This window comes from Parashewanella sp. 2210YD4-3 (assembly GCF_056591735.1).
Genome location: NZ_JBWQOG010000007.1, coordinates 230,685 through 278,254 on the forward strand (window position 1 = coordinate 230,685; position 47,570 = coordinate 278,254).

The 47,570-nt window shown below is 39.7% G+C and carries 38 protein-coding genes (1 of these 38 only partly in view); 9 read left to right on the forward strand and 29 right to left on the reverse strand.

The genetic code is table 11. The features are described 5' to 3' along the window. Positions 1-288, forward strand: the 3' portion of a protein-coding gene (locus AC1EU0_RS12500; protein ID WP_480302791.1) for a hypothetical protein. Its footprint begins 78 nt before the window's first position; the window shows 288 of its 366 coding nt (coding positions 79-366); its start codon lies beyond the left edge, outside the window; the stop codon is at positions 286-288. 45 nt (positions 289-333) lie between these two features. Here AC1EU0_RS12500 and AC1EU0_RS12505 read toward each other — a convergent pair whose 3' ends face one another. Then, a complete protein-coding gene (locus AC1EU0_RS12505) occupies positions 334-2,160 on the reverse strand; it encodes a DUF885 domain-containing protein (protein WP_480302792.1) in 1,827 nt (608 codons plus the stop codon). A gap of 250 nt (positions 2,161-2,410) precedes the next feature. Between AC1EU0_RS12505 and AC1EU0_RS12510 the strand changes: the two genes are divergently transcribed. Then, on the forward strand, positions 2,411-3,430 hold the full coding sequence (locus AC1EU0_RS12510; RefSeq protein WP_480302793.1) for a DUF2971 domain-containing protein: 1,020 nt from the start codon (positions 2,411-2,413) through the stop codon (positions 3,428-3,430). Positions 3,431-3,477: 47 nt separating this feature from the next. Here the strand turns inward: AC1EU0_RS12510 and AC1EU0_RS12515 are convergent, their stop codons facing one another. The 7 genes from AC1EU0_RS12515 to AC1EU0_RS12545 all read right to left on the reverse strand — a co-directional run bounded on the left by AC1EU0_RS12515 (position 3,478) and on the right by AC1EU0_RS12545 (position 21,072). Continuing rightward, a complete protein-coding gene (locus tag AC1EU0_RS12515; RefSeq protein WP_480302794.1) occupies positions 3,478-3,744 on the reverse strand; it encodes a type II toxin-antitoxin system RelE/ParE family toxin in 267 nt (88 codons plus the stop codon). Next, a complete protein-coding gene (locus AC1EU0_RS12520) occupies positions 3,741-4,004 on the reverse strand; it encodes a hypothetical protein (RefSeq protein WP_480302795.1) in 264 nt (87 codons plus the stop codon). Before AC1EU0_RS12520 ends, AC1EU0_RS12515 begins: the two co-directional genes overlap by 4 nt. 228 nt (positions 4,005-4,232) lie before the next feature. Then, a complete protein-coding gene (locus tag AC1EU0_RS12525; protein WP_480302796.1) occupies positions 4,233-5,861 on the reverse strand; it encodes a PfaD family polyunsaturated fatty acid/polyketide biosynthesis protein in 1,629 nt (542 codons plus the stop codon). A 193-nt stretch (positions 5,862-6,054) separates the two neighbouring features. Next, positions 6,055-11,688, reverse strand: a complete 5,634-nt coding sequence (locus tag AC1EU0_RS12530; RefSeq protein WP_480302797.1) for a hotdog fold thioesterase — start codon at positions 11,686-11,688, stop codon at positions 6,055-6,057. Beyond that, a complete protein-coding gene (locus tag AC1EU0_RS12535) occupies positions 11,688-13,091 on the reverse strand; it encodes a PfaB family protein (protein WP_480302798.1) in 1,404 nt (467 codons plus the stop codon). Before AC1EU0_RS12535 ends, AC1EU0_RS12530 begins: the two co-directional genes overlap by 1 nt. Then, entirely contained in the window at positions 13,088-20,269 is a 7,182-nt protein-coding gene (locus AC1EU0_RS12540) for a beta-ketoacyl synthase N-terminal-like domain-containing protein (protein ID WP_480302799.1), read from the reverse strand. Before AC1EU0_RS12540 ends, AC1EU0_RS12535 begins: the two co-directional genes overlap by 4 nt. Next, positions 20,266-21,072, reverse strand: coding sequence for a helix-turn-helix domain-containing protein (locus tag AC1EU0_RS12545; protein ID WP_480302800.1), 807 nt, complete (start codon positions 21,070-21,072; stop codon positions 20,266-20,268). The genes AC1EU0_RS12540 and AC1EU0_RS12545 overlap by 4 nt, the downstream gene beginning before the upstream one ends. A 137-nt stretch (positions 21,073-21,209) precedes the next feature. Here AC1EU0_RS12545 and AC1EU0_RS12550 point away from each other — a divergent pair, with 137 nt between their 5' ends. Both AC1EU0_RS12550 and AC1EU0_RS12555 read left to right on the forward strand, forming a co-directional pair. Beyond that, positions 21,210-21,962 carry a 4'-phosphopantetheinyl transferase family protein gene (locus AC1EU0_RS12550; RefSeq protein ID WP_480302801.1) on the forward strand — a complete coding sequence of 251 codons (753 nt, stop codon included), beginning with the start codon at positions 21,210-21,212 and terminating at the stop codon, positions 21,960-21,962. Positions 21,963-22,078: 116 nt separating this feature from the next. Further along, complete coding sequence (locus tag AC1EU0_RS12555; RefSeq protein ID WP_480302802.1) at positions 22,079-22,918, forward strand: hypothetical protein; 840 nt, start codon at positions 22,079-22,081, stop codon at positions 22,916-22,918. Positions 22,919-22,928: 10 nt separating this feature from the next. Here the strand turns inward: AC1EU0_RS12555 and AC1EU0_RS12560 are convergent, their stop codons facing one another. Further along, entirely contained in the window at positions 22,929-23,165 is a 237-nt protein-coding gene (locus AC1EU0_RS12560; protein WP_480302803.1) for a hypothetical protein, read from the reverse strand. Positions 23,166-23,331: 166 nt separating this feature from the next. Here AC1EU0_RS12560 and AC1EU0_RS12565 point away from each other — a divergent pair, with 166 nt between their 5' ends. Together AC1EU0_RS12565 and AC1EU0_RS12570 are read left to right on the forward strand one after the other, a co-directional pair. Beyond that, the gene (locus AC1EU0_RS12565) at positions 23,332-24,456 is read left to right on the forward strand and encodes a hypothetical protein (protein ID WP_480302804.1); all 1,125 of its coding nucleotides are present in this window, start codon (positions 23,332-23,334) and stop codon (positions 24,454-24,456) included. Positions 24,457-24,563: 107 nt separating this feature from the next. Further along, positions 24,564-25,085, forward strand: coding sequence for a DUF2165 family protein (locus tag AC1EU0_RS12570; protein WP_480302805.1), 522 nt, complete (start codon positions 24,564-24,566; stop codon positions 25,083-25,085). Between the two features lie 50 nt (positions 25,086-25,135). Here the strand turns inward: AC1EU0_RS12570 and queF are convergent, their stop codons facing one another. After that, the gene (gene queF, locus AC1EU0_RS12575) at positions 25,136-25,993 is read right to left on the reverse strand and encodes an NADPH-dependent 7-cyano-7-deazaguanine reductase QueF (protein WP_480302806.1); all 858 of its coding nucleotides are present in this window, start codon (positions 25,991-25,993) and stop codon (positions 25,136-25,138) included. A gap of 59 nt (positions 25,994-26,052) precedes the next feature. On the opposite strand from queF, the gene syd reads away from it, so the two are divergent. Further along, the gene (gene syd, locus AC1EU0_RS12580; RefSeq protein ID WP_480302807.1) at positions 26,053-26,700 is read left to right on the forward strand and encodes a SecY-interacting protein; all 648 of its coding nucleotides are present in this window, start codon (positions 26,053-26,055) and stop codon (positions 26,698-26,700) included. A gap of 60 nt (positions 26,701-26,760) precedes the next feature. On the opposite strand, the gene AC1EU0_RS12585 is transcribed toward syd, so the two are convergent. Together AC1EU0_RS12585 and AC1EU0_RS12590 are read right to left on the reverse strand one after the other, a co-directional pair. After that, positions 26,761-27,534 (reverse strand): Zn-ribbon-containing protein, encoded by a 774-nt coding sequence (locus AC1EU0_RS12585; RefSeq protein WP_480302808.1) that lies wholly within the window; start codon positions 27,532-27,534, stop codon positions 26,761-26,763. Positions 27,535-27,536: 2 nt separating this feature from the next. Then, positions 27,537-27,857: a hypothetical protein gene (locus tag AC1EU0_RS12590; protein WP_480302809.1), complete on the reverse strand. Its 321-nt coding sequence runs from the start codon at positions 27,855-27,857 to the stop codon at positions 27,537-27,539. Between the two features lie 158 nt (positions 27,858-28,015). Between AC1EU0_RS12590 and AC1EU0_RS12595 the strand changes: the two genes are divergently transcribed. Beyond that, entirely contained in the window at positions 28,016-28,399 is a 384-nt protein-coding gene (locus tag AC1EU0_RS12595; protein WP_480302810.1) for a DUF3192 domain-containing protein, read from the forward strand. A 56-nt stretch (positions 28,400-28,455) separates the two neighbouring features. On the opposite strand, the gene AC1EU0_RS12600 is transcribed toward AC1EU0_RS12595, so the two are convergent. Further along, on the reverse strand, positions 28,456-31,599 hold the full coding sequence (locus tag AC1EU0_RS12600; protein WP_480302811.1) for a hypothetical protein: 3,144 nt from the start codon (positions 31,597-31,599) through the stop codon (positions 28,456-28,458). A 218-nt stretch (positions 31,600-31,817) separates the two neighbouring features. Here AC1EU0_RS12600 and AC1EU0_RS12605 point away from each other — a divergent pair, with 218 nt between their 5' ends. After that, positions 31,818-32,444: a GNAT family N-acetyltransferase gene (locus AC1EU0_RS12605; RefSeq protein ID WP_480302812.1), complete on the forward strand. Its 627-nt coding sequence runs from the start codon at positions 31,818-31,820 to the stop codon at positions 32,442-32,444. An 838-nt stretch (positions 32,445-33,282) separates the two neighbouring features. Here the strand turns inward: AC1EU0_RS12605 and AC1EU0_RS12610 are convergent. The 16 genes from AC1EU0_RS12610 to AC1EU0_RS12685 form a co-directional block, all read right to left on the reverse strand. Next, positions 33,283-33,642, reverse strand: a complete 360-nt coding sequence (locus AC1EU0_RS12610; RefSeq protein ID WP_480302813.1) for a DUF3301 domain-containing protein — start codon at positions 33,640-33,642, stop codon at positions 33,283-33,285. A gap of 60 nt (positions 33,643-33,702) precedes the next feature. Next, a complete protein-coding gene (locus AC1EU0_RS12615; RefSeq protein ID WP_480302814.1) occupies positions 33,703-34,719 on the reverse strand; it encodes a DUF3549 family protein in 1,017 nt (338 codons plus the stop codon). 289 nt (positions 34,720-35,008) lie between these two features. After that, positions 35,009-35,773, reverse strand: a complete 765-nt coding sequence (locus tag AC1EU0_RS12620) for a hypothetical protein (RefSeq protein ID WP_480302815.1) — start codon at positions 35,771-35,773, stop codon at positions 35,009-35,011. A 119-nt stretch (positions 35,774-35,892) separates the two neighbouring features. Next, positions 35,893-36,918 (reverse strand): hypothetical protein, encoded by a 1,026-nt coding sequence (locus AC1EU0_RS12625; protein WP_480302816.1) that lies wholly within the window; start codon positions 36,916-36,918, stop codon positions 35,893-35,895. A 526-nt stretch (positions 36,919-37,444) separates the two neighbouring features. Further along, positions 37,445-38,251: a tryptophan synthase subunit alpha gene (gene trpA, locus AC1EU0_RS12630; RefSeq protein WP_480302817.1), complete on the reverse strand. Its 807-nt coding sequence runs from the start codon at positions 38,249-38,251 to the stop codon at positions 37,445-37,447. 3 nt (positions 38,252-38,254) lie between these two features. Beyond that, on the reverse strand, positions 38,255-39,457 hold the full coding sequence (gene trpB / locus AC1EU0_RS12635; RefSeq protein WP_480302818.1) for a tryptophan synthase subunit beta: 1,203 nt from the start codon (positions 39,455-39,457) through the stop codon (positions 38,255-38,257). A gap of 13 nt (positions 39,458-39,470) precedes the next feature. After that, positions 39,471-40,859 (reverse strand): bifunctional indole-3-glycerol-phosphate synthase TrpC/phosphoribosylanthranilate isomerase TrpF, encoded by a 1,389-nt coding sequence (gene trpCF, locus AC1EU0_RS12640; RefSeq protein WP_480302819.1) that lies wholly within the window; start codon positions 40,857-40,859, stop codon positions 39,471-39,473. 2 nt (positions 40,860-40,861) lie between these two features. Then, positions 40,862-41,881 (reverse strand): anthranilate phosphoribosyltransferase, encoded by a 1,020-nt coding sequence (trpD, locus tag AC1EU0_RS12645; RefSeq protein ID WP_480302820.1) that lies wholly within the window; start codon positions 41,879-41,881, stop codon positions 40,862-40,864. 1 nt (position 41,882) lies between these two features. Then, positions 41,883-42,470 carry an aminodeoxychorismate/anthranilate synthase component II gene (locus tag AC1EU0_RS12650; protein ID WP_480302821.1) on the reverse strand — a complete coding sequence of 196 codons (588 nt, stop codon included), beginning with the start codon at positions 42,468-42,470 and terminating at the stop codon, positions 41,883-41,885. Next, a complete protein-coding gene (locus tag AC1EU0_RS12655) occupies positions 42,467-44,008 on the reverse strand; it encodes an anthranilate synthase component 1 (RefSeq protein WP_480302822.1) in 1,542 nt (513 codons plus the stop codon). The genes AC1EU0_RS12650 and AC1EU0_RS12655 overlap by 4 nt, the downstream gene beginning before the upstream one ends. Before the next feature lie 316 nt (positions 44,009-44,324). Beyond that, positions 44,325-44,522: a YHS domain-containing protein gene (locus AC1EU0_RS12660; RefSeq protein ID WP_480302823.1), complete on the reverse strand. Its 198-nt coding sequence runs from the start codon at positions 44,520-44,522 to the stop codon at positions 44,325-44,327. Positions 44,523-44,753: 231 nt separating this feature from the next. Continuing rightward, positions 44,754-45,605 carry an RluA family pseudouridine synthase gene (locus AC1EU0_RS12665; protein ID WP_480302824.1) on the reverse strand — a complete coding sequence of 284 codons (852 nt, stop codon included), beginning with the start codon at positions 45,603-45,605 and terminating at the stop codon, positions 44,754-44,756. Positions 45,606-45,934: 329 nt separating this feature from the next. Beyond that, a complete protein-coding gene (locus tag AC1EU0_RS12670; RefSeq protein ID WP_480302825.1) occupies positions 45,935-46,399 on the reverse strand; it encodes a pyrimidine dimer DNA glycosylase/endonuclease V in 465 nt (154 codons plus the stop codon). Between the two features lie 139 nt (positions 46,400-46,538). Further along, complete coding sequence (locus tag AC1EU0_RS12675; protein WP_480302826.1) at positions 46,539-46,958, reverse strand: hypothetical protein; 420 nt, start codon at positions 46,956-46,958, stop codon at positions 46,539-46,541. A gap of 130 nt (positions 46,959-47,088) precedes the next feature. Next, on the reverse strand, positions 47,089-47,325 hold the full coding sequence (locus AC1EU0_RS12680) for a hypothetical protein (protein ID WP_480302827.1): 237 nt from the start codon (positions 47,323-47,325) through the stop codon (positions 47,089-47,091). Between the two features lie 40 nt (positions 47,326-47,365). Continuing rightward, a partial coding sequence (locus AC1EU0_RS12685) for a hypothetical protein (RefSeq protein WP_480302828.1) occupies positions 47,366-47,570 on the reverse strand: 205 nt, incomplete at its 5' end.

The window sequence follows — 47,570 nt, forward strand, 5'->3', positions numbered from 1 at the left end:
AACTTGGGAGTTAAGCCTAGCGAAATTAAACCAAAAGATATCGTGCCTTTGACAAAAGAAAACTTAACTTGGCGCAGTTTTAAGGATTGGCTATACCAAGATGTTGAATCAGAGGAAGCAAAAGAGGCGTTACCCGCAGAAAAAGAGGGTGTACCTCTAGAAGATGAATCGCCCAGTTTTGTAAAAGAGGTTCTTATCAATGAAAATGAAGCTAAACCTAGCACAGTTGGCAAAAAGAATAAGTCGGAAAGAAGAAGTAAAGGGCTCCCATCAAGTAAAGCTAGATAACCTAGTTCTACATCAGGGAGACTTATTAAACCTTAACCAAACTCGTTAAGCCGTTTGTTTCTGTTCAATGTATTTATCAACTAAGCGTTCCAAAATCGATAATGGAACAGCGCCATTTTTTAGCACTACATCATGGAACTCTGCAAGATTAAACTTATCGCCTAACTGGTTTTTAGCTTTTTCTCTTAGCTCCAAAATCTTCATCATACCGATTTTGTACGACGTTGCTTGGCCGGGCATGACGATATAACGTTCAATTTCAGACACTACATCACTTTGTGCCATACCTGTATTGGCTTTCATATAATCAATAGCCTGCTCACGAGTCCAATGCTTGTGATGAATACCTGTATCAACTACGAGACGGACGGCTCTGAATAACTCTGCTTGTAAACGACCGATATTATCTTGTGGGTGTTTTTGGAACCCTAATTCCCAAGCGAGTTGCTCAGCGTACAATGCCCAACCCTCAGTGTAAGCAGTAAAACCACCCATTTTACGCAAAAAAGGTAACCCTTCTAGCTCCATGCCGATGGCAATTTGGAAGTGATGGCCGGGGATCCCTTCGTGGTAAGCGAGGGTTCGCATGCTGTATGTCGGTGTAGCTTTGATGTCGTACAAGTTAGCAAAGAAACGGCCCGGGCGAGTGCCATCAAGAGATGGCTGTTGATAATAAGCGCCGGGTGAGGTTTTTTCTTTAAACTCTGGAATCCGTACTACTTCCATTCCCGCCTTAGGGCGAATATTGAATGCGTCGTTAAGGCCTGCATCTATTTCATCAAGAATGGTTTGATAGTCCGCTAAAATCTGCTGACGACCATCATCATTATCTTGGTAGTAATATTGTTCATCATCGGCTAGATCTTCTATTGCTTGTGAAAAGCCATTATCAGTATTGATATTCAGCTTTGTCAGCTCAGTTAATATTTCCGTTTGTATTCTGTCTACTTCGGTAAGGCCTAGGTTGTGAATATATTCAGGGCTGTAATCGGTTGTAGTAAAGAAAGCTAGAGCTTGTTTATATGCTTGGTCGCCACCGGGGAGTCGCCAAAAACCAGCATCAGTAGTGGCTTCTGGCTTAAGTTTAGTGAAGTAGTTGATCAAAGATTGATAAGCAGGGTAAACGTTAGTTTTAATAGCTTTATTAGCTTCAACCAAAACTCTTTGTTTTTCGGTAGGATCTAGGTCATCTATTTTATCGAGTTTATCTTTGAGAGATGAAAATAAAATATTTTCTTCAATCGGTGTAGCTACAAAACCATTCATTTCATCTATTACACGCTCAATAACAAACTTCGGAGGAATGATTTGTTTTTGCTCTCTAATTTTCAGTCCTTCGAGATTTTGAGAAAATTTAACAGGAACTTTATTTAAGCGCGAGATGTAGTTATCTGCATCTTCGATGCTGGTTACTTGGTGTTGAGCTTCCATAAAGCTTGGAAAATTATTTTGTAAACCAAATAACTGATTTACAGGGTAGTTGTGATGACGGTATTCATAAGAAGAATCTAAAAAATCCAAGAGATATAACGTGATTTCTTTAGACAGTTTATCGTTTTCGTTAAGATCTGCATCGTCATATTGTTCTACAAGTACTCTGATTTTCTTGGCCTTATTGAACATTCCCTCTAATACTTGAGGGCGGTCATCATCTAATTCAGCATTATGGCCTTTGATGCCTACAGACTCTAAGAAGCCTAATGAAGTTAATGTTTCTGGACTTTCGAAAGCAATTTTAACCATTTCTCTGTCGAGTAATGAGCTCAGCCTAAAAGGCTTATCTGCATACCATTCATGTGCTGCTAAGCCTCCACCTAGTCCAATAGCGACAGCTAAACTAATCCCAGTCCATTTGAAAATCTTTTTAACCATTAGGGTTCTCCTTATTTTATTAACACAAGGTTAACATTGTCATTTTTAGGAGAACAATGGAGAAAATGTAACAGGGTTTGATAGTAGTGGGTTTACCACCCACACCCGTGTTAGAGGGGGCTCTCCAGCAAGCCCCCTCTAACAGCTCCCCCTGCCGCCCCTCAAAGTTAAACGCTATTCCTCTTATGGCAAAAAATACCTAACGTTTCCGATGCTACATCCATGTAGCTCGGAAACTAGCGCAGCGTCCATGCTGCGCTTACGCCATTTTTCACCAACGATGAATAACAACTTTGAAAGGGGGGAGTCTAGTATTCTGAAAGGGGGTAGGGTTGAATTTGGTTCATTTAATCAAGTGGGAATAGTTACGAAAGTGAGATTTTTGTATAGAATATTTTGTTCTGTTAATTTTGATTTTTTTCTTTGTTCTAATGCGAGAAAAGAATTAAATAATAAAGCTACTAGCAGGAGTAAGGGTTTGTCTTTAGCACTTGAAGAGCAGGGAATTTATTTATATCACTACACTAGTGTTGAAAAAGCACTAAATATACTAAACAGCGGACAAATTTGGCTAAGTTCTATAGCTAATGTAAATGATCCTAAAGAGTTTTCTGATTGGGAACTTACATACTGCAAAGGAAACCATAACCTTTCTGTTGAGGATTGTGGTGAAATAGGTATTGCAATCAGTCAAGCGAGTAAAAAAAGTTCAAAAATAGCCTGTTTTACTCAGGATGTTTTAACTGAACACAACTCACCCTCAAATAGATATCTTGATTTAGGTTGTATTGGTCGAGGTTATGCTAATTCGGCAATGTGGCATTTTTATGGTGAAAAACACACAGGGTGCTGCCTAGTTTTTAATAAAAATAAGCTGGTAAATCAATTTGAAGAGCAAACCTTGGAACATATAGCACATAATAAAGCAGTAACTTATATTGATGAAAAGTTCGGAAGAGATATAGGTTTTGAGCCATACCATTTCGATTTAGATAAAGTGCTTGGTAATGGAGTTTCTAATTATATTCAAGAGTTTCTTGCAACACGTTTTTTAGAACTTTATTTTATTAAGCAATCGGTATGGGCTTATGAAAAAGAATATAGATTTTATGTTGTTGATGATAATGAATCACCATTCAAGATGAGTTTTGGTAATGCACTTTCATATATCTGTTTTGGAGTCGATTGTGATGACTCTGACAAGACTAAAATAAGAAGCCATATACAAAAACATGGATTTTCGACTCAAGAAATTAGATTTAAGAATTAGACTATTCAAACTGTAATGTAAGGTGTAAATATATTATTAATAGCAGGTCAATAAACTTCATTATGGTTCCCAATATCAATCAATATGATTGTGCCATCTTCTTTGATTTTTAATGTAAGCAAAATACGGTAGCTCATATTGATGGAGACTGACCATAGCCCATTTGCTAGTTTATGGAGTCGTAATGATGGGTGAGTGTGATTGATTTGCAGGAGCTTTAAGACTTTCGTGTATTGCTGAATGATCTCTGGGTGCTTTTTTAAAAACTTACTTGCTCGCCTAGCGTAGCTTTTGGTTTCAATCAGCTTATTCATAGTTCAGATTCATTAAGCAATGCGGCTACATGGGCGTCGACATCATCAATCACTTTATAATCCCCAGCTTTTAAGTCAGCTTCGCTTTCTGCTAATGCTTGGCTTAATTCCCATTCTCTGAATTTCTGATATTGCTCGATATCGATTGCCGCAATGATTGGTTTACCACGGCTTGATACAATGCATACACCATCATTCTCAATAGCATCAGAAAGAGCCTTAACCCCTTTCACTTTTACATCATTGGCCTGCACATTCATAACAATTTCCATTACCATTTAAGCGTACTTTTAATAGTACCCTTGAAATGGTCTGTTTACAAATTAAGCTTCTGGAAAGGTAAGTGACAAAGTTGATGCGGAATCATCTAAGTAAGAGCAACAGTGGGATAAGACAACCGTCCGTGACAGGATGTCACGGTCGTCAGCACATGGATGTGCGTTTCTGTTGTCGTTCACACTGTTGCTCGTATGAGAGGAAGGAATTGATCAAAACCTCTTTGGCTTCCACTTCTGTAATTCAACAGGAATCGAAATCCCTTGAGATTGCAGCAAGTTAATACGAGCTTGATATGCAGCGCCTACCATCAAATGACGAGCTAAGTCTGCAGCATTACGAGCTTGGTAATCATCTAAGTACGAACCGCTTGCCCATGCGTTGAATGCGCCTAATGCTGGGCCAGCCCAGATTTGGTAATCCATTTCTCTGCCAGATTCCCCTTGGTTTGACCAACGGCTAGAAAGCCCTAGATACCAACGGAAAATCAATGCCATTTTGCGTTTTGGATTACCTGCTGCACGCTCGATTTGTTTTGGGTCGCGCTCATTAAAGTGTGCAACTGTGCCTTTCCAGATTTCATCTAATGAAGTTCTGAAAACTTGCTGTTCTAGTTTTGCTCTTTCATCGGCTGGAATGGCTTCAATCGAATCATAGCGAGTATAGATTTCGTAGAGTTTATTCGCGCGCATTGGGAATAAAGTACCACGCTTAACCACTTGCAGTTTAACGCCCATTTCGAACATATCAGCAGCAGGGGCCATAGCGACATCCGCCATTTCAGTTGTTGCAAGCAGTTTGCGTGTATGTTCACTAGCCCCAGCTTCTACACAAGCTTGGTTAATAGAGCCAGTCACAATGTAAGCCGCACCCATATTAAATGCCGCTAAGGCTGCATCTGGTGTTCCAATGCCACCACCAGCACCAACACGCAGTGGAGTAGGGTACTGATATTGAGCCTGCATTTGATCTTTTAGGGAAATCAAAGTTGGCAATAAAGTAACAAGAGGGCGATTGTCAGTGTGACCACCAGAATCCGCTTCAGCAGTAATGTCATCAGCCATTGGCACTTGCATGGCCATTTGCATTTGATCTTCGGTGATCAAACCATCTTCTAGCAAAGGTTTAAGTAGCTTCTCTGGTGCTGGAGCCATAAATTGTTTTGCGACTTCGGTGCGGCTGACTTTAGCGATGACTTTGTTATTGATTTGGATGTTGCCTTGTTGATCTCGGCTTAAACCAGCAGCGCGATATAAAACTATTTGCGGAGTTAGCGCTAAGAATGCAGAAGCCTCAACCGTTTGTACTTTATGCTTTAGGTACAGCTTTACGCTGCCCCATTCAAGTGCAGGCTCACTTGGACTATGAATAAGGTTAAAGGCATAAGGGCCATTAGGAAGCTCGGCTTGTATACGTTTAATGGCCGATTCTACTCGGCTTGGGATTAAACCTGCTGCGCCAAAAGAACATAAGATCCCTGCTTTACCTAAAGCAATAACCAGTTCTTCTGATGAAATACCATTTGCCATTGCACCAGCATAATAAGCGTATTTAACACCGTGAACGCGTCGGAAATTGCTGTCACCTAAGCTTTCTGTTCCTAAAGCTGGGGCAAAGGCACTGACTGGATATTGATGATCTAATACTTGATAGGCGGGTATAACGACTTCTGCTTGATGACTGCACGCCAACCCTTTCTCAGAGTGATTGACGATATAACAAGGTTGATTCAAGTCTTGTAGTGATTGGCTCAAAGTGCTGCTATCGAAATTCAGTTCCGATTTATCAACCTGCCACGGCCAAGGGCTAATTTTGTTGTTATTGTCTAATTGCAATGTCATCGTTGTTCCTAAGCGTAGATACAACCTGTCTGGTCGTTTCGTCATACCTGCGAAGGCAGGTATCCAGTGACTTTGGATATCAGCGATTCAAAAGTCGCTAGACTCCTGCCTACGCAGGAGTGACGATTAATATGTAAAAGTTTTATTCAGTCTAATTGGGCTTGGTTCGAGTATTATAGTTTTTTATTTAGTGTTACTCCCCATAAACACAAATAGCGATATCGGTCACTTCATAAATCCGTAAGCCGTCTTTACTCAAGTTAGCATCACCTTTGATAATAACTTGGTTCGATTCATGGATGATATCAGTGATGTGAACATCCAGTGACATTTGTTTGTTCAATGGGGTGATTTGTCCACGATACTTCCATTTGATATCAGATAATATCTGTCCGAATTTCGGTTTACTAAACTCTTGTCCTAACCCTTCATTCAATACAAAAGTTTGCATCAATTCAATAATGGCTTCGACTCCTAATGAACCCGGCATCACTGGGTCTTGATGGAAATGGAATTGAAAGAACCAGTCGCTAGCATCAACGGTACGCTCTGCGTATAAATAGCCTTTTTGAGCTTTACCACCTTGGCGAACAATGTCTACTTTATCGATAAAGTTAAGCTGCTCTCCAGCCAAGCGATAATGAGGTTTATCATCAGGTGCGATAAACAGCGGGCAAGCATCATCAAGCAAATTGATCTCAACATCAGCTGCAACTTGATTTTGGTGATGCCAAGCTTGAGTGACATTGCCATTGTCTAAGCCAAGCTGGTGGGTTAGTGCTTGTTCTTTAAAGTAACCAAATACGGCACTGCCACGATAAAAGGGTTCATTATCAACGGATAGCTCGAAGGTAAAGTTTTGAATAATATTACTGCCAGCTACTACGGTTGAAAGCAGCTTTGAATCATTCACTATGGTTTTACCACGTAAATCGATATGACGTAATAATTCACCTGAACCATCCAAGTTACGGAAGAACAGTTCATCATTCGGGAATTGCAGCGTTGTTCCCATCCATGCTGAAATAAAGCCGTTTGGTTGTAATGATATTTCCATTAGTACCGAATAAGGCATTAAGCTTTCGTGAGTATTTTTTTCAAAATACCAAGCGTCTTCTGGGACTTCATACTCAGCAATGCAAGAGGCAGGGTTGCGTAAGTCACCACGTTTACCTTGAATATCGATCACTCGTGTTGTGAGCTGTAAATCACCACAAGGAGTGCGAGGTGGGATCAAGTCACGATAGATACTAAAGTCTGAGCCAAAACACTTTTCAATATCACCCGTAGCAAACTCAAAGAGATGATGTGGTGTATACGGCAGAGTATCAGGCTTAATATTTGGATAGTCTGTGCATAATGGTGCAGCCACATGTTTAATAGGGATCACGCCCTTGTTAGTAGGTGCTGAGTGATTTGGTATTTGCGCCATCAGTGGTGCGTTTGGTCTATTGCCAAATTTAACTTGGGTTTCGGTAGTGGGCTCGATGTAACGAGTACAATCTGCTTCTTCTTTGATCATTACCCCAAGGTTTTGGAAATCAACCACCACTTTGCCATTAAGTAGAATATCAATGTTGGCTTTGGCAAAGGGGTGAGGATGCAGACCAATTTCCGTCACTTCCATACGGTATGTCAAAGTACCATGCTGTGGTAGAACCTGCCCACGACAACGTACTTTTTGTGATGCACCTTTTAGTGGCTGGAATCGACCTTGAGTCACCTGAGTGTGCATACCCAAATGCAGCATAAAGAATTGCAATAACTGACCACAACCTTCTGCCATTAACGAACCAGCCATAACTTGGTCGTCTTTAAAGTGGCAAGGGAAGTACCAATGATCCGGTGCTAATTGTTTTTCACCTTCAACAAAGCCTAATCCCCAAGCTCCGCCGTGGATATCAAGATGATTGACTTGCTCGATCATCAAAAACTTTTCAGATGCAAAACATAAAGATTGTTGAACGCCATGTTGAGCTTGATAGTTCGCATGCTGACCACCGAAGCAATTACCTATATCGCCACTTAATAAATTCGCAATTCGTTGATAGTTGAATTGAGTTTGTGGGCAATGAATCAATGGTTCAAAACGAGGTTTGTTTATGGATGAGAGTGCAGCACTTCGAGTTGCAATTTCATCATCGGTGCGAATTACACCTTTACCGTCAGCGAGTTCTTGATCGGTAAAGAAACCAGCACAACCGCCATCCATTTTCAGGATCATCTTATCGCCGACAAAGCACTCGTAAGAGAAGAAAAACAGCAAGGTATCGCCATTACGAGCAAAGTTGTTGATGGAAATGTCATAACGCAGAGTATCACCACCACGAGGTAAATCGCCTAAGAAGGTTAGGGTGCAATCGAGCAATCTGTATACCCGTTCACCTTTATTTTCAAAGTCGATGCCTAAGTAACTGATCAACATCAGATCGCACTGACCAGATTCAACCGCTACTGCCCAAGGGATCTGACCATCAACTAAGTACGGTGCATCGACGGGAATATCATATTCTGTGGTCATAGTACTTGGCTGGTATTCATTGGTAGCGGCATTGAGCTTAGTGACGCGAGAAACCAGCAAGTAGTCCGTAGTCGGCAAACGTACTCGGCGAGTATAGTCATCAATAACAGCATATTCGCTACCAAACACCTTCGCAATATCACCTTCAGCGTATTCAACTAAATCGTGATAATCCCAAATACATGGTTTGTGTTCTGGTGTAGGTACGGTGTAAGGTGTGATTTGGCTTAGAGAATGAGGGTGTTGCCCTGTCACTCCTGCAAAGGCAGGAGTCCAGTGACTTTCTTCTTCATTATTCAAAAGACTCTGGATGCCTGCCTGCGCAGGCATGACGGTATCATTTTGTAGTAGCAGTGATTGTTGCTGCTTTAGTAATGAATCAGCCAGTTGCAATCCTTGTTGCCGAGTTTTTAAGTAAGCTAAATGAGCTTCACGAGCTAAAGATTGATTATGGGCGATGGCCTGCAAATCATTCATAGTTTCAGAGGACAATGTAGATCTATAGTTTGGTAAAACAACCGTTTGTGGTTGGGAGATAGGCTCTTTCTTTCTCTGTATACCTGCGTTTTCGATATGATCAAATGCATCAGAGATTTTACGATTGATTAAAGTTTGATTTTCCATAGGCGTATCGCAAATATGTTTCACAATATCTCGTCCGCCTAAAGTGACGGTTTTTATCAAATGTTTAGCATCTGTCCATGTTAGATTTTGTGATAAACGAGTGAGTAGCTGATCGTATTGATTTGCACTTTGCTTTAATAAAAGCTGTGACTGTTGGGATTCTGTTTCTGTAGTAACGATAGCTTGGTTTTTTACTGGCATTAATTTTAGTAGTGCATATAACGCTGATGCCATGCCTGATGCGGCAAAACAATGACCAACAGATTGTGCAGCACTATTATGACTTTGAGTCAATTCGATGGCTTTATTGTGTTCTACAACTGAATCATCTGCCACTAGAGCACCATCAAAACTGAGGTTCTGGATTTGACCGTAAGATTGTTCTGAATTGGTAGTCAAAACAATAGCTCCAGCCCCTTCACCAATGTTCCAGCCGTCACTGTTCTGATTAGGTACGAGATTAACCGCTTGAATCTGATTGTGAAGAATGACTTGTTCTGCGCTACCACTTAAATCAACTGCGGCAATGACAACAGCTTTTACATCATCTTGTTGGATCAAGTTGTCGGCAACTTCTAAGCAGCGATTTACTGAATGTTCTGCAGCTGAAATAGTAAAGGCTGGACCATTAAAGTCCCATAGTGATGAGATACGAGACGCCATAATGTTACCAATAAAGCTGGTGTATTGGTTGAGTTTGGCGGCATCTAATACCGAATCCATAGCAATGGCTTCAAGTTGTTGGTATTCATCTTGAGAAAGCGAAATACCTTGTTGTACCAAGCTGTCTCGAATTTGAGAGTGAAGATTCACTCGACCACGGAATTGATGCAACTCTGGCTCGGTTTCCATTGCAACTAATACCGCAACATTACTTCCAGCTTCTAGCTTGGCATCGCGGATCGCTTCATCGGCAACTTTAATTAATAGTAATTGTTGCGCGATTAAACGGTCGTCTTCATTTGGCGGCACTTTAAAACGTAAGAAATCAAAATCGAAGCCTTCAATAAATCCACCTTGAGGAACTTGATTTAGTCCCAAATTAGCGAGCAGTTCAGGCTGGTTTTGCAAGCCTTTCCAGCGCAGTGGTGGAAGTTGAGTAAATCCAGTTTGATTATTTTGTATGCCTTGATACCAAGCATTAATAGAATCAAAGCGACCAAAGTGTGAGGCAATGCCAGAAATATGTAACGGTAAAAACTCGGTAGGTTTTAACTCTGGTTGATGCACTGGTTCACTTATTTGATTGGGCTGATAACTTTCTAAAACCAAGTGAGCATTACAACCACCAAAACCAAATACCGAGACACCAGCATGCTTTTGTTCTGACTCATACTTTTTAGGCCAAGCTTGGGTTTCAGTCGGTACTTGTTTGCCTGAAAATAATTCGTTAGGTGAAGTAATCGCTTGGTTCAAGTTTATGGTTGCTGGCAGTTTTTCGTGCTCCATGGCGAAGATCATTTTCATGATCCCCGGCATGCCCGCAGCTGTAAGCAAGTGACCCAAATTCGACTTGGCTGAGCCAATCATTGGCGCAGTGGTATTGTCTAATTTGTCAGTAAAGAATTGTTCCATTGAGGTCAATTCAACCTTATCACCCAATGGTGTGCCCGTGGCATGGCACTCAATGGCTTCCACTTGTTTGGGGTCTAGCTGAGCATCAGCATAGGCACGTTCAAAAGCCAATACCTGACCTTTCGAATTCGGGCTTAATACAAATTGTCCTTTGCCATCATTAGACAAGCCAACACCAGAAATAACGCCATAAATGTGGTCACCATCGCGTTCAGCATCAGCTAAGCGTTTTAGTACCAAAACACCTGCGCCTTCACCAGCGAATAAACCTTGGCTATTTTCATCAAACGGAGCAGAGCAGTTATTGTCTGGGTAAGCGTGGAAAATGGAGAAGCCCATATTGATAAAAAATGGATCCGCGCCTGACATAGCACCCGCTAACATCACATCAGCTTTACCTGAGTTAAGATAATCACAGGCCAGCTTTACGGCGTAAACCGAACTTGCACAAGCAGCATCTAAAGTGAGCTGGCATCCGCCTAATCCTAATGCTTGGTGCAGCACTTGGGATGCACTGTGAGCCGCTGCGAGATGTGTTTTTATATCGGTTTGTTCTTGAGATTGATTCGAGAAGTGAGTTAGCTTGAAATCAGGCTGTTGAAACTTTTGTTGCAGTCCTTTTTCTACCGCTTGATGGTAGATAGGTAACACTAGCTCATTGGATGTTTTTGTTGGAAACGACAAGCTGCCCATCAGCACACCTGTGCGAGATAAGGCATTTGAATCCAATGAAATATTGGCATCAGCTAGTGCTTTACGACCACAGTCGAGTGCCCATAAAAAGCCGTCATCCAAATGTGTCAATCGCTCTGCTGGTAGATGGTAACCGTCAGCATCAAACGTAAAATCTTGAACATAACCACCGCGATCGCAATAGAAACGGTCGGACTCGCCTTGTTGACCTTGGTAGTCAACAGGCTGAGCGTTAAGTTTGTCAGCCGTGAGCTGGGTTCTTGAATCTTGTTTATCTAATAAATTTTGCCAGAACTCTTTCACATTATGAGCGTTTGGATAGCGAGCAGCTAGTCCAACAATCGCAATCTTTTGTGATGTTCCAGAGATCTTTTTTGAAGACAAAGAGTGAGATGATTCAGGCTTCGAAGGCACTAGTGGCTCTCCTTAACTGGGGTAAATCGGGTAGTGAGGGCATCGATGGAAAGCGGTACCCGTAAACTGATCAATTTGGCGATGCCATTTAACAGACTAGACACGGTATCTTGTCCTTTACTATTTAAGGCAATAGTGTGACATTCTTGATTACCTTGTAATTGTTTATTAATTAAGGTGGCAGTTTGTCTATCCGCGCCGACTTCTACAAAAATGCGACTGCCGTGAGATATTGCCTTATCAACCACACCTGAAAAATTCAATGGCCTTGTAAAAGTCTTGGCAATACTGCTGGCTATAGACTCAGAAGATATTGAGATTTTATCGAATAGGGCTGACTGAGACGCTGAAATAAACCGAATGTCAGGCACCTTTTCGGCAATCGGTTGATTATAAAATTGTTGGATATCTTCTTTTACCAGGTGTGATGCTGGTGTGTGCATGGCGGTAACCATATTTGAGGCTATTCCACGCTTACCAATAGCTTTGAGTAGATCACGACAAGCTTGTTCATCTCCAGCAATGATGCAGGTATCTTTGTGGCTGATTGCTAAGTAAGCTTTCGGGAATTGCCCTAAAATCGAATTGATTTCATCAGCAGATGCTGCGATATAAAAACTGTTCCATTTTATGTCATCATCCGCATTTAACTTCCATAACTGTCTAACCGCAGTTAATGAGCCAGAAATTTGATGCTGAAAAATGTCACTATTGGCAGTTGCATCAATCAAGGTTTCTGGTTGTTGCCACACGCCAAGGCTTGCCCACATGGCGGTTTCGCCCATGGAGTAACCTAATGCAAACTCTGGTAGTAAGTTGAATTCTTCAAGCAATAATTGACTCAATAGGTAACTAACACCTACGCCAGCAATTGCTTGTTGGCTTAACGTGGCTGTAGGCGCCTTCTCTGAGTAATATACTTGCGTTTGCAATAAGGCGTTAATATCTAACTTTTTAGCTAATTGAGTAAATGGCTTTGGAAAGTACTGATGTAACCCTGAAAACATATTGGAATAAGCGGTGCCAACACCGGGATAGACAAAGGTGAGTCCTTTTTCCTGTGGCGGCTGCGAATAAAAACAACTGCCACGTGGAGTAGAGAAACGCCAGTTTTCATTGTTCTGATTATCTAATGCTGCTTGTTCAAAAGCTTTCAGCTCAGCGAGTAACTGAGCTGGGTTAGATGCTTGAATGACTAATGCCAAAAGGTGCTGATTTTGGTAGTTCAGTAAATTGTCCTGCATGCTTTCGAGTATGTTTGAACTTGCTGAAAGCGCCTTTGTTTGAGTAAGCAACTGCTCAATCGTTTCACCCGTGATGATAAAAAACAATCGAGTTGCAGCGACCAAAGGCATTGGTCGCTCAACATCTAAGTATTTTTTGATATCAAAGCTTGCGGTCACAGGCTATTAGCTCCTAGCTCACTTAGCTCTGAATAAGGCTCAAATACCAAATTTGGACTGATGGTAACAGTGGCTTGCTTCATAAAACTGCAAATTGAGCCTGTGTCAGATACCAGAGCAATATCAGCTACAACTTGATGTTTACTTGCTTTGGTGATCTTAAGTTTTAGCTCAGTGACTTTGTCACTCGGATCAATGGAGCAAGCTTGATATTCACCAATGCTTACTGGCAAGCTGGAATAGCCCGAATTAAGCTTTGTCCACACCAATAACGCTTGAAGCATTAAATCTTCGGCAATTGGGTGGTGTGAAAAGGCTGAATTCACAGCACCGTCTTTTAGGCTAGGTAAATCTAATTTAGCCATTAAGCCTTGCTCATCGTAATGAGTAAGCTGACTTAAACCTTGCAGTTGCTCACCATGGAATAAGGTTCCATCTTGATAAAACGTTTTGGCTTCAATGTTCTTTGGTGAAATGCCATCCAGTTCAATCACAGGGTTCTTGGTATCACTCTCTAGCAATTGAGCTTGGTATTGCGGTTTACCATCACATTCGATGGTTGCCAGAATACGATCGTATTGCTTTTCAAAGCCTAATGACAATATTTTCGGATTAGCACTATCAAACACAATACCTTTCAACAGTTGGTAATGTTGAATGTGCCACGACTTACCTGTTAACTGCTGCGCTTGCGCTAGCATCCAATCTAAGGCGCACACTGTAGGAAGAACAGGGTGGCCTTTAATTTGATGTTGTTCAATAAAACCCAGTTGTTGCGGATCCAATGTAAGAGTGATCTCTTTATCCCGCTTAATTACATCCGCATTAGGCTTTTTTGAATGCACGTCCTCTTGGTGTGCTGAGTTACCTTGCATATCAGAGCCGATCAATAGCTGGCTAGAAGATTTCGATAAAATCTTATCGGAAAACAATTGGGCTCCAGCTTCTAATGGGATCACATATACACCACGTTCGGTAAACATCTTTTTAAGGGCAGAGTTCACCATGCCACCGTCCCATGGTCCCCAATCGAAACTGATGCTTTTACAGTTCGGGTAACGATGGCTTAGCTGAATGGCAGTTTTATTCAAAATCTCATTCGCCATGGCGTAATCGCTTTGACCAGTGTTGCCATAAAATCCAGCCGCCGATGAGAACAATGCAATCAACTTCATCTGTGACGGTTCTAAAACTTCCAGTAATTGGTTTAGACCGTTCACTTTAGTGCCGTAAACACGAGACAGTTCTTCTAATGACTTATCTTGAATCAGCTTATCTGCCAATACGCCAGCACCGTGAATTAACCCCGTAATAGGTGTTATCGCAGTGAGTGGCAATAAGGTTTCAGAAATAGCATCGGCGTTGTTTACATCTAAAGAAAGGTATTCAGCACTTGCGCCTAGCTGTTCAAATCGACGGATTGCATGGTCAATTTCAAATGAACTTTTAATCGGCCAAATCAAGTCATTAATTTGTTTTGGGCTTGGCTTTTTACCTTCAACCATTAATGCTGAAATTGCCGCTGACTTGAGTTCATTAGCTGATTTTCCATGTGCCCAAGCAGGAAGTTCATCATATGATAGCTGTTGGCTACGACCTGCAAGAATGAAGTGAGCTTGTGTGGCTTGTGCTAGTTTTAACGCACATTCCAGCGTTACACCTTTAGCGCCACCAGTGACCAGAATTTTATCTGATGAAGTGACGTCAGCAGCGTTAGACTGTTGTGATTGCTCACCGGCAACTAAAGTGAAGCGACCAGAGTCACTGATTCCGATTTCAGTTACCTGAGTTTGATCAAACAATTCAGCAATAATGGCATTTGAAAATTCGGCATTATCTAAATTGGTATCAATGTCTAATGCTTTGCAGCTAACGTGGTTCCACTCATGGGATAAGGTTTTAGTTAATCCCGAAAGTGCCGCTTGATTTAATTCAAATGGTGAGTCACTTAAATAACCAAATCCACCGTCCATTCTTGAAACAGTAACAAATTGGCTTTGCTCTAATTGAGATAAGATAGGTTGAAGATGTTTGGCCCACAAGAACGCATGTTCAACATGGGAGTAGGCGCAGTTATCAAGATTTATCTCAAGATTAGCTTCTTGCTTAGGCTGCAAGTGAATAAAGCCTTTGATACTCCCTAGCTCTTGAATGGTAGCTAAGGTTTCAGTAATCGCATTATCGTTAATTTCAGAAAGCGTAAATTGGGCAATATCACTGCTTAATGGTGAATGTGCCGTTAATACGGTTTCAGGTGCATGAACAACAGCGACGGTTAACCCTTTTGCGGTGAGCTTTTCAGCTAGAATACCTGCATTTTGTCCATCATCAGTGATGACGAACAAGCCGCTGGTGTTTGCTGATTCTGGGTTAGCCGCCGCTGGCAGCTTTTTTAAGCTGACTTCGCTGTGTGGCGGAAGCTCAATATTTACTGCCTCATTGTTCGCAGCTGGAGCTTGGCTTACCAATTCAATTGACTGAGCAGTGGCCGTCAACTTTGAATTCATATAAGTAACGATTTCACCCAAGGTGCGACACTCGGCTAAGTCTTCAGGGTTTAACTCTGGAAGATCTGGCAGTTGGTCTTGAACGGTACCAAGAATTTCAACACGCTTGATGGAGTCGATACCTAAGTCGGCTTCCATATCCATGCTTAGCTCAAGCATCTCGGTTGGGTAACCCGTTTTATCTGCGACTACAGCAAGCATGGTTGATTGCACTTGTTCTGCATTTAAGTTTGAGCTAGTTGCAACTACTGGTTTTTCTACAACTGGCGCTGAAGAAGATAGCTTTGAATTCATATAAGTAACAATTTCACCCAGTGTACGACACTCGGCTAAATCTTCAGGATTTAATTCTGGTAGCTCTGGAAGCTGATCTTGAACAGTACCAAGTATCTCAACACGCTTGATAGAGTCGATACCTAAATCGGCTTCCATATCCATACTAAGTTCCAACATCTCTGTTGGGTAACCAGTTTTATCTGCCACTACCGCAAGCATGGTCGATTGAACTTGTTCTGTATTTAGGCCAGATGTTGCAGCAGTTGTTACTGGAGCAGAGCTAATAGGTGCCGATGCATCCAATTTAGAATTCATGTAAGTGACGATTTCACCCAGAGTGCGACACTCGGCTAAATCTTCAGGGCTTAATTCAGGAAGTTCTGGCAGTTGATCTTGCACCGTACCAAGAATTTCAACACGCTTAATGGAATCAATACCTAAGTCAGCTTCCATATCCATGCCTAAGTCCAACATTTCTGTTGGGTAGCCGGTCTTTTCTGCGACAACAGACAGCATGGTGAGTTGAACTTGCTCAGCGTTTAAGCTTGATGTAGTAGTGGGTGCGACATGAGCAGAACTAACAGGCTCTGATGAATCCAATTTTGAATTCATGTAAGTAACGATTTCTCCCAGAGTTCGACACTCGGTTAAGTCTTCTGGGCTAAGCTCTGGCAGTTCAGGTAGTTGATCTTGCACCGTACCTAGAATTTCAACACGCTTGATAGAGTCGATACCTAAATCGGCTTCCATATCCATTTCTAAGTCCAGCATTTCAGTTGGATAGCCAGTCTTTTCAGCTACGACTGATAGCATGGTGCTCTGAACTTGTTCAGCGTTTAATCCTGAACTTATTGGTTCAACCACAGGCGTTGATTGAGTCTGATTAACAGCAATTGGCGTTTGAAGTGGTTGCGAAATTGCTGCTTCGGCCGTTGTTTGCGCGACAACGGGAGCCGTCTGGCGTTTTACTTCAACAGGATTTTGAACGCTTGACTGCACTACATTTTGTTTTACTGCAGTAGAAGCTACAGGCATTTCCAGTTTGCCAGATTGCAGCTGTGTACCATTTAGCATGGCCAGCGCCGCTTGGTTTTGGCTAGCTTGTAGCTGCATGAATTGCTCATGGCTTTGCAGCGTTTGGCTTTGGTGCTGGTGGAACATTTCCATTGAACGTTGTAACGCTTCTGGAATGGCTAACCCTTGGCTGGCTAACTTAGCTTGCTCTGCCATAAGAGAAGCAAAAGTGTCGCCGTATTGCTGTGGGATTTCTAAAAATTGTTGATGTAACTTAGCCACCTGATCTTGAGCAGCAAAGAAAGCATCAAGCGTTTTTCCTGAAGCGGATGGAGTTGAGGAAGCAATAGGCTTAGAGTTAGGTTTGTTCACACTTGATTCCAGAGGTTTTTCAATAATAGGTTTTTCAATAATTTTTTCGACGATTTTTTCTACTGGTCGGTCGACGTATTGGATACTAGAGCTAATGGCTCCATTCTCTAACGATTGTTGCATTTTTTGCTTGGTAGCAGGGCTGATGTAGTTGTGTCCACAAAGCTTAACTGACATACCGGAAGCGGGTTCACTTCTCACTTTTTCGGCTTGATACGGGTCGATGTTCTCTAGTTCGATACCTGCTACAGCCAATTGAGTCGCGGCGGTTCTGAACTGAAAATCGCTATCGCCTTTGGCGTTTGGGTTGATGCTGATGGCTATGATTTCATCGTGCTCATTGGCTAAATTATCAGTAACTAACTTTTTGAGAATATCTTTAGGGCCAAACTCGACAAATACGCGAGCGCCATCTTGATACATGTTTTTGATTTGCTGTTGGAAACAGACAGATTGCAGCATATGCTGTTGGAATTCAGATTGAATAACATCAGCATCATCTTCATACAAGGTGCCAGTGGCATTGCTGTAAAGATCACATTGAGGAGCATTAAATTTTGCGGCTTGAATGGCCTCTGCAAAAGGTTGCTGCGCATGAGAAACTAATTCGGTATGGAATGCACCTGAAACAGGTAGCTGAATCGCTTTAAAGCCTTGCTCTTTTAATAGTGGGCCAATTGCTTCAATGGATTCACTGCCGCCAGCAATCACTTGTTGTTTACTGGAATTATCATTGGCGACTTTTACATCATCAAATTTAGCCAGACATTCATTGAGCTTTTCTAATTCTGAACCAGAACCCGTTGGCAAAATAACCGCCATCATACTGCCAGCATCTTTACCTTCAGGTACAGATGCCATGGCTTTACCACGAGCAAAAGTCAGTTGGTAATAATCGTCACGATTAATAACACCAGCGGCACGCAGCGCCGATAATTCACCAAAACTGTGACCTGCGACCATATCTGGAGTAAAGCCAGCTTGCTCTAATAGCTCAAATTGCGCCATAGACACAGCACCAATGGCTGATTGAGCATAAGCGGTATCCGTTAATTGAGCTTGCTGTGCTTTTTTGTCCGCACCGTTGAATGCTGGAACAGGAAACACACGCTCAGATAAGCGTTGCTGTTGGTTTTGCGTATAAACCGCATTGGCAGAGTCAAACTCAGCACGAGCTTCAGGGAAGTTACATGCCAGCTCTTTTGCCATGTTCACATATTGAGAGCCTTGACCTGCGAATAGGGCGGCAACCATAGTCTTGTGATTTACTAAGGCATTTGGACGATAGCTCAAACCTGATGGTAATTGCCATGGTGTATCTGATTTTTGTTTTAGTTGCTGTAGAGCTTGTTCAATTTGCTGTTTAGCTTGCTCAATGTTTGTTGCAACAAATCCTAATCTTGGGCGTCTTGATGGAATACCTTTCAGTGGATATTTTGTAGCCAACTCAGATAGCGAAAACTCTTTTGATTGCACATCTAAAAGCTCATCAATTAAATCATCAACACTATGAGCACTGAATAACAGTGAGGACGCGACTGTACGCTGACGATACTTGCTATCGCGAGCATGTTCAGTATCGTATTCCTCTAAAACTATATGGAAGTTAGTGCCACCAAAACCAAAGGAGCTAATACCACCACGACGTGGTGTGTTATCAACACGAAGCCAAGGGCGGGTTTCAGTATTCAGATAAAATGGGCTGGTTTCGATATCCAATTTTGGATTCGGTTTTTCAACACTAATGGTTGGCGGCAGCACTTTGTGGTGCATAGCCAGCGCCATTTTAATAAGTCCTGCTGTGCCAGCGGTAGATTTAGTATGACCTACTTGAGATTTTATCGAGCCAAGCGCGATATGCTGTTTTTGGTCATTGTCTTCAGAGAAAACAGAGCTTAATCCAAAGAATTCAGCCACATCACCCGCTGCGGTGCCTGTACCATGAGCTTCAATCAAACCAACGGTTTTAGGTTCAAAGCCGGCATCGTCATAAGCACGTTTTAATGCTTTGGCTTGTCCTTCACTGCGTGGTGCATAAATGCTTTTGAATTTACCGTCTGATGAAGCACCAACGCCTTTAATTACGGCATAAATTCTATCGCCATCGCGCTCTGCATCTTCTAGACGCTTTATAGCAATCATTCCAATGCCTTCACCTATCATCATACCGTTAGAGTCGGCATCAAATGGTTTTATGGTTTCTTGATCAGTAAAGGCGGGAGTTTTGGAAAAACTCATGTACATATAAGGGGAGTTGTCGGCACAAACGCCACCAGTGATCATCATGTCTGAGCGACCTTCAACTAGCTCAGTCACTGCCATACGAATCGCGGCATGAGAACCCGCACAAGCGGCATCGACCACACAGTTCATTCCACCAAGATTAAAGCGATTAGCAATACGACCTGCAATCACGTTACCTAATGAACCTGGGAATGAGTTTTCTTCCCAAGGTACATATTGATCTTGAACTTTTTGGATCAGCATTTCGGCATCTTCATCGCTGATGCCACTGTTTTTAAACACTTTACGGAGAACAGGGTATTGCAGTCGAGCATTCATGCTTTGGCTGATCTGTTGACCGCCACCTATACCAAGGGTAATCCCAATACGATCTCTGTCGTAATCTTTCCCAAGTTTTGCATCGGCTAATACTTCTTTGGCAACGACTAGAGAAAGCAATTGTGAGCTGTCCGTTAGTTCCAGAATATTAGGTGGTAAGCCAAACTCCATCGGGTTGAAATCAACTTCTGGCATGAAGCCACCACGCTTGCAGTAAATTTTGTCTGGCGTGGATTTGTTGCTATCGAAATAGTCAGACGCATTCCAGTGGGTATCTGGTACGTCGGAAATTGCGTCAACTTTATCGCTGATTAAATCCCAAAATTCATCTAAGTATCGAGAATCGGCAAAAATGCTCGCCATGCCGACAATGGCAATAGGCGTGTCTTTGAGTCGACGGTTTAGCCGCTTATCTTGCTGCTGATCGTGTGTGGATGTTTGGCTCATACTGAGTCTCCGGAAAATAAACTGGCTTTAGCGCGCTCGGAATTGGTGTTTTGATTCGGCATCTTAGGCACAACACGAGTATCGGCATTGGGAAAACGAGCTAAAAAAGATTGATAGTTTTTTACTAATAGTTTGCGTAAATGAAATGGCCCTTGCTCAAGTACGTAACTGATATAGCGATTTGAAGCTGCCGTTTCGTTGTCTTGATAAATATCAATATATACCCAATCGCTTTGGCTATCGGTACCAATAAATACTGAGGTCGGCTTGCCTTTCGTTATGCTGTCAGGGACGCTAAATGCCATCACTTGAACCACTGTGTCACCATCTGCACTGGGTAAATTTAGGGTTTCAGCTAAGGTTTCAGCATTAAGGGTGAAACGGCTAATGTCTGAACCTTGCACAACAGGTAGGGCATTAAAAAAAGGTTCAGGAACATCATTTAGGTCAGGTTCGTCACCACGTGAAAAGCCATAACGTTTTAGACAACGAGCAAGCCCAGAACGCGAAACATTTGGGTTGATAAATTCTTGAGTGATTTTTAAAAGCTTATCTAATGACAGCTTAAGCAGTACTCTCAAACCAACCACTACGTATTCATCAGCTGCAGAAAGCGTGGTGTTAAGATGATGTGGAGTATGATCTCCATCTTCAATGTTCTTGCGATTACGCCACTTTCTAACTGTGGCTTGGCTGATGTTGAGGATCTTAGCCAGCTCAGACACAGTAAGATCTGAGGTTTGAATAAACTTCCTCATTTCAGGGGTAGTAGTCGCATTTCCGTGTCGTTGACGTGACGTCATTTAGCTTTAGCCCTGCTATTTCAAGTAATAAACTCTTGGGACAAAAAGTTTAAGAAGCGATAAAATACACTTCTTGAATTTAGAAAAGTGAAGATTACCTTAGCTTGAGCTTCGATACAATCATGTGGGACAAAAACATGCAAAAGGACATAGAAACTGGCAAAACATCGGCAAAAATAGAATTACACTTTTTAAAAAAGTCTTCTATGTCAGTTTCTCAGCAGCTCGCTTATAAAGCGCTATTAACCGATCAAGAGTTAGAGAGAGTTAGCGGTTTTCGTTCTTTTAGCATGCAACAACAAGCTCTATGGGTGAGGGGGAATTTAAGGGAGCTACTATCAGAATATTCTCAACGTCATCAAATTGCTGAGGTTAAGCCTGGGCAATGGCATTTTGAAAAATTAAAGCATGGCAAACCTTTTATTCAAAACCAGCCGAGCGTCGATCAACATCTTGAATTTAACCTAAGCCATAGTGGTGATTGGCTCTTGATTGGTGTAACTCATCGAGCTGTAAGTGAATCAGAGCTTTTAATGGGAGTAGACATTGAACGTGAAAGGCCAAACACTGATGTAATGGCGATTGCCAAGCGTTACTTTTCTGCTTTTGAGTTAGAACAACTGAATTCTTTAACTAGCGAAGCAGATAAAAGACAACGTTTTTTTGATTTATGGGCGTGTAAAGAATCTTATATTAAAGCAACAGGGAAGGGGTTGGCCACTGATTTAACTAGCTTTAGCTTTGACTTGTCAGGCTATTGTGAAGCAAATGATTTTTCCTCGGTTCCCGTCATTGTACATAATGAATCACTATTAAAAAAAATGGATTGGTCCTGTTACCTCGGCAGAGTTGATAATGATTTTCGATTTGCGCTTAGTGTCGGCTTGTAATCCAATGCCCTAAATGAGTCGTGAATTCATGGTTAAAGATAATTTATCAAACAGCAATTTAATTTTGTATATAATTCGAGCAATAGTTCAAGCTGAAGTAATTAAATGTTATGTCAATGTTTGGTGTTTCTCAAAATCTAAGAGAAGTGGTATTTGAAGCTTTCAGTCAGACTGAACATATACCATCACATGTTGAGTACAATGGACAGAAGTATGTTGTTGAAAGCTATGATTTCGTTAATAAACAATGGCAATTCACGCTAGCTGACCAACAGCAGCCCTTCAAAATTTTTCTTTTTGAAAAGTGCAGACAACAGTATAGGTGCTTAATCAAAAGTGAAGCATCTAAATTAAGTCTTGCTATGAATGATGAAAATATTTTTCCAGTTAAAAAAACAGAAGACTTAGAAGTTGGCAAGTATGTGTTTAATAGGGTTACAAGTATTAATTCGGTTCATAGTGGTGGACAACCTGAACAAGCTTTAGGTGACGTTTGTGACGGATATTCTGACTTTTCAAGTAGAGAAAAGTTTATTTCACATGATGAAGTGGAATCTAATATTTTTCAACCTGTTACACGTGATATGGAAACACAAGCATTGTTAAAAGCAATTAAAGAGGTCCCTATTGCAGAAGAGAGTATTAATGGGTCTTTGAATAATACTTCTTTGAATTCAGTCGAAGGCCCATGTATATGTCCTTTCTCGGGTATTATGCTTAATCATAGGAATGTGATTCAGGTGGCTTTACCCAACCCCAAATGGCCATTAGCCCCTACTTGGCTATCAGTTTCTCGTTCTGGTTTATGTCGAGTGCTAGTTAATGAAAGTAAGAAGTGTAATGGGGTACCCCGATACCAACTAACTGCAGATGACATAAGGAAAGTAACTACAAAAAATGTTGTTGGTACATTGGTACGTCACAGGCTTCAATGGCCTGCGCTTAGCAGGCCATAACACTAAAAAATTAAAACTTATAGTTAAGGTTAATATTAACGTTGCGTCCTGGAGAAGTGTTGTAAGATAGATCTGAATTAGCCTTATGACCTTTCACTCTACTGAACATTACATACTCTTTATCCAATAAATTTTTCGCATTTAGATTGAACGATAGAGCTTCAGAGAAGTTGTAGCTTGCTAGCAAACCGAATGTTGCATAACCCACTGTTTCAGCCATTCTAAATTCTATCTCTAATAATTCCATATTTTTCACAATACTTGTCTTTTTTTCTACCATTAAAGAGCACTCATATTAACTCTATGTGAGCAATATTTAACTTCTTACATTTAATAAGTTATTGAGCTATGTGCTATTTTTTTCTATAGGCTCAATAATTTTATTTAGTTCAGGCTTTAATGAGGAAAGTGTTATGTCAGGCTCTACTGTCGGTAGATCTACGCCAAAAGTTGCACCACAATCAGTAGTGGGTGAAGACAATTCTTTAAAAGAAGAAGCTGCTCATAAACTTAATGGATATCTAGTAAAGCAAGATGAAAATATGGCGAGGAAAGAGACTTCTGCACTACAGGGTGCAATTCAAATGTTAGATTTCCATGAAGCAGATAGTCAGGGAGCAAGAGCAAGTGTAGAAATTGATAAGACAACTGTGCAAGCTGAAGGATTAAATGGATATAAAGCTTCCCCTCAAACAAATACATCAGGCAAAGTTAATTCTTTAAAAGAAGAAGCTGCTCATAAGCTTAATGGATATCCAGTAAAAAAAGATGAAAGTAAGGCGAGGGAAGAGACTTCTGCACTACAGGGTGCAATTCAAATGTTAGATTTCCATGAGGCAAATAGTCAGGGAGCAAGAGTAAAAATTGATAAGACAACTGTGCAAGCTGGAGGATTAAATAGATATAAAGCTTCCCCTCAAACACATACATCAGGCAAAGTTAAATCTGCCAAGCCTGAGGTTACTCCGACAGCATTGAGCAGTAAGACTGAGTCTAACTTTGAAGTAGTGGATAAAGCGAAAAAGTTTTTCGGCATGGTATCTGACACTGCTGCATCAGCAATAAGTTGGTTCTCAAAAGCTAAACCAATACCACAAGAAACTCAGCTTCGAATAAAACAAGCTGATGAAGATGACAATAATCTGGTTTTTGCGCGAGTTGAGGAATATCAAATGCCTTATAATAATTTTAATAAAGCTAGAGCTCATGCTTATCAATTTATGGATAGTGCAAATAACGAGACAAAAGCATTGGCGTCTAACCTTTATATAAATGAGCACAATTTGAAAGAAATATTGCAAGCTAAAGGGGGGGGTAGTCGACGAGGCAGTCGAAAATTCGAGATTAATGTCCGTATATTGGAAGAGTACTTGGAAGAAAATGGACTTGACTATTCTGATGATGTGAGTTTACCGCAACTAGTCAATCTTATGCATTCATTTAACGTTCTTGATGCATTTAATAGTGATAATCAACAACTAGGGGCGATGGAAATAAAAGCTACTGTTGTGCAAGATTTTCATAAACACAGAAAATAAATTTATTTCGAATATATAACAAAAATGTATAACCGAGCAATCGGTAACTTGATTTTTTTGACTATTCCAACTATCCATTGAAGATAATTTCTGAATGGATATCACACATGAATGCAGGTTTGATTCACCGTTTATCTAAGTTCACATTATCTGGGTATATCGGGATGTTTTGTTTAATTGTCGGTTATAACAATATCGTCGATTTTAATACCAACTATCAATTTGTAGTACACGTTTTGTCAATGGATTCCATGCAACCATGGTTTGCTGGCAAACAATTATTTGATAGAGCAATAACTAATCATACTTTATTGCTAGCGGCTTATTGGTTCATTATCATTTTAGAAATCATTGCGGGTGCTGTTATTTCTTTAGGTGTGTTGTTTATGTTTAAAGGGCTTAAAGAGGCCCGAGCAACCTTTGCTAAAGGTCAGGCTATATTTTTAATAGGGTCAACAATAGCCCTGTTTATTTGGTATTTTAGCTTTGCCGTAGTGGGAAGTGAGTGGTTTCAAATGTGGGCGAGTACAGCCAATGCTCAAATGAAAGCTTATACGTTTTCCGCGTTTATCTTATTAGTGATGATTTACGTAATCATTCCTTCTCCGAAAGAATGGGGTGACCTTTAAATAGCGGCATCGAATGGTACGATATTCAATGCCGTTGAGTAGTGTATATACTATTGACGCGCTAAACGTACATTGTCATTTAAGTGCTCAAAATCACTTCGATAAGGATTGATATCCAAGCCACCACGACGAGTATATCGTGCAAAAACGGTCAATTTGCTGCAATTACAGAAACGCTTTAAATCTACAAAAATACGCTCAACGCATTGCTCGTGAAATTCATTGTGTTCTCTGAATGAAATTAAGTAGCGCAATAGTTTCTCACGGTCGATTTTGGGTCCTTGGTAGCGGACCATCAAGCTACCCCAATCTGGTTGGGTAGTGATTAAGCAGTTCGACTTTAAAAGGTTAGAATTCAGAGTTTCAGCAACCAATTGCCCCTCGTCAGTGCTATCCATCAAGTATTTTGCATTGAACTGATAATCATTAACTTCGATATCTAGATCATCAATGCAAGTGCCTGGAAGTGTTGCAATTCTCTGATTACCAAATTGCTTTGGTTCAATAATTTTTACTTCTACATTACCTTGAGCACATTCGGATAAATCCTTGGTCATTACTTTGGCAACATCTTCAACAGAATCAAAACGAGTTTGATTAAACGTGTTGAGGTATAACTTAAACGACTTAGATTCGATTAAGTTTTCAGATTGATAGTCAACATAAAATTCGACAATCGCAACCATAGGTTTACCTTTAGCGTTCAGCCAAGATAGCTCATATCCTGTCCAAACGTCGACGCCATGAAAAGGCAGTTCTGTGGTTAGCTCGATAGCATCCCTATTTAATTTACGTGGAACGGCTTGCAAAACATCAGGGTTATAAATGGCTTCATATTGTGCAGATTGGCCTAAAGTTAACCCTTTGAGTTCTTTTGCTTCGCTGTAGGGATCGTGATTTTGTGTCATCAATACAATTTCCGTGTCAAAATAGAGGGATATTATACTGAATTTTGGGTTGTGCTTAAGTGTCTTGTCTCACTGCTTTAGAAGAATTTTTTAATAGATATCATGATTGTTATCAACAAGCGCTGTCTGAAGCACCGCGTTTTTATCCTATGGGTGAGCAATCTGACTGCATCATAGAGGAATATAAAGGGAACCATGAAAAGTCAGTGCAGTGGAAGCCTGTCAAACGCCAACAAAATGGTAGTTTCTCTAATGTAGAAACAGCATTATCAATCGCGATGCATGCGGATATCAATGCTTTTTATGGTTATTGGTTTTCAGCCCACCTAAACTTTGATTCGCAATGGGGGAATGGTGAGCTTATACAAGCTTGGAATCAAAATGATTTTGAGTTGTTACAACAAAACACTATTGGTCATTTGATGATGAAGCAGAAACTTAAACAACCTTTGACTTGGTTTATCGGCACCATTGAACAAAATGATCAAATGATAACCGTAAATAATGATGATGGCAGTGTGTGGATAGAAACTCCGGGAGAAATTCCTACAATAAAATTAGCTGATTCTTTAGCTGATTTTATATCTGAGATTAAACCAAGAATAATGGCTCCTGAAAAACCACAAATGGCAGAAGAATACATTGAGCATCCGGGAATATTCTCAAGTTTTAAGCGTATGTGGAATAATTTGAGAGGGAAGGCATAGCCTAAATTCAATGCGTCTGTGGAAATAACTAAACTCTTCCACAGAAACATTGTTTTAGAGTTACAAAAAATCCCAAGAAATATTCGAAACAATTCGGCATTTCTCACAGTGAAAGTGGAATAAATCTAACAACGGCTCATCGAGTTTCCAATCTTGGCTGCCGCAGCGTGGGCAAGGGCGATTCTGTTCTTCTTTCAAGCTAGTACCACCTACTCGATATAAATAGTAGTAAGTGGGAATTTTAGTTAAGTATTCTATTCTCCCTCTTATTCCCCAGCCTCTACGACATAAGTCACTGTCAACATTACCAATTTCATAGGCTGAAGCAAATTCGGCTTTAGTTGCAGCCGCCATTTGGATTTCATCGCAAGCTTGCCATTCGGTTTGCCAGCGAATCACTTGTTTGTGATCACCATTAAAGGTGGCTGGAATTTGATATAGAGGTATAGGTTGCAATGTATCACCGCTTCTTAATGGTGAACACATATGCACATAGCTGGTATACAGAAGCTGCCAGCTTGGTTTTTCAGTGGTTGAAGTTTCAGAGTTAATGTCTTGGCCGATAAACTTTTCTCTAGGTGCGAGTATTTTTGCTTCAGTAAGCCCTTCTAACGCATATTTTACCCATGGGCTACTGTGTCTTTGGCTAAGACTGGATTTTTCTGGCACTAATAAGCGACATCTAAATTCACCTTCGTTAAAGGCAACTGCAAATTCCCTGCCCAGTACCTGACCATTGGCTCGTAATGCTTCGAGATAATTGTTAATCGCCTTTTCGGCAATGCTAATAGTAGTGTTGTCAAAACACTCAAATCTTAATTCGATAACGTACATTATTACTGCTTTTCTAACTGTTCTATACGGTTTAATAACAAGGATTGTTGAGATTGTAATTGGATAACTTGCTGCTGGAGTATCTTTATTTGCTCTTCCAGTGAAAGGCTGACTTCTCTGTTTGTTGTCACAACAGTATTTTCATCACTAGCCAATTCCTTAATGTCTTGCTCAGAGAGAGAATTAAATTGTTGCAAACCTTTTAAGATCATCGGCATAGGAATCGTTTTACCTAATTTAGCTTTTAATAATGCCGTGGTAGGTTTTTTTCCTGATGCATAAAGGCGTTTGGCAAATTGAAGAACTTGGTTAATTTCGCTCATAAGTTAGTGCTTTTTACTAAAAATTGTATTTCTTCTATTAATAAAAAATAAAGCGCCTCTATAAAAAGGCTTTAAAATCAATGCGTAAAAGATTTGGCTTATTTCATGCTTAACGGCTTGTGTGAAAGATAGTGAACTTAACACAAAGGAAGTTAAAGATGAAAATAAAAATGTTATTTGCAGCTGTTTTAAGCGTATCTATGTTGTCGGGTTGCGTAGTAAGCATTGGCGGAGATGGCGAGCATAGTAGTTACTCATCAAGCTGGCAAAAAAGACAAAAAGAAAACCGAATGCATATTGCTCAGCTAAAAATGGGGATGGATTATCAACAAGTCATTAATTTAATGGGTAACCCTGATATCAATGAGGCTTACCTTGAAAATAAGGGTGAGTCTAAGCACGAAATTCAAGTCTTATTTTACCGAACTCAGCACATTAGTTCGGATTCGATCACCACTAAAGATGAATGTACACCTGTTGTAATTAAAAATGGTCAAGTAGTGGGTTGGGGTGACAAGGCTTACCAATTGGCGAAGTTTTAATCTCACAAAACATATTACGCTGTAGAGTAATGGCCTCAGTTATAGCAATGAGGCTATTATTTTGTCACAATTTGTTCTAAAAGAGGCATAAAGTAATCTTTTTGATCTTTTATCCCACGCACAGAATGTGACTTTTTAAGTTGTGGTAGTGACTTGTAAAGTATTTGAATTACCTCATGATTATGCGCTTTATGCATTCTTAAAAACGTCATTACGAGCTCTGGATCACATCTTGAGAGTAACTCGCATTTTTGTAAAGCGTTTGAATTTTCTAGAATAATGGCAATTGCGATTGCTGCACGGCGGTTCAGGTCGTTCACTGCATACATAAACCACTGGTTTAAACGTTCTGCCCGTAAATCTATAGGTAAAGAGCTCACCTTTCGAATAAGTGGTTCGTACCGTAATTGCGTAATGTTTGTGTCGCCTTCACTAGAGTGCGTGCTTTGCACTTTTTTGTTAAAGCCAGTATCACTTGAGCTTAAACTTTGGCTTTCAATTTCCATATCCGATCCGCAGCTTTCAACGTCAACGTCGTCAGTATTTTCTGAATCACTAACATCCTGAGAAAGATCCATATCTTGATCATTGATATTTGTTACTACTTGTTCTTGGGGAAGGATAATCGGAATTTTGCTAAAAAAGCACAACTGCTCAAGAGTCACTAATGATCTTTCTATTTGTGGGAGAGACATGGTATCCAATAAGGCGAGCTTGACATTAGGCGCAATGTTTTCAGAGCTGATTAATTCCGATTTTTGCTCAATTGAAAGGAAACCGAGAACCTCACTATTTTTAATAATGTACGGTTCTCCCAACGTTTTTATGTAATCGCATAAATCTTTGATGGGAATAAGTTGAAAAGCCAGTTTTAATTGTTGCCTAGGAAGATCAGGCAGCCAGGAGTGAAACTGACTGTGTTTAAATTGACTGGATAGTAGGTATTCCGATAATACTGATGATTTTACGTAGCTACATACGATAACTCTTATATGCATTGGAGACTCTTCAAGGATCTTTTCAAGCATCGCATTTGAAAGTTTTAGGCATATAACTTTTAAAGCGGGTTTATTATTGGTTGAGTAGAAATTTATGGCTAAGACAGCGAGTTGAGGTACCCATTGACACATTCTATTCAGAATATCTGCAGGGATGACTTTTATGACAGCATTCTGAGAGCGAATAGGTAATAGAATCAAGGATGCATAAAAAATCTTAGGTGAGTCAGTATACCGTGCATATCCTTCTAATAGCCTAATCAGTGCTTTGGCATTTTTGGATTTATCAACTTTCTTTAAGACTCTAGAAAGAGGTAGAGCGGGAATTTCAGGTAAAACGGACTTGAAATCTTGGCATAAATTGGGCAGTTCCAATACAAAATAAGTTAATTTATCGATGTCATCGTTTTCTATCAGTTTCTTACATATATCGATACAAGATTTTACGGATGTAAACGAATTAGTGAATTGGTTGGTTTCAATGAGTTTAAAAATAAGTGGATAATTTTTTTTATAAAGTTCAGCTTCGAAATACCAACGGGCTTGTTCTTCTTTTTGGGATGAAGCACATATTTCATGTAACTCTTGTTGTCTTTCGGTCGTTAACAGGCAATACAACCCATTGATTGTATTTGGCTTTAAACCCGGCGTGTTGTTGGTGGCGCAATTAAAAAAACAAATTAATTGACTTACCGTTAAAGAGGCTAATAGTTTCTTTTTTTCAGCTTGAGATAAAAAATGTGATAACCGATAAAGTGCTAAAGGACTTGATACGACTTGGTAAGGGCTTTCTTTCGCGCAGAATAATAATTGACATATATGTTCTGCAGATTCTTTATCGAGTCTGTGTTTCGCCAGTAAACTTGTGACCCATTCCCTTTTTTCAACGATTGAAGATTGTTGAAAGACCTTTTGAATGAGAGATAAACATGCAGGAGAAAATTCTATTAGGTATAAGTCATGATGCGCTTTGTCTTTTATAACTCGCGAAATATAACGATTGAGAACTGCCGTTTTTGTTATTAGCGAAATCGTATTTGCCGTGGCTGAATTCAGTGAAAAAATTAATTTCTCTTCAGGTATCAGCTTTAAAATCGAAAGAATTTTATTATTTGTAGTTCGGTGAGTTTTGGGTTGTAAGGCAAGCCTATCAAGAAGTGCACCATGACAACTAACACCAAGTTTTGGAATGATATTTTGTTGATGAGGTTCGCTTAACTCAAGAACAAAATCAACCATTGTTGCAGTGTTTAAGCTTTTACATAACTGGACAACCAAGCAACGTCTATCAATATTAAGTTCACTAATGTCAGTGTTTGTATAAGCTGAGACTAAGTCGTCGACAGTTAGCACGCCTGTGACATCTTCGAGTGAATAACCTCGACAATGATTGACAAAAAATAGTGCTTGGTTGAGTGAAAGGTACTGCTTAATATTCACCATTACTTGGTCGAGTATACCAGCCTTATTTTCAGACCGTTGAAGTAAAGCGATTAAACTGTGGGTTGCTGCTTGTAGGTAGGTAATTTTTAATTGACTATTTTGTGTGGCACAAGAGAATCTGAAAAGAGTTGATACTGGGAATTGTGTAAAAAAACTTCTTAGGTTGCACTCATTGGTAAGAGCGATATTTTTTACGTCAATAATTGAGAGTTGTTCGCAGGAATGTTGGAACGCATTCAGGAGCTCTTCACATCCTTGTATGGCCTCAATAAATTCAGCTAGATTGTACTGACAATCACGGCATCGTCTACGTTCAGAAAATATTAATAGGATTTCTTTGCATAACTCCTTTTGACGCTCAAAAGGAATAGAGCGCAATAACATATTAACGGAGTTTAAAGGCATGTTTGATAGATAACTAGCCGCAAGTTTTACAGGGCAGTCCGGTGATGACACAAGATACTCAAACATTCGGCATGACATATTTTTAGGGTTTAAAGGCGTTGATAAGCGAAATTCGCCTTCTTCTGTTATTGAGTTGAAAAAACTCAATAAGTATTTAGTTTCTACTTGATGCTCTACGACTATGCTGTTTTCTGAGCAATGCAAAGAAACATGATATGTCTGTCCTCCCGTTTGAAACTCGCAACTCAAATCAACTGATTTATCACATTCGACCTTCGCTAAGTCGTCTCGAAAATTACACAATGCGTGTCTAGCATTAAATGGAAGGAGAGGAAATTTGCAGTCAGCAGCCATAAGATACTAATATATAAGAATTTTTACTATTTTAACCTAAGACTCTTTTTGGTGAAGTTAATAATCATTCATGCTGATTTAACGGGTTCATTTCTATCCTTGATTAAGCTCTATGTTATCGGTTTAGATTGAGAGCATGGGTTTAAACGTTCTAAATTTGCACTTTTCTATCAACTTGATACATTGATAAAACCATACACTTTATCGAGACTCGTAGAATGGATACTCAAGTGATAGAGAAGTGCCGTGCTGTTTACCTTACCGCTGAAGACCTGAGAATTGCCGCCTCTATTTTATATAACGCCTATTATGACGACCCTTTCTTTATTGAAGCCTTAGGCAAAGACAATGAAGTAAGTTATCAAGAAAAATTGCGTGCAGCGATTCGAGAGGAACTCCACACCTTATGGAAACAAGAACAAGCTTTAATTGGGTTCTTTGACGGCGAGCGTATGTTAGGTGTTGCTTGCGTTATGACTCAAGATGTTCCTTTAGGTGAGGATAGAGTTTGGGATTGGAAATTAAAAATGGTGTTAAGTGCTGGTTGGGGCTCGACTCAAGCCATCATGCAAAAAGAGTCTCATATGCTTCAACTCCTACCAAGTAGACGTTGTGGAATACTCCAATTTATCGCTGTTTCACCAAATGAACAAAACAAAGGATTTGGTCGCACTTTAGTTAATGCCGTTCTAAGTTGGTGTGATGAGCAGCCAGGCGTTGATGGTATAGGTGTGTTTGTTACGAAAGAAGCACATTATGAGCTCTTCATTAATACGGGGTTTGAGCAATTATCTTCAATTAACATCAATAATGTTGAAGGTGATCTGTTATTTCATAGGCCTTAACTGGTTATAAATTAGGTTGTATATCATTCAGAGCCTAAATTTTTAATAGGCTCTCGAACCTCGATGAATGTTTTTAATATCAAAAGTCTGATCGCCTTGTGAGATATGTCTTACATTGTCGTGAGATTACCTAGAGACTTACTTGAGTGGTATTTCTTATCTAAAATATTGCATCAATAAAAACTCTATATATTTCATGGTGATAGAATTAAAGCTCTAATTTAACATACAAACAACACACATTTGAAATTGTTACTAATGAGTTTTCACTCTGTTTTTGAGGGTTAAATTTCATAGAATAGCTCCAACAAAGAAAAGGACTTCTTACTAAAGTAAGCAAAGGATTTGGGAGCAAGGATTGCTTCAAAGCAATGGAATGCTTTACTTATAGATTAAAAATTTATGTTTTGATTGAGCAGAGTTTAAGTTTTAGTTCTATAGTTTAATTGAGGTTGCACTGATACGGAAGTTGTATCAAGGATGTAAATGGAATAGTTGGCATGGAAGCAGTTAATAAGGATAGTTAACAGCATGGATGACAACAAGGAATTTCAGTTACACGGACAGTTGATTACAGTGAAGTATTGATTGTAAATCACGGATAGACTTTCTCAAGGATGAATCTGGACACGCTCAGGATAGAGCATGCTTGGTCAAAGGAAAACCAAGGAAAAGGATTGTACGAAAGTACAAGGATTCAAGGAAGGGTCATGGATGTGGTAACGCATGGATGCAACTTATACGCATGGATGGTGCAGGGAGCACAATAATAGCGGGATAGCTTAACAGAGAACAAAGGGGCGTAATCGCAAGATTACGCCCCTTCTTTTTGTGTTTTCTACCTTCGCAAACTACAACTACCGATCTTCCCTCGGTTTGTTGGAGCTTGTTGCCATTCAGGTTCAGGGAATACTGGCCAATCAACAGATAAAACTCTGTTATGAAGCATGATGAAGTTGGCTTGGTGTTGATCAATTCCATCAGTGCTGAATTCTAAGATAAAGTTTGCTTTCCAACATAAGCCTGTATTGCCGCCAAATGAAGGGCGAGCAGATGACATAGCAACTGTTAACATCTGAACATTTTGCTTTGCTGCTTCTCTTTCAGCAAATAAACGACTGTTTTCAGCCATTTGTCGAAGTTGCCAAAAAAAAGCGGCAATCAAAAAAATGGCCAAAATCAACAGTAAATCTATCATTGTTATTTAATCCTTTAACGGAAGGTAGTTCTTGAACTACCAATCCAGTTTAAATTTTTATTAGTGACTTGTTGCTTTAAACAATCCACCAATAGCTTTTGATAATGTTTCACTTCGCTGTGGATTTCTTAGTTCACCCAGCATAGCATTTCGTAACTGCGGTATCGCTACTAAATCTGTAAAAACTTGGTTGAAAAACGTTTGTGATTGCAGTGCTAGTGCTTCTAAATAAGCCAAACGTATTTGCTCATTAGACAATACCGACCAATTTCTTGCTGCAATCGTTACCAAAATTGAATCAAGGCTGAGCTTTCGTTGTTTTATCAAATGCATTACTGCTTTTTGAGAGTAATCTTTATGGCTTGCTAAAGCTCTTAATAAAGGTAGAGTTAAATCTTCAAATGAGTTAACAAAAGCATCATAAATGAGCTTTGCTATATCATCAGAAATATCCATGTGCTCAAGGCATTGACACAAGGCTCCTTGTACTTCAATAGCACTATTTTCCAATCCATTTAAAATGTGTTGTTCATGATCCAGTTGTTTCGCTCTCACACACACATCAGCTATACCTTGTAGACCAATATACTCCCAATTTTCTTTCGGCATTTGACCAGATAAATATTGAATGGCTGATTCATATTGAGATGAAGCGGGTAAACCTAACTGCTTTCTTACAAGGGCATTGAATACGGCGAGCTTTTCTTGGCTTGGTTTAAAGCTAAATGGGTTATTCGCTAACGCTTGCTGCTGTTGTTCAGTTAGTGGTTGTGTTGGATCGCGTCCAAGCGCTTCTAAAATCATTTGGATGAATTGAGAGCGAGCGGCTGGAACAAACAAACCTCGTTCGTCTAACGCTAGCTTAATAAACCAAATATAAGGTTGTTTGTTTTCATTCCAAAAGACTACTGCAAATTGCGCATGACCTTGAATTGGATATGGATAAGGCGCTTTAAGAGACTCAATTTGATGAAACGCCATTATGTCGATATGTTGGACGCGTCGACCTAAATCATAGATTTGAAATTGAGTTTGAGCAGTAGTTAAAAATTGGCTTAGGGTGGTGATTTCTGTCATTTTGGATACTCAAAAAACGAGTGGATTTATCTTTGACTGGATAAACCTGTAATTCGTATGTTGTTTCTTACTTAGAATATGGTTTCTTTTAATGTGAAAACAATAGCTATAGCTGTGTTTACCTGTTTTCTACACATTAACGTTTAGCTGCGGCATATTGAAGTATTTTGAATTTAAGTGCAAATAATCTTTAAATTACAGTGAGGTGTAGTTATACCTTGGCCTGTGTAGAGCTTTAGTTTGGTATATTGTATTATTTTTGCTTGCCTAGTTTTAAGTTTTAGTAACTTTAAAGTAATACTGTGGGGCCTTGAGGTGGGCTTATATTAATTAATATTGTGTCGTCCCCTTGGTTTTTCCAATAATCAGGATTGCACGTGAACTCAGGGCGACTGAAATTGACTCCAGCCTTTTCTGTGACAATTTTATATTTACCTGATGGAACATTTATAAAGAGAACACCGCCATCTTCAGTGGTCTCTGTGAGGCCGGGAATTGGCAGGGTTTTGCCATCTAGTATTCCAAAATAAAAAATCTTATCATTGCTCTTTTGGTGAATCGAAGAGTCAAGATTTACAAGATATGCTGTAGCATTGGGCTCACCTTGTGGATCATCGTCTAGAGTCTTGTTGTAAGCTGTTATCGTCGTTAATACCTGGCAGTAGCCAGCTTTTATTTTTGTCTTAGCATCTAATTCGACGGCATGCTTAAATAGCCACCACAAGTAAGTATTAATGGGTTGCCATGAAATAAGATTGTGATCGCCAGTATATCCCTTATCTGTTATGTGAAATGTTCCCGACTGACTTGTTTTATAGCCTTTGTGGGTAAATAAAATACTTAAGTCATCACCCGTTTGATAATCGAAATGGTAAAGACGTCCATCATATTGGCTGTTAATTGGGGTTTGTGTATTGAGATCGTATATTTGAACTTGGCTTAGAGGGTGATAGCTACCCGCTGGCTCAGCATAGATGTCTATCGGAGCTGCATCAGTGTATGAGATACAGTTGCAAATTAGGCCTAATGCGCAGATTGATTTGACTGTTTTCATATTTTCATTCGACAGTAAAACCGAGGATTCATCCTAACAAGCATTCAGTTTACTCACCACATATAGTGAAGAAAAATTAATTCATATCCTGCCATGGGCGGTTACATTCAGCGTTATATTCACAGTTGTTTTATTTGGCGAGCATGCAAGCTTTTTGCTTCTTTGAGGTACAGAATGAGGTTTGGAGAAAGTTCATTGCTTTCATTAGCCAAAACCCATTCCAATTGCGCTTTTAATACAATTTCTTTATTTTGTTCACTTGTTTCTTTAGATAGAATAGGGGCAATACGGAGAGATTGTGCTAATTGATGAATGAACGCACCTTCAAGAATAGCAGCTTTCATTCCTTCATTGCGTAAAATGTCCTTCCTCAAACGATAGGCTTTTTTATAGTCCTGTTTTATAAGCTTGTGGAGTTCAAATAAACAAAGAGCTTCTTCAGGCGAAATTGATTGAGTTCTCCTTGAAGCAGAAGCTAATAAGCTGTCAACCTGAGCTATATTCCAATTTTTTTGTTTGATTGCTTTGGTTTTAGTTAAACGGCTTAAAGTGCTTTGATCAAGTGTATAGTTAACTTCTTTTGCCCACTTTATAAAATCTCTTTGCTCTTGGGTAAGATATCTATGCCTATTTTTAGGATTATTTTCATCCACTTTTTCAACTAGTTCTCCTTGGGGATATAAAGTGCCATTCATGAAAATGGGAGTTGTAGGTTGATACTCCGTTGTGGTTACTGGAGAGAGTTGTTCTCCTAACGATAAAATTTTTGAGACTGCAGGTGGTGTGCTTGCCGATGAAATTGCATAGAATGAGTTCAGTTGGGCTTCAAATTGTCGTGCACCTTCCGACCTTGCAACGACAATAGGTGATGATTCACTTGCAAAGATTGATTTAAAAAAGAACACTAATTTGTCAAGCAAAGACCTCTCATCAACAACATGAAAACATTCACCTCTTACTCTTTTTACATCAAATGATTTAATACGGTGAGGTCCTGTTTTTGAAGGGTTTATAAAGTAGCACGTGTCTTCATAGCTTCCTGTTGATTTAATTTGACTGTTACTTTTTTCCATTAGAATTTTTGCTGTGGCTTTAAAAGCTGTGTCTAGATCTGGAAATGGTTTTTGAGATGGTGGGACTGACATTTGAAATTCACAAATTGGCATTCATCATGTCTTAATTATAGTTATTTTTGAATTTTTCAGAACCTTATTGGAAATAGTTAATGTTTAACATTCCGTTTTTTAATATATCCGGATTTAATGCCTCGTCCCTAGAGTGATTTAATTTTGCCTATATTTTTTGTCATCTCTGCGTAGGTAAGTCTAGGGCAAACACATGCATCAGACTTGCCTAGGGGGTGTTCCCAATTAAAGACTTTTTGATTTGTTACAGCCTAAAATTTGCAAAATCAAGGCACGAAGAATGAAGTTTAGCGGGCTAAACGAAAGATGAGTAACGCAGAGTTTGCAAATTTTAGGCGTAACCCGAAGGGCTGCGTTTCTTTTGTGTTTAAACTGCGTTGTCAAATGTTTATGTAGAGTAACTACACTGCACATTTTCCGCCTTGTTTAACCACAAAATTAACTGCAGCAAATCAAAAATCTAATTGGGAACGCCCCCTAGGCAGGAGTGGCAGATATGCTAAATGAGATATGTTACCGCTTTTAATTAAGTAGCAGCTTTCATTTTTGCAACAAACTTACTGAGCTCGGTGAGCATGACATCTGGCTTTGTTACATTTGTTTCGATAATTTTTACCACTGCAGAGCCAGAAATTGCCCCTGCAGCACCAGATGCTATCGCCTGACTGACTTGCTCAGGTTTGGATATGCCAAAGCCTAAAATAGCTGGTGATGCATTATGTCGCTTAAGGCTAGATAAAATGTGCTCGATTGGCATTCCAGCTTGAGTTTCAGTGCCTGTTACTCCAGCGCGTGAAAGTAGATATGTGTAGCCTTCACCAATTTCACTAATGTGCTTAAGCAGTTCTTCATCTGCATTCGGTGGAGCGATAAATATGGGGGCAATGTCATGTGCTTTGGCAATTTGCTTAAACTCGGTGGATTCTTCAACAGGTACATCAGCGATTAACACTGAATCAACGCCTGCTTGTTGGCAATCGGTATAAAAATTATCTATTCCGTTGCTATAAACCAAATTTGCGTAGGTTAGTAGCCCCATAGGTATGTTTGGAAACTCTGATCTAATTTGAGCTAATAATTCAAAACAATCTTTGGGTGTAACCTCTGCATTTAAGGCTCGAAGATTAGCGCCTTGTATTACAGGTCCATCAGCAAGAGGATCAGAAAATGGCAGTCCTAACTCTAAGGCATCTGCTCCAGCTTCTATCAAGGTTTTGATCACCTTGTATGATTGGTTTAAATCAGGATCACCAATAGTAACAAAAGGAATGAACGCACCCTGTTGTTTAACTTGTAAATCCTCGAAAGCTTTTTGATATCGAGTTTGGCTCATGGTTTATTCCTCAAGGATTGACGTTTGATTTTCAAGAAGTTTGGATACGGTAAAAATATCTTTATCACCACGACCAGATAAATTCACAACAAGGAGAGTTTCTTCTGTTGCTTGCTGCGCCATCTTATAGGCATAAGCTAAAGCATGTGATGATTCTAGCGCAGGAATAATACCTTCAGATTTGGCTAATAATTGAAATGCGTCTAGTGCTTCGTCATCAGTAGCAGAAACATAAGTTCCACGACCTGAAGCATGAAGCTCTGCATGTTGAGGACCTACAGAGGGAAAATCTAGACCCGCAGAGACAGAATAAGACTCTTCTATTTGACCATGCTCATCTTGCATCAGGGGTGATTTCATACCAAAGAAAATCCCTGTCCTTCCTTGGGTTAATGGTGCGCCATGCATAGGGGTATCAATACCTTTCCCCGCAGGCTCTACACCAATTAAAGCTACGTCTTTTTCTTTTATGAAGTCAGCGAACAATCCAATAGCATTAGACCCACCACCCACACAGGCGATGACGGCATCAGGTAATTTACCTTCTTTTTCTAAAATTTGTTGCTTGGTTTCTTCGCCGATCATTTTTTGAAATTCTCGAACGATCGTCGGATATGGATGAGGGCCAGCAGCGGTACCGAGTAAGTAGTGGGCTTTATCGTAATTGCCAGTCCAGTCACGCATGGCTTCGTTACAAGCATCTTTTAAAGTTGCAGCACCAGACGTCACTGGTATTACTTCAGCTCCCATTAATTTCATACGGAATACATTCGGAGATTGACGCTCTACATCTTTTGCGCCCATATACACTTTGCATTTCAAGCCAAGTAAAGCACAGGCTAAGGCTGTTGCTACGCCATGTTGCCCCGCACCAGTCTCGGCAATAATTTCATTTTTTCCCATACGTTTAGCTAACAAAGCCTGACCAAGAACCTGATTGGTCTTATGAGCACCACCATGAAGTAAATCTTCTCTTTTTAAGTAAATTTTCACTTTGGGGTTAGGGCTAAAATTTCGAGTTAAAGTGAGCGCAGTAGGGCGGCCTGCATAATCTTTTAGTAATCCCAGAAACTCTTGTTGAAATTCAGGATCTGATTGTGCATCAATAAAAGCTTGTTCAAGCTGTTGTAGTGCTGGCATTAAGGTTTGTGGAACAAATGCGCCACCAAACTCACCGAAATAAGAATCCAATTTAAATGTTGTCATGGTGATTCAGGCCTTAGTAATTTCTTAATGTAGTAAATACGTGTTGGATTTTATGGGCATCTTTTATACCGGCAGATACTTCAACACCAGAGTTGAAGTCTAATCCGTAAAATCCTTGATTCATGGCTTCAGCAGTATTTTCGGGAGTCAATCCACCTGCTAACCAAGCGTCAGCTTTATCTTGTATGGCAAGGTTCCAGTTAAATGTGTTTCCAGTACCACCAAATTGTTCTTTATTTTTGGTATCCAAGAGTAATCGATCTGCATTATCAGCTATGTAGTGAAGTTGATCATTTTCATCTATTGCTACGGCTTTGGTTACTTGGGTCGATAGATCCGCAATAGCCAGTCTTGCTTTGAGCTGCTGAATAAATTCGGATGTCTCCTTTCCATGAAGTTGAATCGAGTGTAAACCTAAACGTTGACTAAGAGAGACTATTTCATTAATGCTTTGGTCAACAAACACACCCACAAATTTCAGACTTCTTTGAGCATGACGATGATGCTCGGCAATAGCCGCAGCGGTTTCAGGTGAAATATACCGAGGGGATTTAGGAGTAAAAATAAACCCGATATGAGTCGCTCCAGCATTGGCTGCAGCAGAGCTGTCTTCTATACGAGTAATACCGCAAACTTTGTTGTTGCCGTATACCAATTGGCGACAAGCAAGGTCTAAATCAGCCTCAGCCATTAATGAGCTTCCTACTAAAAAGCCATTAACCAATGGGGAAAGTTGTTTCACTTGCTGGTGAGTATAAATGCCTGACTCGCTAATAATTACTCTGTCTTTGCTGATCTTCGGTGCAAGTTTGGTGGTGGTTTCTAAATTGGTGGATAGGTCTCGCAAGTTACGATTGTTGATACCTATGATTGCAGAGCCTAAATCCAGAGCACGTTGCAGTTCTTCCTCAGTAGAAACTTCGGTCAAGATATCTAATTTGTATTGTTCTGCGACATTGGATAGACGTTTGTATTCCTCATTACTTAATACCGACAGCATTAATAAAATAGCATCAGCACCATGATGTGCCGCTAATTTGATTTGGTATGGATCAACAATAAAGTCTTTACACAAGATTGGTTGATTCACTAGGTTACGAACAATGGCTAGATTTTCAAAACTGCCTTGAAAAAACTGCTCGTCAGTTAATACTGAAAGGGCACTGGCGTAGCGTCGGTAGATGCTGCAAATTTCGCCTAGATGAAAATCATCACGGATCAAACCTTTTGATGGGCTGGCTTTTTTGCACTCTAAAATGAAGCTTGTTGGCTCTTGCTTGAGTGCATCAAACAAGCTTCTTAAAGAGATTTCGGGTTGCAACTTAGATTCGGGATAACGCTTTTTAAGTTGCTCAATATGCTCAGCTTTTGTGGCAACAATTTTTTGTAAAATAGTGGACATGCTTACTTCTCCGAACTTTCGATAAGCTGAGTGAGTTTTGTAAAACCAGCATCAGTATTTAATATTTCTAAGGCTTGTTGTACGCCTATTTGAATGTTATCGGCTAACCCGCTTAGATAAATGGCGCAGCCAGCGTTTGCCGCAACGGCAGATTTGTGCGCTTCACTTCCATTACCTGATAAAATTTTACGGCTAATGCTGGCGTTTTGTTCAGGCGTTCCACCTATCAATGCTTCAATCGGGTAGGTAGGCAACCCTAACGACTCCGGTGTGAGTTGATATTCAGTCAATTCACCGTGACTAACTTCTGATACTTGAGTTGTGCCATGAATCGCAACTTCATCTAAACCGCTTCCGTGAACAACCATGGCTCGTTTTACATCTAGTGCGAGCAATACTTTAGCGATGGGTTGAACTAACTTTGCATCATAAACGCCAAGCAAAATAGCATCGGGTCTTGCTGGGTTTACTAAAGGACCTAGTAGGTTAAATATGGTTCGGGTTTTTAACCCTTGTCTTACCGTAGCTGCGTGTTTAAACCCACTATGATACGTTGGAGCATATAAAAAGCTGATCCCTGTCATGGATAATAACTGGCTCGCAGTTTCAGGAGATACGGTAACATCGACCCCTAATTGGGTTAATACATCAGATGAGCCTGATTTACTTGAAACTCCTTTGTTTCCATGTTTGGCAACCTTTGCTCCTGCCGCGGCCACAACAAATGCTGCAGTAGTGGAAATATTAATAGTATTAAAACCATCGCCACCCGTACCAACGATATCAACAATGTTGCAAGCTTTGTTTCGCTCAAAAGGGGTTGCATGTGCAATAGATGCATCAACAGCACCACAAATTTCGTCAATGGTTTCCCCACGAATTTTGATGGCCGTCAATAAGCCTGCTAATTGAATATCACCAATTTGATTGGTAATGATGGCCTCAAAAACGTATTTCATCTCCTCACGGCTAAGAGCTTGTCCCTTAAACACTTTCTGTATTAATGCTTGGCTATTATTCATTTTACTCTCCTGAAAAAGTGATCAAGTAATTAAGGGATTGAGTTAATAATTCACTACCACGAGTGGTTAAAATTGACTCTGGATGAAACTGAAAACCAATGACTGGGAGTTGTTTATGAACAATTGCCATCGGCAAGCTTTCGGTATAAGCGATGACCTCTAGGCAACTAGGAACTTGAATCGCAACCAAACTGTGATAACGAGCAACAGGTAGCGGGGAGGGCAATTTATCAAATACTCTATGCATGGTGTGATGGATTGGACTGGCTTTACCGTGAACCGCTTTCGGAGCTTTATCCACTTTACCACCATAATGTTCGACTAAGGCTTGATGTCCCAAACAAATTCCTAGAATGGGTAATTGTCCAGAAACCATATCGATTAATGTCATCATACTGCCAGCATTTTTAGGTGTTCCTGGGCCAGGTGAAAGTACTAGAATGGCATCATTATCTGAAAGTATTTTCTTAGCAAGGTACTCAGCAGGTAAATCATTTCTATAAATATAAACTTGATGTCCCAAGCATCGGAATTGATCGACCAAGTTGTAGGTGAACGAGTCAAAGTTATCTAATAAGTAAATGTTCATAGTCCACCTCCAAGTTGGATAGCTGAAATTACGGCTTGAGCTTTTTGTCGCGTTTCGTCGGCTTCAGCTTGAGGGTCTGAGTCAAACACAACTCCAGCACCAGCTTGGATGTGAGCCATATCATCTTTAACATAGGCAGAACGGATCACAATGCAGGTATCCATATCGCCATGAGAGTTTATGTAGCCAACGGCTCCTCCATAACTGCCACGGCGTTGTTTTTCAACTTCTCTAATTAATTGTGTTGCCTTAATTTTGGGCGCGCCTGTTAACGTGCCCATATTCATACAGGCTTGGTAGGCATGAAGAGCATCAAGTTGAGGCTGAAGTTGCCCAGTAACACGGCTAACAAGGTGCATCACATGCGAGTATCGGTCAACTTTAAGTAGTTCAGGCACTTTACGAGTTCCAGCTTGGCTGATTCGTGCAATATCATTGCGCCCTAGATCTACTAGCATCAAATGTTCAGCTAGCTCTTTTTTGTCTAATCTAAGCTCGAGCTCAATACGGCAATCTAAATCAGAATCAATGTTGCCAAGTTCATCTTTGCCACGTTTTCTTGTGCCAGCAATAGGATAAATTTCAACTTGATTGGTATCTTTTTCATATTTGAGCGCACTTTCAGGTGAAGCGCCAAATAAAGTGAAATCCTCCCCGCGAAAATAAAACATATATGGGCTTGGGTTGGTTTGTTTTAAAGAACAATAAGCACCAAGTGGGTTTGGACACGGCAAGCTAAAACTGCGAGACGGTACAATTTGAAAGATGTCTCCTTCAACAATATGCTGTTTAAGCTCAATAACATGCTGTTTAAATGTGTCATCGCAGATGTTTACTTTGATATCGGCATTAACATTTTTTTTGGAGATTGACTCTGGTTTTTCATTTGAAAGTTGAATTATTTCCAGAGTTCTATCAGCTAACTTTTTGGTATTAGCTTCGGAAAAATTAAATGAATAGGTGGTCAAGTAGGCCTGTTTTTGAGTGTGATCTAAAGTGATTAATTGCTCTGCAAGATAAAAAACATAATCAGGAGTTTGGTTATCACCTTGCTCTACTTCTGGTAAGGACTCGGTGCAAGCAATCAAATCAAAAGAGAACACTCCACCAAGAAATATCGGTTCTTGCGAGGAAGCAGGATTGTCAAAGCTTAAAATAGCACGAAGTCCATCTAATGGAGACTGAGAAAGTAATTTTTGATCTTCATCTAAAATTTCATCAGTTGCTTCGATAGTAATGGTTAAACGCTTATTTGTTATTTGATGATTTAGTCCTGAAAATTTGGACGCTAAGAATGGTAACAAGCTTTGAGTATTTTCTGTAAGAGCGTCAAAGGTTAATGATTGCTGTTCACAACGTATCATCATTGCAGCGTCAGTCATTATTAGGCTTTTTAAGTGAGCTTTGCTATCAATTTCAGCAGATTCTAAAAGCATTGAGTGGCTTCGATTTTTAGTAACTAACTGATACAAGCTTAAGGGATCAGTTTGATAACTAATCTTATTATTCACGACTGAAAACTGAGTCTCACTTTTCATTTGTTGCACCTATTTATAAAATTTAAATAACAAAAAAGCCCGCTATGAGCGGGCTTTTTTGTTGAATTCTGTTAGCTTTATTTTGCTTGCACAGCTTCACACCACCCGCGTTTGAGGGAGTGCCACCACCAGTTGATGATTTGAATAGCTGCGTTTAAGTTCATGAATAAAATACTAAAATAAAGTTAAAATGTATTTATAGGAAACACTAGCTAGTACTAAGTGTCAACCTTTTTTATACTTTTTGAATTTTTAAAGTTGCTGTTTTTCAGTTAATGATTTGATATGTATGGTTTTTTAGATATTTTTAAATAGTTTATTTGTCATACTTTTTTCTTAAAATACCATCAAAGTATTGGGTGTCATTGGGCCGTTCTTCAAAATTATCTTCAAAATCATCTCGGCAATTCGGATTGCAAAAGCCAACAATATAACCACGATATTCAGTTAGCGAATCTTCTTTTACTGCCTTGCCAGAGCGTGGGCAAAAGTTATTGATTGTTTTTGATGCCATATTAATCAAGTCCTATATGTTTTACATTTGAAAAGATATAGCCTTAATCCATTTGAAGATACTAAGATTGGTACTTCGAATCTTATACAGATAATTCATTGGAGGCCAGAGCATGGATGTTTAGCTCTAATGTCTCGTTTACGATGTTAGATTAGAGTGTTTAATATCTATGCAATTGATAATTTTGTCAACTTAACACTTGGGAAAGCGTATAAGATCTTTTTTAGCCTTTCAAAGTGAAAGTCTCAAATTATCATCCACTTTGAATTGATAGTGTTTTTGGGTAAGAGGGCAGATAAATTCTAATGAGACTGCTTGAAGCTGCAAATCTCTTGCTTCATCTCCACTAATACCGTGCAATCTATCTCCCACAATAGGGTAGCCGAAGCTGCTTAAGTGCTTGCGGATTTGATGTTTCCTACCTGTAAGCAATTTTATACCCACTAAAGAATATTGGTGGTTCATTGTCACAAATGAAAACAGGCTGGAGGAGGGTTTACCATCTACAGGCTGATCTACCAAATAGTCATCAGGGATTTCAGAAAAATCACCATGAACAATGGCTTGATAACGTTTATCTACTTTTCTAGATTGGAACATCTCAGAAAATAAACGCGCCGCATTCTTTGTATGGCAAAGTAAAATTAATCCAGAGGTTGCTCTATCGAGCCTATGAACTAAAAATACCGAGCGTTCATTTTCACAGGTTATTTTATGGAAGTTAATCTCAACCCATCGGTTTATACTAAGGTGATCAGCCCAGTGACTACCTTGGCAGTTAAGCCCATATGGTTTAAACCATACACTGAAAACATCGCCATCAAATATCAAAGAAGGAGCTGGTGGGGATTGCTCTAGTAGTTGAAGGTTGTAATTTAATTCTAATTTATCGCCGGGTAATAATGGTTTGCTAGCTCTTCTTAGACGTTGCTTATTTTTTCCCCTTGATAGCCACACAGCGCCTTTTTGCATAGCATCTTTTATTTGTGCTTGAGAGAGCTTAGAAGAGGAAGCCAAGATTTGACTTGGTTTGCATTGGTAATTGCTACTGTCGATTTGCAGAGCAAGTTCAAGTATATCCATTATTGCAACAAGTAAGAGAGCGGGCGCTTATTATATACTTATTGAGGCTATTTTTTTCAAAATATTAGGGCGTGTTGATCTTTCGTGATTGTTTTTGCAGCGATAAATTGGTTATCTTATGCAAGGCAGAATTTGTGCGGTGTAGTTACTCTACATAAACAAACGATAACGCAGCAGAAGTGACCAATTTACGCTGTCTTCGATGATTTTGAGCACTTCCTGTTCGGTGTTGTGACCAGCTTACTTAGATGACTAAGCGTCGCTGCTCACGCCTTGAACAGAAAAGTGCTCAAATAGCACAAAATTTAATTCTGAAGGATCAACACGCCCTAGTTTATCCAAAAAGGTATTTGACGCTTGGACCACTTAGCAAATGCCATCTTTTCTCCAATATAAAAGTTTCTGTATGCTGCAACAGGATCGTTAGCCACTTTGTATTGGTCTGGCATCGCTTGAGGAAACGGCGTTAAGCCTTTGCAATCAAACTTATATTCTTCGATTTTTGTTAATACAGAAATTGATTTGTGATCATCTAGTTTGTCGAATCGAAATTTATACTCACTGTTAAGCTCAAGAGCTAATTTATTAAGCCATTCAAAATTATCGTAAGATTCTTCTACCCATAATACACAGGGATGTTTGATATGAGTTGATTTATAAGGAGTATCAAACCCCTTTTTATTTAGAGCGGTACAAAGTAACTGAACGCTCTCAAGGATCATTTTTATTACATGCTGATCGCAATGATATTCAGCACATTTTTTTATATCTGTATCAAGGACAAAAATATTCATATTGCTAGCTTACTTAATGAATAACTTGAAAATTAGTATAATGCTGAAAAATTTTAACTGAGATAAAAAATGTGAATATTTTTATAAGGAGCTTAGAATATAATGACGAAGACTAACGAGTGACCTGCTGGAGTGCTTGTTATGTTGCTGGCTCCCCATCGAATGCTTCGGTTGCTTCTTTCTTGATATTCTTGAATTCTTCAGCGGTTATTTTTCCTGATTCTAGCTCAGACATTGCATTTGAAATTTTTGCACGGTAATCCATCTCCAACATTCCTAAAATATGTCCATATTTTTCTTTGGTTATTCTTCCAATATTTAATTCTTTTAGTGCTAAGGCTTCACTCCATTGCAACCCAGAGGGAGCTTCAGGTATTGTAAAATCTATCGAAGAAAGAGCTGTATCCTTTAACAAGTATCCTTGTTTTATTGCTCTTTGTGCACATTTATAGTTATAGTAATCAACCATATGAGATGCTGCTCGCCACTCAATAAACGCATGGCGGCATGTTTTCGTTAAACTAGGTGTTTTAGCATGCTTCAGCTCTACTGTTTTCATCGAGCAAGACGTTAGACTAGTAATGATCGATACGTAAAATATATTTTTAATTGTCTTCATTTTTATACGCATACCTTTACAACATAACGCCAAAATCAGGAGCGCCGTAGGCGTCACCTGGAATTTCTTGTTAGGAGCCGGGGTTTGATTTATCTGGTGTGTCATTACAAATTGCACAACTACGACCTTTTTTAGAATGGTAGAGTCTTGTGCAGATAAAAACACTTGTTGCTATAAATGACCAAATTGCTGCTGACAAAATAGCTTTGTTGGTTTCATAGTCTTTGAAATAATAAATTACGGCTAACAACAAAAAGACAACTGTAAATACGGTAGTTGCTCGAACAAGCCAAAATTTGAATCCCATGATGAAATTTCCCTTTTCAATTTAGGCACCTAACGCCGCATTAAGCGGAAAATGGTTGTTGGCTATAATTTTGGAGCGCAGCGGAAAAAGCCAACAAGTATTTTTCCGGCTTGAATGCCTTGTTATGCGAAGTTACTTTAAACCTAGTAGGTTTGGGCACGCAATACCCTTGAATATTTTTTACTGCCACGACCAATTGCAAGTGACTATTTGAGCCATTTTTTGTAAGCAAACAAGCTAATGGC

What these genes read in the sequence shown, in the direction of transcription:
- AC1EU0_RS12570 (WP_480302805.1), top strand. Translation starts at nt 24,564, where the DNA reads ATGAATGCAGGTTTGATTCACCGTTTATCTAAGTTCACATTATCTGGG.
- AC1EU0_RS12610 (WP_480302813.1), bottom strand. Translation starts at nt 33,642, where the DNA reads ATGATAGATTTACTGTTGATTTTGGCCATTTTTTTGATTGCCGCTTTT.
- AC1EU0_RS12585 (WP_480302808.1), bottom strand. Translation starts at nt 27,534, where the DNA reads ATGTACGTTATCGAATTAAGATTTGAGTGTTTTGACAACACTACTATT.
- AC1EU0_RS12550 (WP_480302801.1), top strand. Translation starts at nt 21,210, where the DNA reads ATGCAAAAGGACATAGAAACTGGCAAAACATCGGCAAAAATAGAATTA.
- AC1EU0_RS12515 (WP_480302794.1), bottom strand. Translation starts at nt 3,744, where the DNA reads ATGAATAAGCTGATTGAAACCAAAAGCTACGCTAGGCGAGCAAGTAAG.
- AC1EU0_RS12510 (WP_480302793.1), top strand. Translation starts at nt 2,411, where the DNA reads ATGCTGCGCTTACGCCATTTTTCACCAACGATGAATAACAACTTTGAA.
- AC1EU0_RS12590 (WP_480302809.1), bottom strand. Translation starts at nt 27,857, where the DNA reads ATGAGCGAAATTAACCAAGTTCTTCAATTTGCCAAACGCCTTTATGCA.
- AC1EU0_RS12625 (WP_480302816.1), bottom strand. Translation starts at nt 36,918, where the DNA reads ATGTCAGTCCCACCATCTCAAAAACCATTTCCAGATCTAGACACAGCT.
- AC1EU0_RS12525 (WP_480302796.1), bottom strand. Translation starts at nt 5,861, where the DNA reads ATGACATTGCAATTAGACAATAACAACAAAATTAGCCCTTGGCCGTGG.
- AC1EU0_RS12555 (WP_480302802.1), top strand. Translation starts at nt 22,079, where the DNA reads ATGTTTGGTGTTTCTCAAAATCTAAGAGAAGTGGTATTTGAAGCTTTC.
- AC1EU0_RS12505 (WP_480302792.1), bottom strand. Translation starts at nt 2,160, where the DNA reads ATGGTTAAAAAGATTTTCAAATGGACTGGGATTAGTTTAGCTGTCGCT.
- AC1EU0_RS12540 (WP_480302799.1), bottom strand. Translation starts at nt 20,269, where the DNA reads ATGAGCCAAACATCCACACACGATCAGCAGCAAGATAAGCGGCTAAAC.
- queF (WP_480302806.1), bottom strand. Translation starts at nt 25,993, where the DNA reads ATGACACAAAATCACGATCCCTACAGCGAAGCAAAAGAACTCAAAGGG.
- AC1EU0_RS12565 (WP_480302804.1), top strand. Translation starts at nt 23,332, where the DNA reads ATGTCAGGCTCTACTGTCGGTAGATCTACGCCAAAAGTTGCACCACAA.
- AC1EU0_RS12665 (WP_480302824.1), bottom strand. Translation starts at nt 45,605, where the DNA reads ATGGATATACTTGAACTTGCTCTGCAAATCGACAGTAGCAATTACCAA.
- trpA (WP_480302817.1), bottom strand. Translation starts at nt 38,251, where the DNA reads ATGAGCCAAACTCGATATCAAAAAGCTTTCGAGGATTTACAAGTTAAA.
- AC1EU0_RS12595 (WP_480302810.1), top strand. Translation starts at nt 28,016, where the DNA reads ATGAAAATAAAAATGTTATTTGCAGCTGTTTTAAGCGTATCTATGTTG.
- AC1EU0_RS12560 (WP_480302803.1), bottom strand. Translation starts at nt 23,165, where the DNA reads ATGGAATTATTAGAGATAGAATTTAGAATGGCTGAAACAGTGGGTTAT.
- AC1EU0_RS12670 (WP_480302825.1), bottom strand. Translation starts at nt 46,399, where the DNA reads ATGAATATTTTTGTCCTTGATACAGATATAAAAAAATGTGCTGAATAT.
- AC1EU0_RS12660 (WP_480302823.1), bottom strand. Translation starts at nt 44,522, where the DNA reads ATGGCATCAAAAACAATCAATAACTTTTGCCCACGCTCTGGCAAGGCA.
- AC1EU0_RS12680 (WP_480302827.1), bottom strand. Translation starts at nt 47,325, where the DNA reads ATGGGATTCAAATTTTGGCTTGTTCGAGCAACTACCGTATTTACAGTT.
- AC1EU0_RS12545 (WP_480302800.1), bottom strand. Translation starts at nt 21,072, where the DNA reads ATGACGTCACGTCAACGACACGGAAATGCGACTACTACCCCTGAAATG.
- trpCF (WP_480302819.1), bottom strand. Translation starts at nt 40,859, where the DNA reads ATGTCCACTATTTTACAAAAAATTGTTGCCACAAAAGCTGAGCATATT.
- trpD (WP_480302820.1), bottom strand. Translation starts at nt 41,881, where the DNA reads ATGAATAATAGCCAAGCATTAATACAGAAAGTGTTTAAGGGACAAGCT.
- AC1EU0_RS12600 (WP_480302811.1), bottom strand. Translation starts at nt 31,599, where the DNA reads ATGGCTGCTGACTGCAAATTTCCTCTCCTTCCATTTAATGCTAGACAC.
- AC1EU0_RS12605 (WP_480302812.1), top strand. Translation starts at nt 31,818, where the DNA reads ATGGATACTCAAGTGATAGAGAAGTGCCGTGCTGTTTACCTTACCGCT.
- AC1EU0_RS12620 (WP_480302815.1), bottom strand. Translation starts at nt 35,773, where the DNA reads ATGAAAACAGTCAAATCAATCTGCGCATTAGGCCTAATTTGCAACTGT.
- AC1EU0_RS12650 (WP_480302821.1), bottom strand. Translation starts at nt 42,470, where the DNA reads ATGAACATTTACTTATTAGATAACTTTGACTCGTTCACCTACAACTTG.
- AC1EU0_RS12675 (WP_480302826.1), bottom strand. Translation starts at nt 46,958, where the DNA reads ATGAAAACAGTAGAGCTGAAGCATGCTAAAACACCTAGTTTAACGAAA.
- AC1EU0_RS12520 (WP_480302795.1), bottom strand. Translation starts at nt 4,004, where the DNA reads ATGAATGTGCAGGCCAATGATGTAAAAGTGAAAGGGGTTAAGGCTCTT.
- AC1EU0_RS12615 (WP_480302814.1), bottom strand. Translation starts at nt 34,719, where the DNA reads ATGACAGAAATCACCACCCTAAGCCAATTTTTAACTACTGCTCAAACT.
- trpB (WP_480302818.1), bottom strand. Translation starts at nt 39,457, where the DNA reads ATGACAACATTTAAATTGGATTCTTATTTCGGTGAGTTTGGTGGCGCA.
- AC1EU0_RS12655 (WP_480302822.1), bottom strand. Translation starts at nt 44,008, where the DNA reads ATGAAAAGTGAGACTCAGTTTTCAGTCGTGAATAATAAGATTAGTTAT.